Origin of the sequence: Magnetospirillum sulfuroxidans, assembly GCF_018224925.1 — a bacterium.
GTDB classification, from domain to species: domain Bacteria; phylum Pseudomonadota; class Alphaproteobacteria; order Rhodospirillales; family Magnetospirillaceae; genus Magnetospirillum; species Magnetospirillum sulfuroxidans.
Genome location: NZ_JAGTUF010000007.1, coordinates 10,942 through 67,148, shown reverse-complemented (window position 1 = coordinate 67,148; position 56,207 = coordinate 10,942). Strand labels below are relative to the sequence as shown.

The following is a 56,207-nucleotide window of genomic DNA, read 5'->3' as shown; positions in this document are numbered from 1 at the left end:
CTCGCACAAGGAAGGGGTCAAGATCATGGGCCCCGGCACCATGATGGCCGATCCGGTGTCGGCGGTGTCCATGTCGCTGGGCCTGGTGTTCGGCACCGCCGCGTTGCCGCACATCATGATGCGCTTCTTCACCGTTCCCAATGCCCGCGAAGCCCGTAAAAGCGTGTTCGTCGCTTCGGGGATCATCGGCTTTTTCTTCCTCTTGGTCTGCGTCTTGGGGATGGCCGCCATCACCATCGTCGGCACCGATCCGCAATTCTTCGAAGGCGGTCAGGTCGGCGGCAAGCTGCTGGGCGGCGGCAACATGCCGATCATGCATCTGTCCAAGGCCTTGGGCGGCAACCTGTTCCTCGGCTTCTTGTCGGCGGTGGCCTTCGCCACCATCTTGGCGGTGGTGTCGGGCTTGGCCTTGGCCGGGGCCTCGGCCATTTCCCACGACATTTATGCCCGTGTCATCAAGAAGGGCCAGTGTTCGGAACAAGAAGAGCTCCGGGTTTCCAAGTGGGCCTCGCTGGTTCTGGGGGCGTTGGGCGTGGTGCTGGGCATCATGTTCGAAAAGCAAAACGTCGCCTTCCTGGTTGGTCTGACCTTCGGCATCGCCGCGTCGGCCAATTTCCCCATCCTGATTCTGTCCATGTACTGGAAGGGGTTGACCACCAAGGGCGCCCTGTGGGGTGGCCTGACCGGGCTGATCTCGGCGGTGACCATGGTCATCTTGTCCAAGGCGGTGTGGGTGGTGGTGCTGGAAAAGCCGGCGCCGATTTTCCCCTATGAACATCCGGCCTTGTTCTCGATGACATTGGCTTTCCTGGTCACCTTCGTCGTTTCCAAACTGGACCGTTCGGAACAGGCCAAGGCTGAAATCGCCGCCTTTGACGATCAATATGTGCGGTCGCAGACCGGCATCGGGGCGGCTGCCGCGTCCAATCACTGATCTTTTTGCTTGCGTTTATCCTGTCCGCCGGGCCTTAAAGCCCGGCGGATTTGTTTTGCCCGGCGGATTTGTTTTGAAAGGACGCTTCCATGCTTCTCGCGGCTACCCATAGCGGCAGTTTTCACGCCGACGACGTCTTCGCCTTTGCCATTCTCAAGGCGGCGACGGACGGCGCGGTCAGCCTGACCCGTTCGCGTGAGGCGGCGGTGTGGGACGCGGCCCAGGTGGTGTTCGATGTCGGCGGCATTTTCAATCCGGCGGCGGGCCGCTATGACCACCACATGCGCGACAAGCCGTTGCGCGATTCGGGCGAACCGTTTTCCTCGGCCGGGCTGATCTGGCGCGATTATGGCCGCGCCGCCATCGTTCATGTGCAGCCGCAGGCGACGCCGGGGCAGATTGATACGGTCTGGGCCAAGCTGGATCAGGGCTTATTGCGCGATATCGACCTGATGGACAATGGTGTCATGGACCGTCATCCGGGCCATTTCTCGGCCTTGCTGGAAACCTGGAATCCGAGCTTTGTCGAAACCGACAGTGACGAGAATGCCGCCTATTATCAGGCGGTGACGGTCGCCGAGGCGGTGTTGGCCCGTTCCATCGCCCACGCCTTCGCCGCCGCCGTGGCCCAAGACGGCGTCGCCGAAGCCGCCGCCCAGGCCGATGATCCGCGCATCATCGTGCTGGAAAGCCGCTTGCCGTGGGAAGAAGCGGTGTTTGATCTCAACCTGACCCAGGCGCTCTACGTCATCCGTCCGGCCGGCAAGGATTGGACGGTGTCGGCCGTCCCGCCCGAGCGTGGCTCGTTCGCCCAGAAAAAGCCGCTGCCCGATGCTTGGGGCGGTCTGCGCGAGCAGGAATTGGCGTCGGTCTGTGGTGTCGCCGACGCCACCTTCTGTCATTCCGCCCGCTTCGTTTGCGGCGCGAAAACCCGCGAGGGGGCGTTGGCCATGGCGGTTCTGGCCGCCGGGGTGGCCTGAACCGCTTTGGGCGTCGTCGAGCCGAAGGTATAGGTAAGCCCAAGCAGAAACGCGTGGTTGTGGTTCTCGGCGGTGAGGTTGTAATCGCCGTTCGCCGTAGTGAATTCCGGGTCCAGGGTGGCGAAATAGCGGTATTGCGCTTTCGCCGCCCAATTCTTGGTCAGGTCATAGCTGATGCCGGCCATGGCCTGATAGGCGAATTGCCAGTCGGAATCCTTGACCGCGGTGCTGTTGTTTTCCTCCCAGCGGGCGGAGATTCGGGCCATGCCGATGCCGGCGCCGATGAACGGATGCCACGAGGCCTTGGGCATGAATTCGTAAATGCCGTTGGTCATGAACGACAGGGACGAACTGTGGCCGCCAACGTTGTTGATTTCGGCGATGTTGGCCAGGCCGCTATTGCGATAGCCGATCTCGAATTCCGCCTTCGGGCCGCCAAAATCATAGCCCCCCTGCATCTGAATGACATAACCGGTCTTGCTGCCGACCGAGGTGGTGCTGCCGGTTTGATCGGAGACATTGGAATCTTCCAAGACATTGGCGCCGCCATCCACCCCGACATACCATTGGGCGTGGCTGGCGCCGGGCGCGGCGATGGTCAGGGCCAGGGCGGCGGCGGTAGAGTGAAGGATGCGCATGGTTTATCCCCGATGTGGCCGATTAGCTGATTTCGCGTCTGCGGTAAAATCAATGGTTGTTGTTTCTATGATTGAACGCGCATGTACGCAATCCATACGGATGGCGTGTATTGGTTGTATCTGTTATTTTCCATAGGCATGAACTCGGCCAAGTGGTATTACCAAATCGGGGCCGCGCAGACGGCTCGCCACCGTCTTGGGAACGTCCGCATGCCTGCCACCGTCACGCCGCCCGCCGCGATGCCGAACATCGTCTATTATTTTGGCACCTGCCTGATCGATTTGTTCTTTCCCCAGGCCGGTCTGGCCGGGATGGAATTGTTAAAGCGCGAAGGCCTGCGGGTGGTGTTCCCGCAGGGACAAAGCTGTTGTGGTCAGCCTGCCTATAATTCCGGTCACCGAAATCAGGCGCGTGAGGTTGCCCGCGCCCAGCTCGACGCCTTTCCCCAGGATTGGCCGATCGTCGTGCCGTCGGGATCGTGCGCCGGCATGATGCGGGTGCATTACCCCGATCTGTTCAAGGGCGATCGCGACCATGACCGCGCCGTCGCTTTCGCCAACCGGGTCTATGAATTGTCGTGGTTCCTGGTCCATGTCCTTGGCTTCGAACAAAAGCTGGTGGACAAGGGCGAGAAGGTGACGGTGACCTGGCATGGTTCGTGCCATTCCATGCGCGAGATGGGGGTGGTGGACGAGCCCAAGCGGCTGCTGGCCGGGCTGGCCAACGTCACCGTGGTGGAAAACCCACGGGAAAAAGAATGCTGCGGCTTCGGCGGCACTTTCGCGGTGCGCCAACCCGAGATCTCGGCCGCCATGGTCGCCGACAAGATCGCCGCCATCGGCGAAACCGGGGCCAGCCGCGTGGTCTCGGGCGATTGCGGCTGCCTGATGAATATCGGCGGGGCGCTGGACAAGGCCGGCAAGACCACGCAGGCCCAGCATCTGGCCGAATTCCTGCTGGAGCGTTGCCATGGCCGCTGATTTCGCCCATCGCGCCCATGACGCGCTGAACAATCCGCAACTGCGCCGTAATTTCCGCCGCGCCATGGATGGATTGATGGCCAAGCGCGCCGTGCAATTCGCCGATCAGGGCGATTGGACCAAATTGCGGGCCCGCGGCGCCGCCATCAAGGCCCGCGCCCTGGCCCGTCTCCCCGATCTGTTGGAGGAATTCGAACGCAAGGCCACCGCCAATGGCATTCATGTCCATTGGGCGGAAACCACCGCGGACGCCAACCGCATCGTCTTGGAAATCCTGACCGCCCATGACGCCAAGCGGGTGATCAAGGGCAAGTCCATGGTGTCCGAGGAAATGCACCTCAACGCCCATCTGCACGCCCACGGCATCGCCGCGGTGGAATCCGATCTGGGCGAATACATCATCCAATTGGCGGGCGAGGCCCCCAGCCATATCGTCATGCCGTGCATCCATAAGGACAAGGGCGAGATCGCCCAATTGTTCACCGACAACATCAAGGACCAACCTTACACCGAGGATGTCGACGCCCTGACCGCCGCCGCCCGGACGGTGCTGCGACAGCAATTCGCCGCCGCCGATGCCGGGCTGTCGGGGGCTAATTTCCTGGTGGCGGAAACCGGTTCCTTGGTGCTGATCGAAAACGAGGGCAACGGCCGGCTGTCCACCACTTTGCCGCCCTTGCATATCGCCGTGACCGGCATTGAAAAGCTGGTGGAAAAGCTTGATGACGTGGCGCCGTTGCTGGCGTTGTTGCCGCGTTCGGCCACCGGTCAGCCGATCACCACCTATGTCAACATGATCACCGGCTCGCGCAAGACAGAGGAACTGGACGGCCCGCGTCAGGTGCATCTGGTGCTGCTGGATAACGGCCGTTCCCGCGTTTACGCCGACGCGCAATTGCGCGACACCTTGCGCTGTATCCGCTGCGGCGCCTGCATGAACCATTGCCCGGTTTATGCCCGCGTCGGCGGTCACACCTATGGCTCGGTCTATCCCGGTCCCATCGGCAAGATTTTGACGCCGCAACTGGCCGGGTTGGATTGCGCCGGCGATCTGCCCCATGCCTCGACCTTGTGCAATGCCTGCGTCGAGGTGTGTCCGGTGCAAATCCCCATTGCCGACATTTTGGTGCGGCTGCGCACCGAAGCGGCCGAGCCTTCGGCCTCTCCCGCCGTCAAGGGCGGCGGTGGCGGCGGCTCCGTGGTGGAAAACACCGTGTGGCGCGGCTGGACGGCCATGCATGCCAACCCGGCCGCCTATGCCTTGGCGACCCGCGCGCTGGCGCTGCTGGGGAATTTCATTCCTGCCGCCGCGCCGCTGTTGAAGCAATGGACAACAATGCGGTCCAAGCCGAAATTCGCCGGCAAAAGCCTGCATCAGCTGGCCCGTGACAAGGGGTTCGATCATGAGTGACGCCCGCGCCGCCATCTTGTCGCGCCTGCGCGCCGCCCCCCAGCTGGCCCCGCCCGAATACCCCGATTGGCAGCCGCCGCGTTTCGGCAACCGGCTGGAACGCTTTCGCATCATGTTGGAAGCGGTGCACGGCGAAGTGTACGAAGTCGCCGCCGATCAATGGCGCGAGCGTTTGCGGGCGATCTTGTCGGCCAAGGGGGTCAATAAGGTGATGGCGGCCCCGCATCTGGGGGTGGATTGGCCCGAAATACTCGCCTATGACCGTCCGGTCGAGGATTTGAAAGAGCTGTTGGTCGATGGCATCGACGCGGCGGTGACGACAACGCGCGGCGCCATCGCCGAGACCGGCACGCTGGTGTTGTGGCCGGATGTGGATGAACCGCGCCTGTTGTCGCTGCTGCCGCCCATTCATGTGGCGTTGCTGAACCAAGCCGATATCGCCGATACCCTGGCCGAAATGATGACGGCGCAGAACTGGGCGGCAACCATGCCGACCAATGTCTTGCTGATCTCGGGGCCGTCCAAGACCGCTGATATCGAACAGACCCTGGCTTATGGCGTCCATGGCCCCAAGCAACTGATCGTGCTGGTGCTGCAATCATGATCAAGAACCGTCTTGCCCCCCTGATCGCGTCCGCGCGGCTGATCGATGATCCGTTGCGGCTGTTGGCCTATGGCACCGATGCCAGCTTTTATCGGCTGGTTCCCAAGCTGGTGGTCAAGGCCGATAGCGAGGCTGAGGTTCAGGCGGTGCTGGCCGTCTGCGCCGAAATCGGTGCCCCGGTCACCTTTCGCGCCGCCGGCACCAGCTTGTCGGGGCAGGCGGTGACCGATTCGGTGTTGCTGCTGCTCGGTGACGGGTGGGGCGGGGCGGTGGTCGAGGATGATGGCGCCCGTATCCGCCTGCAACCCGGAATCATTGGCGCCGAGGCCAACCGCCGGTTGGCCGCTTTCGGCCGCAAGATCGGTCCCGATCCGGCCTCTATCGATGCCGCCAAGATCGGCGGCATCGCCGCCAACAACGCCAGCGGCATGTGCTGCGGCACGGCGCAAAACTCGTATCGCACGCTGGTGTCCATGCGGCTTATTTTAGCCGATGGCACCTTGGTCGATACCGGCGACGCGGCGTCGGTGTCGGCCTTTCGCGCCAGCCATGCCCCCATGCTCGACACTTTGGCGGCATTGGGCGCCCGCGCCCGTGCCGACACGGTGTTGGCGGCGCGGATTGCCCGCAAATTCGCCATCAAGAACACCACCGGCTACAGTTTGAATGCCCTGATCGATTTCACCGATCCCGTGGATATCTTGCAGCACCTGATGATCGGGTCGGAAGGCACGCTGGGCTTTATCGCCGAGATCACCTACGACACCGTGCCCGATCACGCCCACCGCGCCAATGCCTTGATCTTGTTTCCGGATATGGCCGAAGCCTGCCGGGCGGTGGCCTTGCTGAAATCCACCCCGGTTTCGGCGGTGGAACTGATGGACCGCGCCGCCTTGGCGTGCGTGCAAGACAAGCCGGGGATGCCGGCCGGTCTGGCCGCGTTGCCGGCCGCCGCCACCGCTTTGCTGGTGGAAAGCCGGGGCGAGAGCGCCGCCGCCGTTACCGCCAATATCGCCGCCATCACCGCCGGCCTGGGGGAGGTCGCCACTCTTGGCGGGGTCGTCTTTACCAGCGACGCGGCCGAGGGGGCCAAGCTGTGGAAGATCCGCAAGGGATTGTTCCCGGCGGTGGGGGCGGTGCGTCCCGTCGGCACCACGGTGATCATCGAGGACGTTGCCTTTCGCATCGACGATTTGGCCGCGGCCGCCATTGATCTGCAAAGCCTGTTCGCCCGGCACGGCTATGCCGAGGCGATCATTTTCGGCCATGCCCTGGAAGGCAATCTGCATTTCGTTTTCACCCAGGATTTCGGCGCCGAGACGGAAGTGCGGCGCTATGGCGCCTTCATGGACGACGTCGCCACCTTGGTGGTGGAAAAATACGACGGATCGCTGAAGGCTGAGCATGGAACCGGCCGCAACATGGCGCCTTTCGTTGAAATGGAATGGGGTCGGGACGCCACCAATCTGATGTGGGAGATCAAGCATTTGCTTGATCCGGCAGGGCTGTTGAATCCCGGCGTCGTCTTGGACCGCGATTCCCAGGCGCATCTGAAAAATCTCAAGCCGCTGCCGGCGGCCGACGCCCTGGTCGATACCTGCATCGAATGCGGTTTTTGCGAGCGGATGTGCCCCAGCCATGGCCTGACCCTGTCGCCGCGCCAACGCATCGTCGGCTGGCGCGAGATGGCGCGCGCCGATGCAAGCGGTGATCGTGCGCGCCGCGATGAAATCGGCGGCTTATATGATTACCAGGGGCTAGAGACCTGTGCCGCCTGCGGGTTGTGCGCGACCGCCTGTCCGGTCGGTATCGAAACCGGGGCCTTGATCAAGGCCCTGCGCGGCCGCAAGCATGGTGCCTTTGCCCATCGGCTGGGCGCGTTGAGCGCCGGCCATTATGGGGTGTTGATGGGGGCGACCAAGCTGGGACTGGCGGCGGCGGCCATGGTCGATACCGTCGCCGGCACCGCCCGCAATCGCCGTCGTCTGCCGACCATGGCCCAGCCCAAGCTGGCCGGGGGCGGCGCCGGCGAGGCGGTGGTCTATGTGCCGTCTTGTGCCGCCCGCGTCATGGGGCCGGCGTTGGATGATCCGGTCAAGGCCTGTCTGCCCGATGCCACCGAGGCTTTGCTGAAAAAGGCCGGCTTTACCGTCGTCATCCCCGATGGCTTGAGCAATCTGTGCTGTGGTCAGCCGTGGGACAGCAAGGGGATGCGCGACATCGCCGATACCAAGGCGGCGGAGATGGCCGCCGCCCTTAATCGCGCCAGCGACAACGGCCGCTTGCCGGTGGTGATGGATACCGCCACCTGTTCCTTGCGCCTGAAAGCCTTCCTGCCCATCCTCGACGCGGTCGAGGCATTGCATGATTTGATTCTGCCCCGTCTGGCCCTGCGGCCGATCAAGGGGCCGGTCTTGCTGCATATCCCCTGTTCGGTGCGCAAGATGGGGTTGGAGGACAAGCTGTTGGCGGTGGCCAGGGCGTGCGCCGAAACCGTGGTGGTGCCGGATAATGTCGGCTGCTGCGGCTTTGCCGGCGACAAGGGTTTCACCACGCCGGAACTGAATGCCCATGCTTTGCGCAAGTTGACGGTGCCCAAGGACTGCTCCGAGGGATTTTCCGCCAATCGCACCTGTGAAATCGGTCTGGCCGACCACGCCGGCATCCCTTATCGTTCGATCATTCATCTGGTCGAACGGGTATCCGAGGCAAGATTGGCGTCAATGGCAAAAGGTTAGGCTGATGCAGGTGGTTTTCGACGTTGCCCTGCCGGTCTTCGCCATCGTCATCGCCGGCTATTGGGGGGGGCGCACGGTGCTGGGGCAGGAAGCCTCAAGCGCGTTGTCCGCCTTCGTCTATTGGTTCGCGCTGCCGGCGGTGCTGTTCTTGTCCATGGCCCGCCAACCGCTGGCCGACATTTTCAATCTGTCCTTCATCGGCGCCTTTCTTGGTTCGATGCTGCTGGTCTATGGGCTGGGGTGGCTGATCGGTTGGCTGCGGGGGCGGGGTGACGGACCCGAGGTCAATTCCTTGCAGGCCTTGAACGCCAGCTTCTCCAATACCGGTTATATGGGGATTCCGCTGTTCCTGGCCGCCTATGGCCCCGATAAATTGCTGCCGGCGATCATCGCCACGGTGATCATGAGCGTGGTGATGATCGGCTTGGCCGTCATCGCCATGGAAATGGCCCGATCCCATGGTCATGGCTTGGGCCATGCCTTGCGCGACGTCGGTCGGGCCTTGCTGCGCAATCCGCTGATCGTGTCGTCATTCGCCGGGTTGGGGTGGAATTTGCTGGGCTTGCCGGTGCCGCCGCCGGTGGTCAATTTCTGCCAATTGCTGGGGGCGGCGGCGGGGCCGTGCGCCTTGTTCGCCATCGGTGTTTTCCTGGCCGGCCGGCCGCTGGAATTGGCGTGGCGGCAGGTGGGCTGGCTGGTGCCGTTGAAATTGCTGGCCCATCCCTTGCTGGCTTGGATCTTGATCGAAACCGTGTTCCCGCTTGATCGGTTCTGGACTGGGGCGACCTTGCTGCTGGCGGCGCTGCCCACCGGGGCGCTGACCTTCGTCATGGCCACCCAGTACAAGGTTTATGTGGAACGCACGTCGCAGGCGATCTTGCTCTCGACCATTGCCTCGGTCCCGGTTTTATCGGTGATCTTGGTGCTTTACGCCGGTCGGTAATACCAATCTCCGCCCTGTGGCGGGGGATGGTCTGCGACCAAGGTCGGTGGTGGCCGGCGAAAAGAGGATGCCTCTTAGACCTCCGCGCAATATGTTCGCCGCCCGGTCGCGGTTAGTATCTGGTTACGCCGAAAGCTTGGAGGTGATCTCCTCGATCCCCGATTTCCTCCTGCTGAAAGGACTGGTGGTTCGTCAACCCCCCGGCGACGATCCACCCAAGGCCGCCGCCCGCATACCCCTCCCCCCCACGGCGGGCGGCGGCGCCTTGTTCAAAAGATGCGCATCATTCAAAATTGCCCATGGCTTGGGCATTGGGTATGCTGGCAGCGCTTCCGCCGAAGCCACCAGCGAGTATCCCCATGAGCGATATCGAAACCCTGAAAGCCGCCGTCAAGAAATTGTCCACCCAAGCCACCCAGGCCAAGATGGATCTGCACGATCTGTCCGAGGAATTGCCGGTGAACTGGGAAAGCATTCCCGAGGTGGCGGCGCGCTGTCACGACCTGTATGCCAAGCTGACCCAGGCGCGCAACGACCTTAAGGCCGCCGGCGGCTGACCATATTCGGATCGTGCTTGGGGGATCAGGCCAGGTCGACCACCTCGACCTCGTCGGTGGCGATGGTCCAGGGCACGAAAATGCGAGCGACGCGGGCGAAGCGGTCGGGGGCGTCGGTGGCCAGATAGCGCACCCGCGCCCGCGCCGGCTCTCGCGTTGCCGTCAGCCCGCGATGTTCCAGCAGGTCTTCCACCGCCCGCGCCGTGGTGGTGGCCGAATCGACGATGGCCACCCGTGGGCCGGTGACCCGGCGCAGCAATTCGGTCAGGGCGGGGAAATGGGTGCAGCCCAGCAACAGGCAGTCGCCGCGCTGATCGACGTCGGCGTTTTCAAAAAGCGGATCAAGGTAGTGACGGGCCAATTGCTCGGCGATGGGGCCGTCGGTCATGCCTTCTTCGACCATGGAGACGAAGAGCGGGCAAGCCTTGGAAATCACCCGAGCGCTGGGCCGCGAATTATGGATGGCGCGCGGATAGGTGCCGGCCTGCACCGTGCTGTCGGTGGCGATGACGACGATACGCCCCTGGGCGCTGGCCAAGGCGGCGGCGGCGGCGCCGGGTTCGACCACGCCGGTGACCGGCAGGCCGGGGAATTCCGCCCGCAGCGCCTCGATCGCATGGGCGGACGAGGTGTTGTCGGCAACCACCAGCGCCTTGATGCCCATGCGCACCAGGGCATGGGCGGCCTGAAGGGCGTAATGGCTGACGGCGGCGGCGCTTTTGGTGCCATAGGGCAAGCGGGCGGTGTCGCCCAGATAAATCAGCGATTCCGCCGGCAGGCGTTCGCGCAAGGCCTTAAGCACGGTCAGCCCGCCGACGCCGGAATCGAAGACGCCGATGGGAAGCTCGCGGTCGACGGTCATGGGCGCGGTCCTTGAAGCCGGAAAAGGCATCTCGCATACATATAGCGGGTTGGCCTGATCCGATGATTGGTCTAGCTTCGGGGCCTTGTACAGGACGGGGATACCCATGAGCAAGGACGCGAGCGGCCCGGGTGCCAAAGATGTGTTGCTGCAATTGCAGTTCACGCCGTTGTTCGCCGGTTTGGCCGAGGCCGACATCCGCAGCCTGACCGAAGGGGCGCGGCAGGTATCGTTCGGGCATGAACAGCAGATCTATCAGGCCGGCGACAGCGCGGTGGATTTCTATGTGGTCATGGATGGCCATGTGGAGCTGTCGGTGGACAATGACGGCAAACGCAGCGTCGTCGAGGTGGCGCGGCGCGGCGCCGTCTTGGGCGATGCCGCCATGTTCGGCGACGGGACCTTTTTGATGAGTGCGCGGGTGTTGACGGCGGCGACGGTGCTGGCCATTCCGGCGCAATCCTTTCTGGCCAAGCTGTCCCTGCGCAAGGACATCGTCTTTCACATGCTGTCGACCATGTCGTTTCGCCTGCGCATGCTGGTGCGCCAGATTGCCGAGTTGAAGCTGAAGACCACCGCCCAACGTTTGGGATCGTTCCTGTTGTCCTTGGCCGCCGCCGAGGCGGGACGGGTTGAACTGCGGTTTCCCTACGATAAGAAATTGGTGGCCGACGAACTGGGGATGAAGCCGGAAAGCCTGTCGCGCGCCTTGGCCAAGCTGACCAAGCTGGGGGTCGAATCCAAGGCCGACAACGTGGTGATCATCGCCGATTTGGACACCTTGCGCGCATTTTGCGTCGAAGACGATTTGGGGTAATCACCATGGCCGGATTGTCCGCACCCGATTTGCAGCTTTGCGCCCTGGCGCCGCTATTCGCCGCCCTCAGGGCCGAGGAATTGTCCCAATTGCTGGATCAGGCCCAAAGCGTCTCGCATCCCGAGACCAGCCTGCTGTTCAGCCAAGGCGATGACGCCGATCATTTCTTCGTTGTGTTGGAAGGGCGCGTCAACATCTTCGCCCTGACCGAAACCGGGGACCAGTCGATTATCGAGGTGTTTGACGGCGTTTCCACCTTCGCCGAGGCGGCGATGTTCTCGTCGGGCAAGTATCCGCTTAATTGCGAGGTGGTGGCCGGCTCGCGTCTGGTCCACGTGCCGGCGGGGCCGTTCATGAAACGGTTGTCCGATAATTTGCGCCTGGGCTTTCATCTGCTGTCGGGGCTGTCGCGCTGGCAGATGCACATGATCCACGAAATCACCGAACTGAAAAGCAAGTCGCCGGGGCAGCGCCTGGCTTCGTTCCTGTTGGCCTTGGCCCGCGACGCCGAGGATGGGGTGCAGGTGCGGTTGCCGATCACCAAGGCGGCTTTGGCCAGCCGCATCGGCATCGCCCCGGAATCGCTGTCCCGCGCCTTGGCCCGGCTTAAGGCCGTGGGGGTGGAAAGCCATGGCCGCGAGGTGGTGCTGACCGATCTGGCCACCTTGCGCCGGCTGGTCCGTGACGGGGATGTCTCTTAACGAAGGTCAAGGTTGCTTGGCCGTCAATCCCGCACGCTTCGGTGATCATCGCCGGAGCATGTCATGGCTGGTGCCATCGAATTTTCAACCCGACCGTTGCAACAAGGCCCGCCCGCCTGGCTGGCTGCCGCCCTGGATGAGGGGGCGCTGGACGTGCGCCCGCTTCTGGCGGGGGGCGAGGATCCATTGGGAGCGATCCTAGAGGCGGCCGATGGCATTGGCTTCGGCGGTTTCTTGGTGATCGACGCCCCGTTCAATCCCTCGCCGTTGCGGCGGATTCTGGCGGCGCGGGGGTTTTCCTCGTATGGCCGTCGCTTGAACGGCGGTCATTGGCGGATTTATTTCCATCTGAACGGCGCGGCCGAATGGGAACACGATTCGGACGTGGCGGTGATGGACGAAGGCGCCATGGTCTGGCGGGAAGAGGACGGGCTGCACATCGACGTGCGCAAGCTGCCGCAGCCCCAGCCCATGCGGGCCATCTTGCAGCTGATCGATTCCGATCCGGCCTTGCTCTGTCTGGTGGTCCATCACGAACGCAATCCCCATTTTCTGCTGCCCGAACTGGCCGAACGCGATTGGCGCGTCGTTCGCGTGAGCGAGGAATTCCAGGACGTGCGGCTGTGGCTTGAGCGGGGGCGATGATGTTTGCCGGCGCATTCATGATGGGCGCCAAGGATCGGTTGCTGCCGCCATCGGTGCCCTTTCGCTTTTTTGCCGCCGCCATCCTTTACCACGTTGCCGGCTGGGCCGTGCTGCTGTGGGCGGCGGCCGACATTCCTGGTCATCAGGGCGGGTTGGGGCCGGTGGTGGCGGGGTTGCATCTGATCACCTTGGGTGTCCTGGCGATGACCGCCATGGGCGCCGCCTATCAGATGCTGCCGGTGGCCACGCGCCGACAATTGGGGCCGGCTTGGGCCTGCGTGCTGAGCTGGTGGCTGTTTGTCCCCGGAGTGGCGGTGCTGTCCCTGGGATTGGCGGGTGGGCAGGAATGGGCGCTACAGGGCGGGGCCGCCTTGACCATGGCCGGGTTGCTGATTTTCGCCATCCTGGTCGGGCGCAACCTGTTGCAGGTTTCCGACCTGCCGGCGGTGAGCTGGGCGCTGTGGATCGCCTTGGCCGCCTTGCTGGGCTTGATGGCGCTGGCCCTGGCCTTGGTGCTGGACGTCTCGTTGGGTTTTTTGTCCGATCGCCCGGCGGTGATCGCCACCCATGCGGTGATCGCCGGCTATGGTTTCATGGGCATGTTGGTCTTCGGCTTTTCCTCGGTACTGGTGCCGATGTTCGTGCTGTCCAAGGCGGTGCCTGACGCCGAGGGCAAGCGTCTGGCCGCCGTTTCATCGGCGGCGCTGCTGATTGCCGGGCTGGGCTGCTGGAACGGGGGGGGCTGGGGCGCCGCCGCGGGGGTGGTCCTGGGGCTGGCGGCGGTGGCTCTTTACGGATTGGCGCAACGCCGGGTTCTGGCCGGGCGCATGCGCAAAAGGCTGGAGCCGTTCTTTCGCTTGCTCAAGGCCGGCTGGGTCATGTTGCCGCTATCGCTGCTGGCGGCGTTGGCCTTGGCCCTGGGTGGCCCCATTGACCCCCTGGCGCCGTTATGGGGGCTGTTGATGGTCTTCGGCTGGTTGTTGTCGTTCGCCACCGGCATCTTGCAGCGGATCATGCCGTTTCTGGCCTCCATGCATTCAGGCGCCAATGGCGGCAAGCCGGTCTTGCTGTCGCGCTTGACGGCGCAGCCGGTGCTGACCGTCCATGCTGTCGCCCATGGCGCGGCGGTTCTGCTGCTGGCCGTGGCCATTGTCTTCGATCTGCCGCTGCTTGCCCGCCTGGGGGCCTTGTCCGGGCTGCTGGGGGCGTTGTCGTTTCTTGCTTTCGCCATCCTCATGGTGGGCCGCTATCGCGCCCATGACCGAAGCTCTTAGACTCAAAGGAAAAAAACATGCTGTTGCAGTCGCAGACCGGTTCCCTGCTGCACCAGGACCACATGACCACCATCGAGACCCTGCAAGGGCTGGAGGAATTGTTGGGGCGTCACCGCCAGCCGCCGGCCCTTGATGATGGCTTGCGGGCCAGCCTGATCGGTTTGTCCACCACCTTGAAGGCGGAAGTGGAAAGCCATTTCGCCTTCGAGGAGGGACATTTGTTTCCGGCCTTCGTCGCCAAGGGGGAAACCGGCATCGTCATGATGTTGACGCACGAGCATCGCTCGATCCTGCCGCTGGCGTTGCGAGTGGCGGAACTGGCGGTTCAGGCGGCGACAGCGGGTTTTGACGAACAAAGCTGGCGCGATTTCCGCGATTCGGGCGGCGAATTGGTCGAGCGGGAAATCTTTCATATCCAGAAAGAGGAAATGGGCCTGTTGGCCGCCATTTCCGCTTTGCTGGACGAAGGCGAGGACGCCACCTTGGCGGCGGTCTATCGCCAAACCGTCAAATAGAAATTTGACCTGATCTCCTCATCCCCCGCCGATCGGTCGCGATCGGCGGGGGATGATGGAATTATTCTTCGTCTTCTTCTTCAAGGGCGGCGGCCGGCAGGATGGTGACGCCGGTGCCGTCTTCGTCTTCGACCAAGACCAGATCACCCTGGATGCGGTCATCGCCTTCGGCAATGACGTTGAAGTAATGCCAGAGATAGGCGATGGCGATGGTCTGGTCGATCTGGTCGTCCTCTTCCATTTCGTCTTCGTCCATGGCCGAGACGTCACGCAGGATCTCCAGGGAATCATCGAACATTTCCTGAAGATCAGGCTGATCTTCCAGCACGTTCTTGATGATGTATTCGTATTCGCTTTGCTCCAGCTCATACTTCCATTGAGCGTTGCCGGACTTGTAATAGACGGTGATCATGGCGGAAGATCCTTGCGCTGGGGCGTTTCGGCGGACCATGGGCGATTCGGCAAAAAAAGGCAAGCCGGTGTTTCATTACCTTGGCGCGGCGGGAAGCTTTGCGCTATCACAGCCGGCACGTTTTCGATGGAGATTTCCTGGGTATGTCCGAGCGCCAAGCCTATGTGCTGACCATCACTTGTCCCGATACCGTCGGCATCGTCGCCGCCGTGTCGGGTTTTTTGACCCAGCATGATTGCTTCATCACCGAGGCCGCCCAGTATGGCGACGCCTTGTCGCGGCGCTTCTTCATGCGGATCGTCTTTGCCGGCGGGGCGCTGACCCCGCCGACGCCGGAATTCGATAAGCTGTTTTCCGCCATTGCCGATCGCTTCCAGATGATCTGGACTTTGCACGACTTGGCCCGCAAGCCGCGCGTGGTCATCATGGTGTCCAAGTTCGGCCATTGCCTGGTCGACCTGCTGCACCGTTTCCATACCGGCCAGTTGAACATCGACATTCCGGCGGTGATCTCCAACCACCCGGACATGCGGTCCATCGTCGAATGGCACGGCATCCCCTATCATTATCTGTCGGTGGACAAGCACGACAAGGCGGCCCAAGAGGGGCGGGTGCTGGACGTCATCGACCGCAGCGGCGCCGATCTGGTGGTGCTGGCCCGCTATATGCAGATCCTGTCCACCGATCTGTGCCTGTCGCTGCAAGGCCGCGCCATCAACATTCATCACTCGTTCCTGCCCAGCTTCAAGGGGGCCAAGCCCTATCACCAGGCCCATTCGCGTGGCGTCAAGATCATCGGCGCCACCGCCCATTACGTCACCCCCGATCTGGACGAAGGTCCGATCATCGAACAATCGGTCGAGCGTGTCGATCACACCCATACCCCCGAGGATCTGGTGGCCATGGGCCGGGATATCGAGAATTTGGTGCTGGCCCGCGCCGTGCGCTGGCACGTGGAGCATCGCGTGTTGTTGAACGGTTCGAAAACGGTGGTTTTTAAATAATAGTCTCTGGTAATTTAAACCCATGTTGAATCGCATCCATCGCACCTTGCTGATTGCTGCCCCGCTGGCCCTGCTGGCCGGTCCGGCGGCCGCTTCCGATTCCGAGCCCGATCTGCTGGGAGTGCTGGGGACGTTTGTGCTCAATGGCCTGGGCCCGGCCCGGACCATGGAAGACATCCAGCGCGAGGAACGTCAGGCCGCTGACGCCGCCCGTGCCAAGGAACGCGCCGCGGAGGCGATGGAAAAAGCGGCGGCGCCGCCGCCGGCCGTGACCGAAGTTCAGCCGGTGGCACCGGCGGCCGATGTCGCGCCGGCAGAGGCTTTGCCGCAAATCCCACCATCGGTGAAGATCGCCAGGGTCGAGCCGGCGAAGGCGATCGCGGCGCCGGCCAAGGTTGACGTGATCCCGCCGCCGCCGCGGCCGCGGCCGCAAAGCGAAAGTGTCAAAGCCCTGCCGCCGGCGGTCAGCCTGCCGCCGCCGGAACCGCTGAAAAGCACCATCGCCGCCACGGCGACGGTGGATCAGGCGATCAAGCTGGGGGGGCCGTCCGATCTCTATGGTCGCCGGCTGATGGTGGATTAGCGTTTAGGCCGCCAAAAGGGTCTGAAAGGACAGCGCGAAAGCCCGGCCATCGCCATCTTGGCGCGGACGTGCGTCATGGCGCGACAATTTTAGCGGCGCGCCTTTCCTCCGACGCCCGACGCTCCACCGCCCCTTGCGGGCGCGGCCAAGCATGCGGAGGCATGCGCCCGGCGAGGGAAAATGATGAAGGCTCGACCGTGATGCACATTTGGGGCGTCACGGTTTAGTCGAAGGCGACGGCGGTCAGGGCTTTGTCGATTCGTTCCTGCTTCCATTGGCCAACCGGCGACGGCATTGTCTCGGCGGTGGTGACGTCGGTACCGTCATGGGGCTGGGTCAGGGCGACGCTGCCCGCCTTCGAGGTTACGCTGACCGCCCCCTCCAGCAACAGAACATCCAGCGGATGGTCTTGGCTGCCGCCCCAGAATTTGGTGCCGCGTACGCCGATGCTGGCGACCGGAGTCGCCACGCTTAAGGGGTGACCGGGAAGCTTGCCCACCGCACCGGTGGTAACCAAAAAGGCGCCTTTATCGACGCGGAACAAAGCCTCGCCCTGTTGGTTGTCGGCGTTATAAACAAAGCTGGCGACGGCGAATTGGGCCATTTCCCCGATCACCACCTGGGTGTCATCGATAAAACGCAATTCGACTCGTGCGGCGGGGCCGGTGATCACTTGCGTTCCCGAACGGATCTGACTGCCCTGGTGCAGGGCCGCGCCCCCGGCCGAGGCCGCGCCTTGAAGGCGGGTGATGATGGCGACATCCCTGGCCCAGGCGGGGAGTGCCAGCAGCAGCGACAACACTGTCGTAAAAAGGGCGGCAAGACGCATGGTGTTTCTCCGTGAAGGGTATAGATTGGCCCGTAGGATCACTTCCCTGTCAAGGAGCGTGTGCATGCGTCCGTGGATTGTCATAGCCGGTTTGAGCGGCTTGGTGGCGGTGGGGATGGGGGCTTACGGCACCCATGGCCTAGCCGGAGACGACGCGGCCCAGGCCCTGGTGGAACGGGCGTCGCAGTACCAATTGTTTCATGCCCTGGCTCTGTTGGCGGCTGATCGTCTGGCCAATGATGGGCGTCGTGGCACCGACATGCTGGCGCATATGGCGGCGCTGTTGTTCGTGCTCGGCATCGTGCTGTTCTGCGGTTCACTGTATTTGAAGGCGTTGACCGGCGCGCCGCTGGCCGTTCCCATGGTCACGCCGGCCGGCGGCATGACGCTGATGGCCGCATGGCTGGTATTGACGGTGTCGGGGGTGCGGAAGTGATCCGGGGCGGCGTCCTGTGTTTGACTCCCCCCCGCTAATTAGGGATTATGAACACCGAATTCAGGGGATATTCCTGAGGGTGCTCGCGATGGCGCAAGTAACCGCCAGGGGTGACGTGGGGCCATCTTGGCTGAGGGTGCAATGGCGAAAACCGTCCTGATCGTTGAAGACAACGATCTCAATATGAAGCTTTTCAACGATCTGTTGCAGGCCAACGGCTATGCGACCTTGCAGACCAAGGATGGCCGCGAGGCCATGGATCTTGCGCGGCGGCATCGGCCGGATCTGATTCTCATGGATATTCAGTTGCCGGAAGTCTCGGGACTGGAAATCACCCGCATGCTGAAAATCGATGACGAGCTTAAGGCTATCCCGGTCATCGCGGTGACGGCCTTCGCCATGAAGGGGGATGAAGAGAAAATCCGAGAGGGCGGCTGCGAAGGCTATATCGCCAAGCCCATTTCGGTCGTCAATTTTCTCGCGACCATCGGCAAGTTTCTGGAATAGGGCGCCACTCGCATGGCGTTAAGCCAATGGCCGGGCCGCAAGGTTCCGGCCATTTTTGTTTGCCGGTGTTGGTTCGGCCAAAAGCGCTGGGCACGACACAACAGGAAAGCGCCCGCCTGATGCGTCAGGCGGGCGCTTTGCCTTTTAGGAAAGTCCAGTCAGACGAATCTTACTTGATCTTCGATTCGTTGAACTCGACGTGCTTGCGCACGACGGGATCGTACTTGCGGAACTTGAGCTTTTCCGTGGTCTTACGCGGGTTTTTCTTCGCCACGTAGAAAAAGCCGGTACCGGCGGAGCTAACCAGCTTGATGAGGATGGTGGCAGGCTTGGCCATGGCGAAAATCCCGAAATCGTTAGTGCTTATGCGAAACTGTAGGCGGCGAAAGATACTGATCCTGGCCGGGGTGTCAAGGGCTTCTTGTCGAATCGGCTTAAAACAGTTCGATCGCCCCTTCTTCGGTATGGGCGGTCAGATGGCCGTCGCGCAACAGATCCTCGTACATATGGATCTGGTTGCGGCCATTGCGCTTGGCCCAATACAGGGCCTCATCGGCTTGGCCGATCACCGCCGAGGCGATATCGCCCGGCTTGACGGCGACAAAGCCGATGCTGACGGTGACCTGGCCGACCTGGGGAAAGGCGAAGGCTTCGACCATGGCTCGGAAACGTTCGAACGCTTGGCGGGCGTGATCGGCGGTGGTCGGGGCCAGGACGACGACGAATTCCTCGCCGCCGAAACGAAACAACAGATCGTCGGAACGAAAGATTTTGCGCATCATTGCCGCGAACAGCAACAGCACCTCGTCACCGAAGACGTGGCCGAACGTGTCGTTGACCCGCTTGAAATGATCGATATCGAGCATGCCCAGCCAGTGCTGCTCGCCGGCTTCGTGCTGGCGGCGTTCCTGGGGAACCAATTGAGCCAAGGTATGGGAATGGGCGATGATCCGGCCGATTTTCTCGTCGAAGGTCTTGCGGTTCTTAAGGCCGGTCAGGGTGTCGCGCTCGGCTTCGCGCAAGATGCCGAGGAAGTTGCGGTAGATGGCGGCGAAGCCGCGCACTAGTCCCAGGACCGGGGCGGGGTCGGTGCTGGTGTCGATACACAGGAAGGCCGATATTTCATCGCGTTGGCTTGCGATGGGCAGGCACATGCGGACCAGCCCGTCGGCGCCGGCTTGCCGGGTTTCTTCGGCCAGGGCCCAGGATTCGGCGACCAGATGGTCTTGTTCCAAAAGCGCGCTTTCACGCTCGGGCAGCAGCCCCTTGCCCTGTTCGGCGGCGGCAAGGAATTCCACATGCAATCCGTCGCCGCGCATCAAGGGGTGCAAGATGGCGACGCGGTGAAGGTTGGTCAGTTCCAGCAAGGTGGTGACCAGACATTGCTCGAGATTTTCGCGGGTGCGTTGTTCGGTGATGCGCACCACCGATTCCATGACGCTTTCCAGGTCGATCCGCAAAGCGTGCGAATGCGTCGCCAATGATGGCCGGATCAATTTCCTCGTGCTCCTGTGGCGGCTGGGCGTTCGGTGGGGGGGATTTGGGCTGCGGATGGGCCTGTGGGGGCCGAGATGGCCAAAGCCGAGCCAAACAGCACCGGATCGGAAATCAAGAGACGGGCCACCGTCATGTCCTTGTCGTTTTCGCCGTGGGCTTCCGGTTGGCACAGGCTGCGCAGGTGGCCGCGCAGGACGGTGTCTTCGATTTGGCTGTGGCGCCATTGCGCCAGTTGCGCCGCCACCGTCGCCCCGCTGACCGGGGTGGCGGCGGCATGGACCAAGCCCGTGGCGTCGGTGGCGTTGCCGGCGGTACAGATATTGGGCAGAACCCCCAATCCATGCAGGGGATAGCCGGTGGGGGCGTGGAACCGCGACCAGGTCAGGTGCAACTCGCCCTGATTGGGCAATTCGATCAGGCTTTGCACCGTGCCCTTGCCGTAAGAGGTGGTGCCGATGACCACCGCGTGGCCGGAATCCTGCAACGCCGCCGCGACGATTTCAGCGGCCGAGGCGGCTTTGCCGTCCATCAGCACGGCAACGGCCAGATCCTCGCCGATATCGCCGGGCCGGGCGTCATAGGATTGATTGGACAAGGGATGGCGGCCCCGGGTGGCGATGATCGGGCCGTCGCTGATGAACAAATCGGCGACGTCGACCGCTTGATCAAGAAAGCCGCCGGGATTGCCGCGCATGTCCAAGATGATGCCGCTCAGCGCCTCGCCATGGGTTTGGCGCAGGCTCAAAAGGTCGCGGCGCAAGGTGTCGGCGGTGGATTTGTTGAAACCGCTCAGGCGGAAGGTGGCGATGCCGTCTTGAAAGGACGAGGTCACCGTTTCCGGGACGATCAGATCGCGCCGCAGCGCCAGATCCATCGGCTTATAGCCGCGGCGGATTCCGATGCTGATGCGGCTGTCCACCGGTCCGCGCAGCCGGCGCGACAATTCGTCCCGCGACAGGCCGGAAATGGGCTGGCCATCCACATGGGTCAACAGGTCGCCCACCTGCAATTCAGCCTTGCCGGCCGGCGAATCGGTCATGACCTCGGTGATGCGAATATCGCCGTCGGCCAGTTCGAAGCGAATGCCGATGCCGCCGAAGCCGTTACGGTTGGCCCGTAATTCGCGCGCTTCGCGGGCGCCGGAATAACGCGAAAACAGATCCAGACGGGCCAGGGTGGCGTCGAAAACCGCTTCGTAGATGCGTTCGGGGTCGGCATCGCGCAGGCTTTCCGACAGGCCGCGGGCATCCAGGGCGACGGTGACCGTCAACCGCGCCCAGCCGCGCACATCGGTTTCATCGGGCAGCGGGTATTCCGCCACCAGATTGCTGGCGGAATTAAGCAGCAATTTGCCGTCCAACTGGGTCAGGGCGATATTGGGATCAATATTGCTCAGACCCCGCAGCCCCTCTAAGGCGGTGGTTCCAGCGGTGGTGGCGTCGAGCGTGCGGTCCAATATGGCGCGATAGCCGAATTCGAAGGTCCGTTCCGCCTCGACGGTATCATAAGGGGCGCCATGGCCGCCGATTCCGGGGATGACAGGCGCAGTCGCCCCCACCATCAGCAGCGATGCCGTGACGATCCAGCCGACGACTCGGTTATCGCGCACCCAGGGGGCCTCCCGTAGAAAACATCCCTAATATGCGACCGGATGCCCTTGCCGTACACAATTTTCTAATGGCCCGCTAATGACGTCCCTTGTGGCGCGGCGGCGGTCGGCGCGGCGGCGCCCCGGTCCTGGGGGCGGAGCCTTCCAGTTGAAAGACCATGGACCCGGTCAGCGCATTGGCTTCGTGCAGCACCACCTGAAGCATCTGGCCAAGCTGGAAGGTCTTGCGTGTGCGCTTGCCGACCAGACAATGGTGGACTTCGTCATGGACGTAATAATCCTCGGGCAGGGTGCCGATGGGGATGATGCCGTCGGCGCCGGTATCGCTGAGGGTGACGAACAGGCCGAAGCGGGTGACGCCCGAAACCTTGGCGGCGAAGCTGGCGCCGACCCGGTCGGCCAGGAAGGCGGTGACGTAGCGATCCACCGCCTCGCGTTCGGCCACCGCCGCCCGGCGTTCGGTGATCGAGATATGTTCGCCCCATTCGGGGAATTGCGGCAGACAATCAGGCGGCAGGCCGCCATCACCGAGCTTGAGCCCCGACACCAGGGCGCGGTGCACCAGCAAATCGGCATACCGGCGGATGGGCGAGGTGAAATGAGCGTAACGGGCCAATCCCAGGCCGAAATGGCCGATATTTTCCGGTGAATAGACGGCTTGCGCCTGCGAGCGCAGCATCACTTCGTTGACCAGCACCTCGTGGGCGCTGCCTTTGACTTTTTCCAGGATCTGGTTGAGCTGGGCCGGGCGCAAGGCCTGGCCCTTGGGCAACGACAGATCCAGGGAACGCAGGAATTCCCGCAATCCGTCCAGCTTTTCCAAGCTGGGTTGATCGTGGATGCGGTACATGCACGGCTTGTGCAGGTGTTCCAGCTCCTCGGCGGCGCAGACATTGGCCTGGATCATGAAATCCTCGATCAACCGGTGGCTGTCGAAGCGTTCCCGCACCTTGATGCCCAGCACGCGGCCGTCCTCGGCGATATCGACCTTACGCTCGGGCAGGTCCAGTTCCAGCACGCCCCGACGCTTGCGCGCGTCTTGCAGGGCGGTCCATGCCTGGTAAAGCGGGGCGATCACCGTTTCGGTCAAGGGGGCGGTCAAGGCCTCGGGTTGGCCGTCGCGGGCCTTTTGCACCTGGGCATAGGTCAGCCGGGCAGCCGAACGCATCATGGCGCGCAGGAATTTGTGACGCAGCTTGTTGCCGTCCTTGTCCAGCCAGAAACGGGCGACCAGACAGCCGCGATCTTCGTTCGGGCGCAAGGAACACCAGCCGTTGGACAATTCCTCGGGCAGCATGGGAACGACACGGTCGGGGAAATAGACCGAATTGCCGCGCTTGAACGCTTCCTTGTCCAGGGCGTCGCCGGGACGGACGTACCACGACACGTCGGCGATGGCGACCATGCAATGCCAGCCGCCGGCATTGTTGGGATCGTTGTCGGGTTCGGCCCACACCGCGTCGTCGAAGTCACGGGCGTCCTCGCCGTCGATGGTGACCAGGGGCACGTCGCGCAAATCGACGCGGTGGTCCAAGGCGGCGGCGCCGGCCTGCTTGGCCTGGGTCAGCGCGTCGGCGGGGAATTCGAACGGAATGTCATTGGCGTGAATGGCCACCAACGATACCGATTTGGGCGCGCCCATGCGGCCCAGACGTTCCTTGATGGTGACCTGACGCAGGCCGTACAGGCGGCCGGGCAGCAGATCGCCCAGCACCAGTTCGCCCGATAAGGCCTCGGCGGTTTCGCCTTTGGGAACGATGTAATCAGAGCGTTCCTTGCGCGACGTCGGGTGAATGCGGCCCGAACCGTCGGGCATGATTTCCAAGACCCCCAGGACGCGGGCGCGGGCATCGCCGACGATGCGGATGGGCTTGGCTTCGTAGGCATCGTTGCGGATGCGGCGCAGCTTGGCCAGCACCTTGTCGCCGACGCCCACCGTCAGCTCGCCCTTGCGCCACGGCGCCATATAAACGCGGGGCGGCCGGCCGTCTTGGTCCCAGGCCACCAATCGGGCCAGCAATTCGCCATCGGTGTCGGCGCCGGTGATTTCCACCACCGAGACATCGGGCAGGGCGCCGGGTTGCGCGAAGCGCTTTTTGGCGCCGCGCTGCACGTTGCCTTCGCTTTCCAGCTCCTTGAGGATGGCCTTGAGCATGATCTTGTCGGCGCCGTGCAGATTAAAGGCGCGGGCCAGTTCGCGCTTGCCCACATGGCCGGGCTGCGAGCGGATGAAGTCCAACACCTGTTGTTTCGAGGGGATGGGTTTGATCTTGGGGCGTTTGGGCTGAGTCATGAGCAGACGGTACCCCCGCCGCCGGTTCAGGGCAAGCGAGCGATCACGATCGCCGCCACCGGCAGGGTTGCCGCTGCCGCCAGGGTCGAGGCGGTGATGATCGCCGCCGCCAGCCGGTAATCGCCGCCCAACTGGCGGGCCAGCACATAGGCGTTGGTGGCCACCGGTACGGCGGCATAGACGATGGCGGCGGCCAATTGCACCCCGCGCAGGCCAAACAGCCAGCCCAAGCCGGCCACCGCCGACGGCAAAGCCAGCAGCTTGATGGTCAAGGTGGTGGCGACCACCATGCCGGCCCCGCGAATTGCCCCCAGATCCAGCCCGGCGCCAACGCAAAGCAGCCCCAGGGCCAGTGACGCTTGGGCCATGATCTTCAACATCGGTCCGATCATCGGCGGCAAGCCGATACCGCTGAGGTTCAAGGCCGCGCCCAGCAGACAGGCCAGGATCAGCGGGTTCTTGACGATGGCGGCCAGCGTCGGGCCGAATCCGCGCCGGCCGTCGCCTTGGCCCCATTGGATCAGGGCGGTGACACAGAGCAGATTGACCAGCGGCACCACCAAGGCGGCGGAAACGGCGGCGACGGTTACCCCCGACGGCCCCCACAGGGCGGCGGCGACGGCGAAGGCGATATAGGTGTTGGGCCGCACCGAGCCCTGGATGAGCGAGGTAAAGGCCGGGCCGTCGGTGGCCAGGCGCGGCCAGAACCGCCGCAACGGCAGGGCGATCAGGCCAAGGACGGCAAGGATGGCCAAGCCTTGGGCGGCGGCGATGGCCGCCACCGGCAAGCCGTCAAGCCGGGCTTCGGCCAGATTGGTGATCAGCAAGGCCGGCAGCAGCAGGTAATAGGTCAGCCGCTCGGCTTGTCCCCAAAACGAAATGTCGAGCCAGTGACGGCTGCGCATGCCCCAGCCGAGCATGATCAACAAGAAATTGGGAATGATGGCGGTCAGGATGGTCAGCATGGCCGAAATGAAGGCATGAACGGCCAATCCGGTGCAAGCTGGGAAAAACCGTCAGCCGCCGCTTTCTTCGATCGGCAGCGGATAGGCTCGGCGTGGCGGCACCAGACGGTGCAGCACGATGGCGGCGGCGACCACCAGGACCGCCCCGGTCAGGATGGGAAACAGCAAATAGGACCAGCCGGGATGCAAGGCGGTGACCGCCAGGGCATCGGCTCCGGCCGGCGGATGGGTCAGGCGGGTGGCCGACATCAGGGCGATGGACAGACCGACGGCCAAAGCCATGGCCCACCAGGTCGGCGGCAGGAATTCCGCCACCACCAGGGCCGTCGCCGTCGAAAGCAGATGGCCGCCGATGACATTGGCCGGCTGCGCCATCGGGCTGTCATGGGCGGCGAAGACCAGCACGGCGGTGGCTGCCAGCGGCGCGATCAGCATGGCATTGCCCGCCCACTGAGCCAGCAGGGCGCAAAGCGCGATGGTCGCCACCCCGCCCAAGGCCGCTTTCCACGGAGTGAGGCGGCAGGGGGCGGGTTGGTGTCGGCGGAAGAAACGGCGCAAATGCGGCTCCCCGAAAATATTGTGCATTTCAGATACACAATATTGGGCGGGCAAAGCAACGACGCCGAAGTTTATATCCTTTAGGTCCGGCGGTGTTCTTCCAGTTCGGCCCGCGCCTGGGCCAGGTCGTCGCCCATGGCCCGCACGGTGCCCAGCAGCGACAGCACCAAGGTGGCCAAGCCGTTGGGGGCTTCGTTCATCATGTGGTCGATGCTGGCCTTGGACATGGTCAGGCAGGTGATGTCTTCTTCGGCCACGGCGGCGCCCATGCGGCTGCCGTTATCCAGCAAGGCCAGTTCGCCGAACACTTGGCCGGGCTGGACGACGCCGATGGTGATGCGGCGGCCGGCCACCGTCTTGAAGATGCGGACCTTGCCTTTTTGCAGCATGTAAGCTTCGCGGCCGTTCTCACCTTCCTTGAAGATGACGGCGCCCTTGGCGAAGGTTCTGCGCTCCGGCACGCTCATTGCTGTTCCCCAGACAATCCTCGGTAAATCAAAGAATAAACCGCCATGGCGTTTTGTCCATGGCCTCGATTGCCCGGCTCGGTCGATGGGCGTAGGCTTTGGCTATAAACAAGAAAACCGGGAGGCCGACCATGGCTAAGAAAATCGCGCTGGCGTTGCAGGGCGGGGGGGTGCATGCCGCCTTCACCTGGGGAGTGCTGGATCGTCTGCTGGATCAGGTGGCGGCGGGAAAGATCGAGATTTCCGGCGTATCAGGGGCGTCATCGGGGGCGTTGAACGCCACCGCCTTGGCCTATGGCCTGCGCGAGGGGGCCGAGCTGTCGGGGCCGGCGACGGCGCGGAACAAGCGCATGGCCAAGGCGGCGCAAACCAAGATCGAGGAATTGTGGGCGACCATCGCCCGGGCTGCTTTTTGGGGCGGCAATCCCTTTGTCGCCACCATCGGTCTGTCGCTGGGCTGGAACATCGACGACAGCCCGGCGGCGCGCTGGGCCGACATGACGTCGGTGGGGGTGGCCCCCGCCGACGCCAGTATCGGGACTTATCTGAACAGTGTCTTGCGGGATGTTTTCCCGCATTTGCCGGCCATCTTGGCCACCCCGGTCGCCCAAGTTCCGACCGTGCTGGTGGCGGCCACCGATGTGCAGGAATGCCGCCGTCAAATCTTCGTCGATGGCGCGGTCTCGCCCAATGCGTTGAAGGCATCGGCATGTGTGCCGACGGCGCTGAACAGTGTCGAGATCGACCACCGGCATTACTGGGATGGCGGCTATATGGGCAATCCGCCGCTATCGCCGCTGTTGCAGCGGGTGCGCGGGGCGGAATGCGACGATCTGGTGTTGATCAGCGTCAACCCGTTGCACCGCGAAGGGGTTCCGCGCACGCCGCGGCAGATTGCCGACCGCTTGAACGAAATCACCTTTTCCGCCTCGATGGTGCACGAGGTCAACGCCATCGAGACGGTTAACCGCATGGTTGACGCCGGGTTGGTGGTCAAGGGCCGCGGCCCGCGCCGCATCAATTTCCACCGCATCCATGCGGATGTGGAATTGGCCCGTCTGGGGATCTATTCCAAGGATGCGCCGGCCTGGGATTTTCTTGTCCATTTGCGGGATCTGGGCCGTTCCGCCTTTGATGATTCCTGGGCCGAGATCGAAGCCGCCTTGGGCAAAAAATCATCGTGGGATACCGAATCCATCTGCGATCACATCGTCGCACGGGGTGCGTTGAGGTAGAGTTGTCTTGACTGTATACAGGCAATAAGGGAAGGTGCCGCCCATGTTTGGCGACACCCGCACCCTTTCGGCGTCGGAGCGACTGGACTGGCTGCGGTTGATCCGCAGCGAGAATGTCGGCCCGCGCACCTTTATTCGTCTGCTGGAACGCTATGGCTCCGCCGCCCGCGCTTTGGCGGAATTGCCAGAGCTGGCCAAACGCGGCGGGCGGGCGCGGCCCATCGTCGTCTGCCCCAAGGATGTCGGCTTGCGCGAACTCGATGCCGCGGCAAAGCTGGGCTGCACCGTGCTGGCGGCGTGCGAGCCGGGCTATCCGCGTCTGTTGGCCGCCATCGACGACCCGCCGCCGATTCTTTATGCCCGTGGCAATCCGTCGCTGTTGGGCAAATCCATGATCGCCATGGTTGGCGCCCGCAACGCCTCGATCAATGGTCGCAATCTGACCCGGCGCATGGCCGCTGATCTGGGCCGGTCCGGCTTGGGGGTGGTCTCGGGGCTGGCCCGTGGCATCGACACCGCCGCCCATGAAGGATCCTTGTCCGCGGGGACGGTGGCGGTGGTGGCTGGCGGCGTCGAGGTGGTCTATCCGCCGGAAAACCAGAAGCTTTACGACGACATCGTCGCCATGGGCTGCGTCGTGTCGGAAATGCCGCCGGGAACCCAGCCCCAGGCCAGCCACTTCCCCCGCCGCAACCGCATCGTCTCGGGCATGGCGTTGGCGGTGGTGGTGGTCGAGGCGTCGCTGAAATCGGGTTCGCTGATTACCGCCCGCATGGCCGCCGAACAAGGCCGCGAAGTGTTCGCCGTGCCCGGTCATCCCATGGACCCACGGGCACAGGGGCCCAATGATCTGATCCGCCACGGCGCCACCCTGACCGAAAGCGCCGATGACGTCACCCGTGTCGTTCTTGATCTGCTGCGCCGTCCGCTGGCCGAGGATCGGCACGGTGATTTTGTCGCCCAACCCGAGACGGTGAACGACGAAAAAAGCCTCGCATACGCGCGCGCCTTGGTGCTGGAAAGCCTGGGGCCGATGCCGGTTGCGGTTGACTTGCTGATCCGCGAATGCCAATTGTCTGCTTCCGTGGTGTCCATGGTCCTGCTTGAATTAGAGCTGGCCGGCCGTCTGGAACGTCATCCTGGTCAACAGGTGGCGTTGCTGGTGGCGGGCTGAAGGATCAGGCCGCCGCGTCCCATTCCTCGCACCACTGGGTCCGGATGAAGGTCGTCGTCGTCGAATCTCCCGCCAAAGCCAAGACCATCAACAAGTATCTTGGTTCCGACTTTTTGGTGCTGGCCTCGTATGGCCATATCCGCGATCTTCCGGCCAAGGACGGCTCGGTCCGCCCGGACGAGGGCTTTGCCATGGACTGGGAGGCCGACGCCAAGTCGGAGCGCCAGATCAAGGAAATCGCCCAAGCGGTGAAAAAGGCCGACAAACTGTTCCTGGCCACTGACCCGGATCGCGAAGGGGAAGCCATTTCGTGGCACGTCCAGGCGGTGTTGGAAGCCAAGGGGGTGTTGAAGGGCAAGGAAGTCAAGCGGGTGGTGTTCAACGAGATCACCAAATCCGCCGTCACCGAAGCCATGCGCAATCCCCGCGACGTGCATCAGGATCTGGTTGATGCCTATCTGGCCCGGCGGGCGCTGGATTATCTGGTCGGTTTCACCTTGTCGCCGGTGCTGTGGCGCAAGCTGCCCGGTTCGCGCTCCGCTGGCCGCGTCCAATCGGTGGCGCTGCGCCTGATCTGCGAGCGTGAAACCGAAATCGAGAATTTCAAAAGCCAGGAATACTGGACGCTGGCCGCCGATTTCCTGACGGCCAAGGGGGCGATGATCACCGCCGGCCTGACCCATCTGAATGGGGCCAAGCTGGACAAATTCGCCCTGGCCAACGAAAGTTCGGCCCTGGCGGCCAAGGCGGCGGTCGAGGCGGCCAGCTTTACCGTGGCCGGGGTCGAGCGCAAGAAGACCAAGCGCAATCCCTATGCGCCCTTCACCACCTCGACGTTGCAGCAAGAAGCCAGCCGCAAGCTGCATTTCGGCGCGCAAAAGACCATGCAATTGGCCCAGCGTCTGTACGAAGGTATCGATATCGGCGGCGAGACGGTGGGTTTGATCACCTATATGCGTACCGATGGCGTGCAGATGGCGGCCGAGGCCATCGCCGCCACCCGTGATCTGATCGCCAAGGATTTCGGCCGTGATTACGTGCCCGGCGCCCCGCGTCTGTACAAGACCAAGGCCAAGAATGCCCAAGAGGCGCACGAATGTATCCGTCCCACCGATCTGTTCCGCCGTCCCGACCAACTGGCCCGCACGCTTGATCGCGACCAGTTGCGGCTGTACGAACTGATCTGGAAACGCACGGTCGCCAGCCAGATGGCCGCGGCCGAACTGGATCAGGTGGCGGTTGACATCGCCAGCGCCGACAAGGCCATCGGCTTGCGGGCCACCGGCTCGGTGGTGGTGTTCGAAGGCTTCTTGAAAGTCTACCGCGAGGATCGCGACGACGCCCCGGCGGCGGGCGGCGAAGATGACGAAGCCGAGCGTCTGCTGCCCGACGTCAGCCAAGGCGAGGCCATGGCCCGCCAGGACGTGCGCGCCGATCAGCATTTCACCCAGCCGCCGCCGCGCTTTTCCGAAGCCTCGCTGGTCAAGCGCATGGAAGAATTGGGGATCGGCCGGCCGTCCACCTATGCCTCGATCCTGACGGTGTTGCAGGACCGCAATTACGTCCGTCTGGATGCCCGCCGCTTTATTCCCGAAGATCGCGGCCGTCTGGTCACCGCCTTTTTGGAAAGCTATTTCGGCCGTTACGTCGAATACAATTTCACCGCCGATCTGGAAAACCAGCTCGACGAGGTGTCTGACGGTAAGATTGACTGGAAACGGGTGCTGGAAGATTTCTGGCGTCAATTCAAGGGGGCCGTCGAAGGCACCAAGGAATTGCGGGTTTCGGAAGTGATCGAAAAGTTGGACGCCGAATTGGGCGCCCACTTCTTCCCGTCGGATGGCGAAGGGCACGATCCGCGCCTGTGCCCGGTGTGCAGCGCCGGCCGGTTGTCGTTGAAGCTGGGCAAGTTCGGGGCCTTCATCGGCTGTGCCAATTACCCGGAATGCCGCTATACCCGGCCGCTGGCCATGGCTGGCGAAGGCGGCGAAAATGGCGGCGAGCCTTTGCCCGACGGTCCCAAGGAACTGGGAAATGATCCGGTTTCGGGTGAGCCGGTCTCGTTGCGCAAAGGCCCTTATGGCTGGTATGTGCAACTGGGGGAAGGCGCCAAGCCCAAGCGGGTGTCGCTGTATAAGGGGCTTGAGCCCGGCGCCATCGACCTGGAGATGGGGCTGAAATTACTGGCCCTGCCCCGCGATGTCGGCGAACACCCGGAATCCCGCAAGATGATCAAGGCCGGCGTCGGCCGCTTTGGCCCCTATCTGCTGCATGACGGCGTCTATAAATCCTTGGCCAAGGATGACGACGTCCTGACCATCGGCATGAACCGGGCGGTGGAGCTGTTGTCCCAGGCCAAGGGCAAGGCCGCCGGTCCGCTCAAGACTTTGGGCGACCATGACGGCAAGGCGGTGACCGTGCATGAAGGCCGCTACGGGCCTTACGTATCACGCGATGGCGTGCACGCCACCTTGCCCAAGGGCACCGATCCGTTGACGGTGACGTTGGAACAGGCGTTGCCGTTGATCGCCGCCAAGGCGGCCAAGGCGGCCAAGAAACCGGCCCGCAAGGCGGCGCCGAAGAAAGCGGCGGCGGAAGATGGCGAAAGCGTGGTGAAGAAGAAGCCCGCCGCCAAAAAGCCCGCCGCCAAGAAACCCGCCGCCAAGAAGCCGGCGGCGAAGAAAAAGACCGAGTCCTGATGTTTCGATTTCCTTCAGATGGTTGAGCCACCGTCTGAAGGAAACAATGTCCGCGGGGGAGGGGGATTGCGGTGCGGGGCGGCGGTTACGCTGTCTTCGCCGCGACGAAGGGGCGCGGGGCGCCAAGCGAGCGCAACAGATTTTTGGCCAGCCCGTTCAGCTTTTCCAATTCGCTGAAACGCACTTCGGTTTTGGCATCGTCCAGCCGGTGGGCAATTTCCAGCAATTCGGCCACCGGGCCGGTTAAGACCTCGGACGGGCTGCGCTTCATCCGTCGGATCATGTCCTCGGCCACATGCACCAGTCGGTTGGTGTGTGGCATCAAGGCATTGGAATCCTCGGTCCGGCCGTCACGGATGCAGCCGTGGATGTGATTGGACAGCCAGTCGATCTGCACGGCGTAGCGTTCGATCTTCATGCGGTTCAAGGTCGCCGAGGATTCGGACACCATGCGTTGCAGCCGGGTGCCGTCAACGCCGGTTTCCGCCCGCACCCGCAACGGATTGGGCACTTCCAGCATGGGGGCCGAATGGTTGTCGAATGTGCGTTGCTTGGCGCGGCGATCGGGGCCGGTATAATCGTGGGTGACCACGAACGGCTTTCTGGTGCGAGTGAGTTTCTCGATGCGCAGGATTAACTGGTCGGGCGACAGCGGCATCAGCAACAAATCGTCGCAGCCGGCGTCGATGATGCGCTTGACGTAATCGGGCTCTGGGCGTGACAACAGGGAAATCACCACCGGAAACGGGTTGGCTCCCAGGCGCTGATCGCGCATTTCCTTGACCAGGAAACCGACATCGTTGCCTTCCAGCTCGGTCGAGGCGATCAGCAGGTCAATGGAATCCCGTTCGATCAGGTCGTGCAACTTGATGTAGCTGGCGGTGTCGGAAACAGCCCGAAAACCCATGGCGAAGAGGGCGCCCTTCAGTCCGGTGCGGACTAACGGATTAGGGTCGGCGATGACCAGCCGAATGTTCTCCAACGAGCCCTGCATTCTCTACCCATGTCAATCAACCAGATGCGGTGCCGAGGAAGGGAGGATGACCCCAATCTAAGCCCTCGACCGCCATATGGGTATGATAGGGGCAGAGTGTAAGCAGGTCATCCACCGATTCCGGCTATGCACTATGCCAGACCCGCTTGCGGGGCGGTGCGGCTCGCCATATAGTTCGGCCACCATGACACAACCGCGCTTTCCGCATCGTCATCTCTTGGGTATCCAGGGTCTGGGACCGCAAGAGATCACCACCATCCTGGATCTGGCCGACGGTTACGCGGCGCAGAACCGGTCGATCGACAAACGCCGCAACCTGTTGGGGGGGCGGACGCTGGTCAATTTGTTCTTCGAGAACTCGACCCGGACGCTGACCAGCTTCGAGTTGGCTGGCAAGCGGCTGGGGGCCGACGTCATCAATATGCAGACCTCGGCGTCGTCGGTGGCCAAGGGCGAAAGCCTGATCGATACGGCGATGACGCTCAACGCCATGCATCTGGACGTGCTGGTGGTCCGTCACGCCGAATCGGGGGCGGCCGAGCTGCTGTCGGAAAAGGTCAATTGCGCCGTCATCAATGCCGGCGACGGCGCGCACGAACATCCGACCCAGGCGTTGCTGGACGCCCTGACCATCCGCCGCCGCAAGGGCACCATCGCCGGCCTGACCGTGGCCATTTGCGGCGATGTCCTGCATTCGCGGGTGGCGCGTTCCAATATCCATCTGCTCAATACCATGGGGGCGCGGGTGCGGCTGGTCGGTCCGCGCACGCTGATCCCGTCGCAGGTCGATCGCATGGGGGTCGAGGTGTTCCACGACATGCGCGCCGGCATTAAAGACGTCGATGTGGTGATGATGCTGCGTATCCAGAACGAACGGATGAAAGGCAGCTTCATTCCCTCGATTCCTGAATATTTCCGCTTTTTCGGCCTTGATTATGAAAAACTGGCCCTGGCCAAGCCCGACGCGGTGATCATGCATCCGGGGCCGATGAATCGCGGCGTCGAGATCGATTCGGACGTTGCCGACGACGTCGAACGGTCGTTGATCCGCGAACAGGTGGAAATGGGGGTGGCGGTGCGCATGGCCTGCCTGGACCTGTTGACCCGTCATCTTCCCAACGCGGTGGTACTGTAAATGGCAAAGCCGATCCCATCCGGGCTGGTCGCCTATGTGAATGCGCGTCTGCTTGATCCGGCCACCGGTTTGGATGCCAAGGGCGCGGTGCTGGTCAACGGCGAAAGCATCGCCGATGTCGGCCCCGGTCTGTTCCAGGGCGGCGTGCCCTCGGGCATCGAAGTGGTTGATTGCGCCGGCCTGTGTCTCGCCCCCGGTCTGGTCGACATGCGGGTGCAGGTGCGCGAACCGGGCGAGGAACATAAGGAAACGCTGAAATCAGCGGGCGAGGCGGCGGTGGCCGGCGGCATCACCTCCATGGTCTGCCTGCCCAACACCGATCCGATCATGGATGAAGTGGCGACGGTGGAATTCGTCGCCCGTCGTGCCCGCAAGAACGGCTTGGCCAAGGTCTATCCCTATGCCGCCGCCACCAAGAAATTGGAAGGGCGCGAGCTGTCGGAAATGGGCTTCTTGCAAGAAGCCGGCGCTCTTGCCTTTACCGACGGCATCAAGGCCATCGCCGATAGCCAGATCATGCGCCGCGCCTTGTCCTATGCCGCCACCTTCGGCGCCCTGATCGTCCAGCATGCCGAAGATCCGGCGCTGGCCGGGTCGGGGGTGATGAATGCCGGCGAGCGGGCCACCCGCATGGGGTTGTCGGGCATCCCGCCCGAGGCCGAGGTGATCATGCTGGAACGCGACATGCGGCTGGTGGCGATGACTGGCGGGCGTTATCACGCCGCCCATGTCTCCACCGCCGAGGGCATCGAGGTTATTCGCAAGGCCAAGGCCAAGGGGCTGGCGGTCACCTGTGATACGGCGCCGCCCTATTTCGCCCTTAACGAATTGGAAGTGCACAATTACCGCACCTTCGCCAAGCTGTCGCCGCCGCTGCGGGCCGAATCCGACCGGCTGGCGGTGATCGCCGGATTGCACGATGGCACCATCGACGCCATCGCCTCGGATCATGCTCCCCAGGATGAAGACGCCAAGCGTCAGACCTTTGCCGCTGCCGAATTTGGCGGTATCGGTCTGGAAACCTTGTTGGCCGCCACCTTGTCGCTGGTTCACGGCGATTCGCTTAAGCTGCTGGACGCCTTGCGCTTGCTGACCTGTAGTCCCGCCGACGTGTTGGGCCTGAGCGCGGGGCGCTTGAAGATGGGGGCGGCGGCCGATCTGGTGGTGTTCGACCCTGATCGGGGATGGCTGGTCGATCCGACCAAGTTCAAGAGCAAGTCGAAGAACTCGCCCTTTGACGGACGACCCATGCAAGGCGTGGTTCTGCGCACCGTGGTTGACGGCCGGACGGTGCATTGTGTTTGACCTGATCGGCGCGGCAATCGGCGGTTATCTGCTTGGCTCGATCCCGTTCGGGCTGGTGCTGACCCGGGCCGCCGGGCTGGGCGATATTCGCGCCATCGGTTCGGGGAATATCGGCGCGACCAATGTGCTGCGCACTGGGCGCAAGGGGCTGGCCCTGGCAACCTTGCTGCTGGATGGCGGAAAAGGGGCCATCGCCGCCTTGCTGGCCCTGTTTGTGCTGGGGCCGCAGGCCATGCTGGTCGCCGCCTTTGCCGCCGTGCTGGGGCATAATTTCCCGGTTTGGTTGAGCTTCAAGGGCGGCAAGGGCGTGGCCACCACGTTGGGAACCTTGATGGCGTGCTCGTGGCCGGCGGGCGTGGCCTGCTGCGTTACCTGGCTGGCGATCGCTGGATTGTTCCGCATTTCTTCGCTGGCCGCTTTGGTCGCCCTGGCCGCCTCACCGCTTTACGCCTGGTACTTCGCCGGTCCGGAAACGGCGGCCATGGCCGCCGGTTTGGCGCTGTTGGGCATTTTTCGCCACAAGGCCAACATCCTTCGCTTGGTTCGCGGCGAGGAGCCGCGGATCGGCAACAAAAAAAGCTGATGTCTCTTGGCTGAGGCACCCTGAAAGGGGAGGGCAGCGAAAGATGCGTGATTGTCTCCATCAATAAAGGGATTCACATGCCTATCGAGCCGAGATGCGATACTGGAAATGTGCTGCGTCCTCCCTTTGATTTCAGTCAATGCCTGATCATCGGGGTCGGCGGGTTCGAGCAGCAGCTGACGCAGATGCTGGGGGCGCACGGCATTCAGGTATTGGCATACATCGCCTCGGTCGGCGATTGGAACTTCATTGTCGCCGATGGCTCCGGGCGCTCGCTCGAGGAATTGGCGGCTTCGGGGATCGCCAAATCCACGCCTGTTATTTTGGGAAAAGACGCTGAGACAATGGGGGTGCCGTGGCCTTTCCTCAAGACCGCCATGGCGCAGCAGGGGGTTCAAAACTTTATTTTCTTCGAGGATTTGGTTTTTCCGCGCGGCAAATTGATGGATCAACGGATTCCGGAGATAAATGAGTTTCTCGATGATGTCCGTTTCTGGCTGGTCGAACAACGGGGCTTTTCCCCGGATTTAGTCGACGTGGCGGTTGATTTCGCCTTGGCTCAGGCAAAATCTTTGGAAATCTGCTGTCTTGGTTTCGGGCCGTCTGATTTCAGCATGCTGCATTGGTCCGTTTCTGTTTTTGCGGCGATCTTACTGCACCTCAACCCTGGGCCTGTAATCGAGATCGGGACTTATGCCGGGGGGCTGACATGTCCCTTGGGGACGGCGGCGAAGGCTTTGGGGCAATCGCTGACATCATTCGAGATTGGTGGATCCTTTCTGGCGCATTCACAGATACCGACAACAGATATCCTTGGAGATCTTCGTGCCAATGTCGCCGCCTATGGTTTGCAGGATTGTGTGTCCATTATTCCAATGAAAGTGGAAGATGGGGGGAGTGATACTCTTTCTTTTCCTAAAGCCTCGGTTCGGATGCTGGTAATTGATGCCGACGGAGATGTTCTTGCGAAGCTGAAAGCAGTAAAAGATTATTTGGCGCCTGACTGTATTTTAATTGTTGATGATTTCTTGATGACGGGGCCGGCACGGGGGCGAAAAAGCCCCAGGACACGAGCTCATATGTATCGGCTTATTTCTGCCGGATTGGTGGAAGAAATCGATGTCCTTGGCTGGGCAACCTGGTTTGGCCGGATCATCAACCCGGAAAAGATCGGACCGGCGCTTTCTGATGACGGAGTGACCGCGCGGATTTGATCTCGCCCCAGGTCAGCAGCGGCGCCCCGGCGATGGTCACCGCCGCCGCCACCAGCAAGGCTGGCATCCAGCCGCCGCTTTCCGCCAGTTTCGCCGCCACCACCGGACCGATGATCTGGCCGATGCTGAAAAACACCGTCAGCACCCCCATGGTGCGGGCCGGGTGGGCGGGGGTGATGGCGCGGCCGAAGGCCACGGCCATGCCGGCGATGCCGAGAAAGGTTCCGCCATAGAGCACGGCGGCGGCGAACACGGCCAAGGGATGGCCGAACAAGGCCAGCAGCGCGGTGCCCAGCGCCATCAAGATATGCGCCGCCGCCAAGGCCGGGGCGTATCCCTTGTGCTCGGCGACCCAGCCCCAGGCGGCGGCCGAGGGAATGGCGGCGACGCCGACCAGCACCCAGGACAGATTGGCCCATTCCCCCAGGCCGGGGGTTGATTTCACCACCACCACCAAGAAGGTGCCGGTGATGATATAGCCGAAGCCGGCGCAGAAATAAGCCGCCGCCAGCAGCGGAAGCGGAAAGGGGATCGCCGTGCTTGGCGGACGTGGGGTGAAATCGGCGGGTTTGGGGGCGCGCAACGAACGCAGGCACAAATACGAGGTGGCCGACAAGACGGCGCAAATGATTCCGGCCGCCCACCATGCGCCGGAATCGGTGGTGCGGCCGCCGATCCAGGCGATGGCCGAGCCCGAGGCGAAAATTCCCAGGCCGACGCCGCCGAAATGCAGGCCGGATAACTTGGCCCGTCCCATTTCGGCCAGACGCGGCACCACCAAGGCTGAACCAAGGACAAAAACCAGGGCCGAGCCGATGCCGGCGATCAGACGGATCAGGTTCCAGATCATTTGGTCCCCGGTCAGGGCCATGGCGGCCAGCGACACTGCCACCAACGCCAGACCGAAATTGAGCAGACGGTGACGTTGATTTTCACTGCTGGCCCAACTGGCCCAAACGGCGCCGATCAGATAGCCCAGATTATTGGAAGCGGCCAGCCAGCCGGCGCTTTCGGTGTCGATGCCCATCAGCGGCAGGATCGGGGTATAGGCAAAGCGTCCCAAACCCAGCGAGACGGCACAGGCGCAAAAGCCGCCGATCAGAATTCGCACCAAGGACATTTCCGTCTCCCCTCCGCTTTCCCCAAGCGTGGCGTCGGCCTTGCTTCATTACCAGCGAATAATTATGCTCGAACCATTCGTATAAGGAGAATGCAGCCATGGATAGCGCCGCCCTTCGCATTTTCCGCGCCGTTGCCCGCTCGGGCTCGGTGGTGGCCGCGGCCGAGTTGGTGCATTCGGTGCCCTCCAACATTTCCGCCCGCATCCGCAAGCTTGAAGATGAAATCGGCACCGGATTGTTCGTGCGCGAGCCGCGCGGCATGCGCCTGACCCCGGCCGGGGCGGTGCTGTTGGATTACGCCGAACGCATCTTGGCCTTGGCCGACGAAGCCAAGGCGGCGGTGGACGAGATCGTCGGAGAAGGCGGAATCTTGCGCCTTGGCTCGATGGAAAGCACGGCGGCGGTGCGCTTGCCGCCGATCCTGGCTGGCTTTGCCGCCGCCCACCCCAAGGTGCGGCTTTCGCTATCGACCGGGACCAGCGAAAGCGTGGTGCAGGCGATCCTTGATCGCCATGCCGATCTGGCCTTTGTCGGCGGGCCGGTGCGTCATGATCGCATCCTCGGCGAAGCGGTCTTCGTCGAGGAATTGGTGTTGGCGGTGCCGGTGGGGATCGCCTCGGTCGAGCAGGCCAATACCCACTCCATGCTGGTCTTTCGTTCGGGCTGCGCCTATCGGGCGCGGACCGAGAACTGGTTGCGCCGCCGGGGCGAGCCGCCGCGCCATGTGATGGAATTCGGCACCTTGGATGGCTTGCTCGGCTGTGTTGCCGCCGGCATGGGGGTGACCTTGCTGCCCCGCACGGTGGTCGAACGGCCGCATCTGGCCGGGCAAATCGCCGCCCTGGCCATCGCCGACAGCCGGGTCGAGACTTGGCTTATTCGTCATCGCGACAGCGTCCCCAGCCGGGCCATGGGCGATTTCACCGCCTTTTTAAAGCCCGATCTCGCCCAGGCGGCCTGAGCCGCTTGTTTTTTGCGTATCTCCCTTCTGGCAATAGGGTCTGGTCCCTGTGCGTAAGAGGGGTACTATGATCGGATCAGCGAAGGCATAAAACATGCGCGACCCCAATGCCCCCCCGATCCGTTTGTTGCTGGTGGAAGACAATCCCGGTGACGCTCGTCTGGTTCGGGCCTTGTTGGCGGAAACCGGGGGGTTTGAACTTAGCTATGCCGAGACCATGGCGGACGCCAAGACATGGTTGATCGACAATGACGCCGACGTCGTGCTGTTGGACCTGTCCTTGCCTGACAGCCATGGTTTGGAAACCATCGACGCCATGCGCAAATTGGCGCCCTTGCTTCCGATCGTCGTCTTCACCGGTTTGGCCGATGAAGATGTCGGTGTCGCCGCCGTCAAGCGTGGCTGCCAGGATTATCTGGTCAAGGGTGTCGGCGATGGCCATTTGATTTCGCGGACGGTGTTGTACGCCATCGAGCGGAAAACGCTGGAAATCGAACGGCTGCAATCGGCCGACCGCATGAAAAAGGTGCTGTTGCAGACGGTTCGCGCCGTGTCGCTGACCTTGGAAATCCGCGACCCCTATACCGCCGGCCATCAACGCCGGGTGGCGCAGCTGGCGGTGGCCATCGGTCGGCAGATGGGCTGGTCCGAGCATACGCTGGAAGGTTTGCAGACCGGCGCCCTGATCCATGATCTGGGCAAGATCAGCGTGCCGTCGGATTTTCTGAGCCGCCCCGGCAAATTGTCTGATGCCGCTTTTGGCGTGGTGCGCTCGCACGCGGCGGTGGGGGCGGAAATTGTCGACGGCATCGATTTTCCCTGGCCGGTGGCGACCATGATCCGCCAGCATCATGAACGGTTGGACGGTTCGGGTTATCCCTTGGGCCTGACCGCCGAATCCATCATCCCCGAAGCCCGCATTCTGGCGGTGGCCGATGTGGTCGAGGCGATCAGCAGTCATCGCCCCTATCGCCCCGCTTTGGGCATGGATGCCGCCCTGGCCGAAATCCACGATCATTGCGCCACCCGCTATGACCCCGAGGTGGTGCAGGCTTGCGAAACCGTTATCAGATCCCAAGGCGAAGCGGTGTTCGGCGAAGTTGGGCTGGGGTTTTGATTAAAAAATAACCACGAAAATACGAAGCCTATTTTTTGTGCTGAACTGTCAAACGCTCTGCCCCGCCTGCTGTCATAGTGATGACCTCATCACCACGGCCAGGGATTGGGCGGATGGCGGGTTATGCGGTCACTTTGGGCGGAGAACGCCACATTTTCGCCGATCTGGCGACGCTGTTGGCCTGTGCCTCGCCGCGCCGTTCCGGTGACGAACTGGCCGGTCTGGCGGCCGACAGCGAATTGCGCCGGGTGGCGGCCCGCATGGCCTTGGCCGATCTGCCGCTGCGAACCTTTCTGACCGAAGCCTTGGTTCCTTATGAAGACGACGAAATCACCCGTCTGATCATCGACGGTCACGATGCGGCGGCCTTTGATCCGGTCGCGCATATGACCGTGGGCCAATTGCGCGATTGGCTGCTGTCCTACGAAGCCGATACTGCCGCCCTGGCGGCGCTTGCCCCCGGCCTGATGCCGGAAATGGTGGCGGCGGTGTCCAAGCTGATGCGCAATGCCGATCTGGTGGCGGTGGCGGCCAAGATCCAGGTGGTCACCGCCTTTCGCTCGACCATCGGCTTGCCGGGGCGGTTGTCGTCGCGCTTGCAGCCCAATCATCCGACCGACGATCCATTGGGCATCGCCGCCTCGACCTTGGACGGATTGCTGTTCGGCGTCGGGGACGCCGTCATCGGCATCAATCCGGCCACCGACAACGTCGAGGCCTGTTGCACGCTGCTGCGCATGCTGGACGAGGTGCGCGGCCGCTTCGACATTCCCAGCCAATCGTGCGTGCTGACCCATGTCAGCAATTCCATCGCCGCCGTGGAAAAAGGGGCGCCGCTCGATCTGGTGTTTCAAAGCGTCGCCGGCACCGAGGCCGCCAATAAAGGTTTCGGCATTGATTTGGCCATCCTGGCCGAGGCCGAACAGGCGGCGCTGTCGTTGCGGCGCGGCACGGTGGGCGACAACGTCATGTATTTCGAAACCGGCCAAGGCGCGGCGCTGTCGGCCGACGCCCATCACGGCATCGACCAGCAGACGGTGGAGGTGCGCGCTTACGCCGTGGCCCGCGCCTTCCGGCCGCTTTTGGTCAACACCGTGGTCGGCTTTATCGGCCCCGAATATCTGTTCGACGCCAAACAGATTATCCGTGCCGGCTTGGAGGATCATTTTTGCGGCAAGCTGTTGGGTCTGCCCATGGGGGTGGACGTTTGCTACACCAATCACGCCGAGGCCGATCAGGACGACATGGACGTCCTGATGCTGCTGTTGGGCAATGCCGGCGTCAACTTTCTCATCGGCGTGCCCGGCGCTGACGACGTCATGCTGAATTACCAAAGCCTGTCCTATCACGACGTGGTCGGCCTGCGGCACCTGCTCGGGCGCAAGCCGGCGCCGGAATTCGAAGCCTGGCTGATGCGCATGGGGCTGGCCGACGCCAGTGGCAAGGTGCCGCCGTTGGGCGGCGATGCCGCCCCCTTGCGGCGGCTGCTGGCCAAGGGGGGGGCGTGAACATGGCCGACGATATCGTCTCGCTTGATCCTTTCGCCCGCTTCCGCGCCGCCACCCGCGCCCGGATCGGCCTTGGCCGTTCTGGCGATTCCCTGCCGACGGCGGCATTGCTGGATTTCCAGCTCTCTCACGCCAAGGCGCGCGATGCCGTTCACGGCGCCGTCGATTGGGACGCGCTGGAACAACAGATGCCGCGGCCGGCGATTCGGGTCAAAAGCGCCGTTCCCGATCGTTCCACCTATCTGCGCCGGCCCGATCTTGGCCGCCGGCTTGACCCCGCCAGCGCGTCGGGGCTGGTCAAGGGCGCGTGGGATGTGGTGCTGATCGTCGGTGACGGTCTGTCGGCGGCGGCGGTACAAAATTGGGCGGTTCAGGTGGTGTGGGCGGTGCACATGCGGCTGAGCGGCCTGTCCATCGCCCCGCTGGTGCTGGCCGAACAGGCCCGTGTCGCGTTGTCCGATCCCATCGGCGCGGCCTTGGGCGCCAAGCTGGCGGTGATGCTGATCGGTGAACGCCCCGGCCTGTCGGTGGCCGATTCTCTGGGCATTTACATGACCTATGGGCCAAGGAGCGGCCGGCGTGACGCTGACCGCAATTGTCTGTCCAACATTCACGCCCACGGTCTGTCGCCGGCTGCCGCCGCCGACAAGCTGGTGTGGCTGATCACTCAATCCCTGCGCCGGGGACTTTCCGGCGTTGGGCTGAAAGAGGAAACCCCAAGTCTTCAGCCCGGCCAGGGTTCAACGCCCGGCCAGATCTCCATTTCTTCGGATTGAGACAGGAGCGACATTCCATGTCCGAAAACACGAAACCAGAACTCAAACGTAGCCTGTCCGGCCTGCACCTGTGGGGCATTGCCGTCGGCTTGGTGATCTCGGGCGAATATTTCGGCTGGTCGTTCGGCTGGGCCGCCGCCGGAACTCTGGGCTTTTTGGTGACGACGGTGTTGATCGCCGCCATGTACACCACCTTCATTTTCAGCTTCACCGAACTGACCACCGCCATTCCCCATGCCGGCGGTCCGTTCGCTTATTCCTATCGGGCCTTTGGTCCCATGGGCGGCTTCGTCGCCGGCTTCGCCACCTTGATCGAATTCGTCTTCGCTCCGCCGGCCATCGCCTTGGCCATCGGCGCCTATCTGAACGTGCAGTTTCCTGGGCTTGACCCGAAACTGGCCGCCGTCGGCGCCTATGTGGTGTTCATGGGGTTGAATATCGCCGGCGTGACCATCGCCGCCACCTTTGAATTGTTCATCACCGTCTTGGCCATCATCGAGCTGGTCATTTTCATGGGCGTGGTCGAGCCCGGCTTTAGCTGGGCCAATTTCGCCGCCAAGGGCTGGAGCGGCGAGGAAAGCTTCACCATCGGTTCGTTCTCCGGCATTTTCGCCGCCATTCCCTTCGCCATCTGGTTCTTTTTGGCCATCGAAGGCGCCGCCATGGCGGCCGAAGAAACCAAGAACCCGACCAAGACGGTGCCCAAGGCCTATATTGCCGGCATCCTGACCCTGGTGGTTCTGGCGTTTGGCACGATGATTTTCGCCGGCGGCGTCGGCGACTGGAACGCGCTTTCCAACATCAATGATCCGCTGCCCCAGGCGATGAAGGCGGTGGTCGGCGAATCCTCGGGCTGGCTGCACATGTTGGTGTGGATCGGTCTGTTTGGTCTGATCGCTTCGTTCCATGGCATCATCATGGGCTATTCGCGCCAGATTTTCGCCCTGTCGCGGGCCGGCTTCCTGCCGCCGACCTTCGCCAAGGTCAATCCTAAGACCAAGACCCCGGTGGCCGCCATCCTGGCCGGTGGCGTCGTCGGCATCGCCGCCATCTTCTCCGATAGCTTGATCGAAATCGGCGGCGCGTCGTTGACCGCGAACATCGTCACCATGTCGGTGTTCGGCGCCATCGTCATGTACATCATGTCCATGGCCGCCTTGTTCAAGCTGCGGGCCAGCGAGCCGGCCTTGGACCGTCCGTTCAAGGCGCCGTTCTTTCCGGTGTTCCCGGCCATCGCCCTGGGCATGGCGGTGGTTGCCCTGGTGACGATGATTTACTTCAACCAGTTGGTGTTCGGGTTGTTTGTCGTCTTGTTCGCGGTGGCCTTCTTGTTCTATCGCTTCACCGCCGGCTTGCGCGAAAACGCCGAGGCCGACGATCTGCTGGAATTGGCCCAGGTCGAGGCCCGCTCCATGGCCGATTAAGGTCGGTTGACGTGATTTCCCCCTGCCAGACGCAAGTCTGGCAGGGGTTTTGCGTATTATCGGCAAAGTCCCACGGGGGAGACCCAGGATGACGGGCAAAAGCGTGCGAAATAGGCAATCCCGCTTGGCGGCATGCCGGGAAAACGGGCAACGCAACGTCTTGGCCGCCGCTGCCTCGGGGGTGTCCGGCTTCATCAACAGCCATGGCGGTGACGCCGCTCGGGTGCTGGGGCAAGCCGGGGTGCCCGATCACGCCCTTGGTGATCCGCTGTTGGCGCTGGATTTGGGCGATTACTGCGCCATGATGGAATTGGCCGCCGCCGAAACCCGCCACGACAATTTCGGCCTGTGGTTCGGCCAGCAATTCCAACCCCGCGCCCTGGGGCTGATCGGTGAGATCGCCTTGGCCTCGCCCACCTTGGGGGCGGCCGTGGAAAACGTCGCCACCTTGTTTCCGTTCCATCAACAGGCGACGCAAACGCGTCTGGCCAAGGAAGGCGGGCTGTTGCGGCTGGAATACCGGATTTTGGATGGCCGCATCATGGCCCGGCGCCAGGACGCCGAGTTGACCATGGGCATGTTCGCCAATGTTTTTCGCGCCTGTCTGGGCAATGGCTGGGCGCCGGAAGAAGTGCATTTCGAGCATTTGCGGCCGCTGGATTGGCGCGAGCACCAGCGGGCTTTCGACGCGCCGGTTCATTTTGGCCAGCGCACCAATTGCGTGGTGTTCGGTGACGCCGATCTTGACCGCCGCATGCCCGAGGGCGATCTGGCCCGGCTGACCCGCTTGCGCGATCAATTGACGGCGTTGGCCGGCAGCACCGGGGCAGCGCCGTTCATCGAGCGGGTGCGGGCGGAAATCCGCTCGCGCCTCGCCGATGGCTATCCCCATGTGGAAGAGGTGGCCGAGGCTTTGGATTTGCCGCGCTGGACCCTGCAACGCCGCCTGGGAGAAACCGGCACCAGCTTTTCCGAGGCGGTGGAAAGCGTTCGCCGCGATCTGGCCGCGCTTTATGTGCGCCAGCGCCACATCCCGTTGTCGGATGTGGCCGATCTGCTGGGCTATTCGGAATTGTCGGCGTTCAGCCGGGCCTTTCGCCGCTGGTTCGACGTGGCGCCGATGCATTGGCGCGAAGGCTAAGGGAAACGGGAACGGGGATCACCCCTTCCAGCCGTCGGTGCCGCATTTCAACGCCACAGCGATGGTGTTGCCGCCATTGGGGTTGGTCCAAAAGCTGCGATAGGACCATACCCGGGCGTTGTCACAGGAAATGGTGACGTGATCGGGGGCGTCCCAGGTGACCTTGGGGGCGTCGCCCCGATCAGCCAGGAACAGCCGCGCGCCCTTGCCGGCATTGTCACCGGGCTTGGCGGTCATCACCACCATGTATGGTTCGGATTCGCCGGCCTTCATCGAGCCGACCACCACGTCACGGCTGCCATCGGGGGCAGGGTGGCGGGAAATCTCGCGGATGTCGCCATCGCCGCAGGCGGCAAGGACGGTCAGGGCGGCCAGAACCAGAAACTTTTTCATCAGGGGACTTTCAGTGGTGGGGCCGCCTATTCGGCGGCGACCCCCTTTTTAGGATGATCCTTGTGCAATTCCAACTCATCCCAAACGGATACGAAGGATTTGACCAGATGCGCCATCATTTCGTCGGTGTGCAGCGGCGTCGGCGTGATGCGCAGGCGTTCGGTATTGACCGGCACGGTGGGATAGTTGATCGGCTGCACATAGATGTTGTGCTTGGTCAGCAGCAAATCCGACGCCTGTTTGCACAAGGCGGCGTTGCCGACCATCACCGGGACGATGTGGCTGACCGAGTCCATCACCGGAATACCTTGTTCGGCCAACAGACGCTTCAAGGTGGCGGCGCGTTCCTGGTGACGGTCGCGGATTTCCGGGGTGTTGCGCAAAACCTTGATCGAGGCCAAGGCGGCGGCGGCGACCATGGGCGGCATCGACGACGAGAAGATAAAGCCGGGGCCGAAACTGCGGACGTAATCGACCATGGCGGTGGAACCGGCGATATAGCCGCCGACGACGCCGATGGCCTTGGCCAAGGTCGCCTGGATGATGGTGATGCGGTCGCGCACGCCGTCGCGTTCGGCCACCCCCGAACCTTCGGCCCCGTACATGCCGGCGGCATGGACTTCGTCCAAGAAGGTCATGGCGTTATGGGCTTCGGCGACATCGCAGATAGCGGCGATGGGGGCGATGTCGCCATCCATGGAATAAACCGATTCAAAGGCGACCAGCTTGGGCGTCTCACGCGGATAGGCCGACAGCAATTGTTCCAGGTGTTCGGGGTCGTTGTGGCGGAACACATGCTTGGCCGAACGGCCGTGGCGGATGCCCTCGATCATGGAATTGTGATTGAGTTCGTCGGAAAACACGACGATGCCGGGAATGGTCGAGCCCAAGGTCGACAGCGCCGTCTGGTTGGCGACATAGCCCGACGTGAACAAAAGCGCCGATTCCTTGGCATTCCAGGCGGCCAGTTCCTCTTCCAGCAGCACATGGTAATGATTGGTGCCGGAAATGTTGCGGGTGCCGCCGGCGCCGGCGCCGCAGCGATCCACCGCTTCCTTGGCCGCCGCCAGCACCTCCGGGTGTTGGCCCATGCCCAGATAGTCGTTGGAACACCACACCACGACGTCGTGAACCTTGCCGTCGCGATAATTCCGGGCCACCGGGAATTCGCCGCAACGGCGTTCCAGGTCGGCGAAAACGCGATAACGGCCTTCGGTCTTCAGGTCGGCGATACGCTTGGCGAAATAGTGTTCGTAATCCATCAGGGTCCATCTCCCTCGGCGCGGAACCAAATCCTGTCCGCGCGACGCAGGTTCACTGTAATTGAGCCGATCCTAAAAGAATGGAGAGACACGGCGCAACTAACATCACCGTAATGTCCCCACCCGGATTGGGCTTGTTGTCAGACAACACCGGCGGCCGCCAGCTCTCCATGAGCTTCGTCAAGGGCAAGGCGGAAGCGGCCCAGCATCTCGTCGATATCCGCTTCCGAGATGATCAGCGGCGGGGCGAAGGCGATGGCGTCGCCCATGGCCCGCAAGATCACCCCATGCGCCTGCGCCTTGGCCACCACGCGGGCGCCGATGGCCAGCTTGGGATCAAAGGCGGTGCGGCGATCCTTGTCGGCGACCAGTTCGACGGCGCCGATCAGGCCGATGCCACGGGCCTCGCCGACCAGCGGATGTTGTTGCAGCGCGCGCAGCCCACGCTGCAATACCGGCCCGATTCGGCCGACATGGCCCAAGATATCGCGCTCGGCGTAGATTTTCAGGGTTTCCAGCGCGACCGCCGCCGACACCGGATGACCGCCATAGGTGAAGCCATGGCCGAAGCTGCCGATTTCGCCCGCCTGAGCCTTGATCGGTTCATAGACATGGCCGGCGACGATCAGCGCCGAAATCGGCAGATATCCCGATGACAGCCCCTTGGCCACGGTCATCAAATCGGGTTGCAGGCCGAAGGTCTGCGATCCGAACATCTGGCCGGTGCGGCCGAAACCGGTGATCACCTCGTCGGCGACCAGCAGCACGTCGTATTTCTTCAGCACCGCCTGGATCTTGGCGAAATAGGTGGCGGGGGGGACGATGACGCCGCCGGCTCCCATCACCGGCTCGGCGAAGAAAGCGGCCACCGTGTCGGGGCCTTCGGCCAGGATCAATTGTTCCAATTCCTCGGCCCGGCGGCTGGCGAATTGTTCCTCGGTCTCGCCGGCTTGGCCGCAGCGCCAGTAATGGGGATTGCCGGTGTGCAAGATGCGGTCGATGGGCAGATCGAAGCCGCGTTGATTGACCGGCAATCCGGTCAGGGACGCGGTGGCGATGGTGACGCCGTGATAGGCGCGTTCGCGGGCGATGATCTTTTTCTTGTCGGGCTTGCCCAGGGCGTTGTTGCGGTACCAGATCAGCTTGATGGCGGTGTCGTTGGATTCCGATCCCGAACAGGCGAACAAGACCTTGGCGTCGGCGACGGGGGCCAGGCCAGCCAGTTGCTCGGCCAGCCGGGTTGCCGGTTCATGCGTCTTCGCGGTGAACAGGTGATAGAACGGCAGCTTGCGCATCTGTTCGGCCGCCGCCGCGACCAGCCGTTCCTCGCCCCAGCCCAGGGCCGTGCACCACAAGCCGGCCAAGCCTTCGATGTAATCCTTGCCGGCTTCGTCGAACACCCGCACCCCCTCGCCGTGGGTGATGACCATGGGGCCGGTCTCGGGGTGGCGGGCAAGGTTGGTGTAGGGATGAAACAAATGGGCGATATCGGCTTCGGAAACGCTGGTCATGATGCCTCCGGCGGTGCGGGGCGTCAGATTAGACCCAAGCCGGCCCGTATTCCAACCCCGTGCGGCAAAGAAAAAGCCCCCCTCCCGAAGGAAGGGGGCCTTTCCGACACGAATGCCAGGAAGACTGGACTTAGAAGTCCATGTCACCCATGCCGCCCATGCCGCCACCGGGCATGGCCGGACCGGAATCCTTCTTGGGCTTCTCGGCGATCATGGCTTCGGTGGTGATCAGCAGACCGGCGACCGAAGCGGCGTCCTGCAGGGCGGTACGGACCACCTTGGTCGGATCGATGATGCCGGCCTTGATCATGTCGACATAGGTTCCGGTCTGAGCGTCGAAGCCGAACGAGGTGTCGTTGGATTCGAGCAGCTTGCCGGCAACCACGGCGCCGTCATGACCGGCGTTTTCGGCGATCTGACGCACCGGCGATTGCAGGGCGCGACGAACGATCTCGACGCCGACCTTCTGGTCGTTGTTGGCGACGACGATGGCTTCGAGGACGCGCACCGAGTACAGCAGGGCGACGCCGCCACCGGGGACGATGCCTTCTTCGACGGCAGCGCGGGTCGCGTGCAGGGCGTCATCGACGCGGTCCTTGCGCTCCTTGACTTCCACTTCGGTCGCGCCGCCGACCTTGATCACGGCCACGCCGCCGGCCAGCTTGGCCAGACGTTCCTGCAGCTTTTCACGGTCGTAATCCGAGGTGGTTTCCTCGATCTGCGCACGGATCTGCTTGCAACGGGCTTCGATGTCGCCGCGAACGCCGGCACCGTCAACGATGGTGGTGTCTTCCTTGGTGATGGTCACGCGCTTGGCGGTGCCCAGCATTTCCAAGGTGACGCTTTCCAGCTTGATGCCCAGGTCTTCCGAGATGACCTGGCCACCGGTCAGGATGGCGATGTCTTCCAGCATGGCCTTGCGGCGATCGCCGAAGCCCGGAGCCTTGACGGCGGAAACCTTGAGGCCGCCGCGCAGCTTGTTGACCACCAGGGTGGCCAGGGCTTCGCCTTCGATGTCTTCGGCGATGATCAGCAGCGGACGACCCGACTGCACCACCGATTCCAGCACCGGCAGCAACGGCTGCAGACCCGACAGCTTCTTTTCGAACAGCAGGATGTAGGGGCTGTCCAGTTCGCAGGTCATCTTTTCGGCGTTGGTGACGAAATACGGGCTGGAATAGCCGCGGTCGAACTGCATGCCTTCGACGACGTCCAGCTCGGTCTCGAAGCCCTTGGCTTCTTCGACGGTGATCACGCCTTCATTGCCGACCTTGCCCATGGCTTCGGCGATCTTGTCGCCGATGTCACGTTCGCCGTTGGCGGAGATGGTGCCGACCTGGGCGATCTCGGCGTTGGTCGAGACCTTCTTGGAACGGGACTTGACGTCGGCGACGACGGCTTCAACCGCCAGGTCGATGCCGCGCTTGAGATCCATCGGGTTCATGCCGGCGGCGACGGCCTTGTTGCCTTCGCGGACGATGGCCTGAGCCAGCACGGTGGCGGTGGTGGTGCCGTCACCGACCAGATCGGCGGTCTTCGAGGCCACTTCGCGCACCATCTGGGCGCCCATGTTCTCGAACTTGTCCGACAGTTCGATTTCCTTGGCGACGGAAACGCCGTCCTTGGTGATGCGCGGAGCGCCGAACGACTTTTCGATGACGACGTTGCGGCCCTTCGGGCCCAAGGTCACCTTGACGGCGTCGGCGAGAATGTCCACGCCGCGCAGCATCTTGGCGCGCGCTTCAGTGGAGAATTTAACTTCTTTAGCAGCCATTGTATTGAACCTTTAAGTCCGTAATAGCGGGAACAATTCTTAGGCCAGAATGCCCAGAATGTCGGATTCCTTCATGATCAGCAGGTCTTCGCCGTCGATCTTGACTTCGGTGCCGGACCACTTGCCGAACAGGATGCGGTCACCAGCCTTGACGTCGAGCGCAACGACCTTGCCGTCTTCACCGCGAACGCCGGAGCCAACGGAAATGACTTCGCCCTGCATGGGCTTTTCCTTGGCGGTATCGGGGATGATGATGCCACCAGCGGTCTTTTCTTCCGCGTCAAGGCGCTTCACCAACACACGATCATGGAGTGGGCGGAACTTCATAAAAAAACCTCCGTCAATGCGGTTTGGTTCCAGGAATGGAAATGCCGAGGGAGGAAGGTGTTAGCACTCACCCTCGACGAGTGCCAACCATCTAGTGTCAGGTCAGGCGTGAGTCAAGGGACAAAGCCGCAAAATTCGCCATCAACAGCACAAATAGTTGAAAAACAATGGGTTTGCGATGATCATCCGGGCAACGCCCCCGCGCCGCAAGGAGATCGCCTGTCATGGGTGAAATGCCACGTCTTTCGTTCGCCTTGGCCAGCCTGCTGGCGCTGGTCGCTGTTCCCGCCTTGGCGCAGAATTTCAAGCTGGCCGAACGCAATTTCGAGCAAATCGACAGCGACGGCGATGGCCGCATCAGCCGGACGGAATGGTCTGGACGCGGCAATTTCGAGTTGCTGGATGGAAACGGCGATGGGTTCCTTAATGTCGAGGAACTGGCCGGCATGTACATGAAACGCCCTTGGGGCCGTTATGCCGGCGCTCCCTCGCCCGGCGGCGGCGATCCCTCGATCCAGACCGACAAGATTTCCGGTTCGGACCTGCCGTCATCGCTGAGCTGCGCCCTGGAAGTGACGCATGGCTGTAGCATCAATGGCGCCGTTGCCCGTGGATTGCTGGCCACCGGAATGGGGCCGCTCTTTCCTGACAACACCCTGTGTCCGGGAATTGACGATTTTTTCGCCATGGATTACGGATTTAAAAACCGAAAAGCCGGGGCGCTGCATGGCGGAATCGATATTCCCATGCCCTGGGATACGCCGATCCTGGCCGCCGCCGCCGGAACGGTGGTAGGGGTTTACGGAGGCGAAACCTCGATGCGGGGGCGTGAAGTCAACCTGCGCCATTCCCCCGAAGACACCGGTCTGCCGTTTTGGACCTACACCCAATATTCCCATTTGAACGCCATGCCGGACTTGCATGTGGGGGACAGGGTGGCCATGGGGCAATTCCTGGGGCCAAGCGGCAATTCCGGCACCGGTCCGGGTTCGCAGGGGGGCGGCGGACAAGCGGCCCATCGCCGACCGGCCATTCACTTCGCCGCCTGGCAAGCCGATGGCCCGCGCTACGCCGATTCGGGAACCGGCATCATCGCCGAAAACGGCACCTGGCTTGATCCCGTCGCTTTTTACCGCGATGCGCCGCCTTTCGCTTCAGCCGGGTTGAAGGCCTTGCCTGACGATCAAAAGGCCGTCCTGGTCCCGGTGATCATGAATGACGGCACGGTCCTGCCGGCCGGAGCCAAGCGCATCTGGCCTTATTCCTGCGCCAGAAAATGAAAACGCCGCCCCATGGGGGCGGCGTTTTCAAAGGGTGGGAGACCGGACAACGACCCGAACCAGAAATCGTTACGGCTGCTTCCTTCCGGACCTGACCGGTTTGGCGACAGGCTCGTCCATCGCCGGCCTCCCGCGGCGGAATATCGGGACTTGCGCCGCCGATTGCAAGAACAAACCTTGGCCGTTCTCGCAATGACCGGTTTCAGCCGGGCTCAGACGCGGGTGTGGCTCTTGATCTTGAAGGCATAGACATAGAGGTCGGTGTCGCGGCGTTCTTTGGCGCGGCCTTTGCTGCGCTTGGTGCCGACGAAATATTCGACCACGTCGTGAGCATCCAGATCATCCTTGGCCTGACGGGCGATCCAGGCGTCGCCCGTTTGCTTGACCCCGTGTTGGGAAAACAGCATGGCCTTGGGGGCGCCGGTACAGCCGACGAACCATTGGCCAAAACTGCCGCCATTCTTGTCGATGTAATCTTCGATTTCGCCGATGATCTGCGAGCGCGATTTCGCTGCCATGAGCAATCCTTTCCCGAACCAAGGTCAGGATAAAATCAAGACTTTAGTCTTGCAATCAGGCGGATACCTCAGGGGGATTGGAAGGCGTGCGCTGTCTGGGGCGGACTCTCAGGCGGCCCAAGCGCGGATGGTGTTGGTGCGCAGATTGACCTCGAGAATGCGGTGGTTGTTGGTGTCCGACAGCAATAAGCGGTCGTCGCCATCGGCGGCGATACCGGCAGGTTCGCAGACATCCAGCGGCCCGGTCAGGTGGTTGAGGTCGCTGACCATGCCGGTAACCGGATCGACCACGCGGATGGCGTGATTGTAGCTGTCGGCGACGAACAAGCGGCCGTTGGCGATGCTGACGCCCAGGGGGTGTTGCAGGCGGGCTTCGGCCATGGCGCCGTTCCGATAGCCGAAATCGAACAGGCCATGGCCGACCAAGGTCTCCACCCGTCCTGAAATCAGGCACAGCCGGCGCAAGGACGAGGTTTCGGCGTCGGTGAAATACAGGCTGTGACTGTCGGCGCACAGGGCCAGTCCCGAGGGTTGGGCCAGCCGGCATTCGCTGCCTTGACCGTCGGTCAGATTTTCGCCGCCGCACCCCGCCGCCACCCGCACCAAACCCGATTTCAGGTCGATGGCGCCCAATTGATGGCTGCCGGCATTGGCGAAATAAAGGGTGTCGTCCAAAATCTCCATATCCCAAGGCGAAGCCAGGGCGGTTTCAGTCGCCGGGGCGGGGGCGCCCAAGGTGCCGCCGCGCCAGCCTTGACCGGCGATGGTGGTGGTTTCGCCGCTGGCGCGGTCGATGCGGCGGATCACATGGTTGCGGGTGTCGGCGACGAAGATGCTGGTTTCGTCCACGGCGATGCCTTCGGGGCCGTTGAAACTGGGGGCGGGGCCATCGTTCCAGCCCGGTGTTCCGCTGCCGTAACGGCTGATCTCCCGACCGCTATCGTCCAACAACAGCACTTGATGATGGCCGCTGTCGGCCACCGCCCAAATGCCGCCGGGACCGTGCTTGATTTTACCGGGAAAGCGCAGGCGGCCGCCGGTTTCCGCGGGGATGCAGGTTTCTTGCGGGTGCGGCCGCAAGGCCCCGGCGGCAAAAAAGCGGTCGATCATGCCGGTGACGCCCTGTGGCAGCAAATCGGGGTGGGGCTCGCCCGACAACTGGCCGATGATCCGGCCATCGGGGGCGATCAAGACCAAGGTTGGCCAAGCGCGGATACAATAAGCGTCCCACAGCCGCAAGTCCGGGTCGTGCACCACCGGATGACGGATGTCATAACGGGCAATGGCCTGGGCGACCATGCGCGGATCACGCTCATGGTCGAATTTGGGACTATGGACGCCGATAACCGTCAGCTCGGTCGGGAATCGGTCTTCCAAGGCCTTGAGGATCGGTTGGGTGTGAAAGCAATTGATACAGCAAAATGTCCAAAAATCCAGCAGCACCAACTTGCCCCTGAGATTGGCCAGGGTCAGTGGCTTTTCCACATTGAACCATGTCAGATCGGGGAGGGCGAAGTCCGGGGCTCGCGTCAATCCAAACATGCGCAATTCCCTGAAATGCAAAAGAAAATCAGGCAGGATGCCTGTTCTTTGAAGTGGGAATAGCTGGCAGATTTTATAAGGGGGGAGGGAGCCGGTTTTCCCTGGGGACAAACTGTGTCAAACTTTAGATTGCGTCATTGTAACTTTCGTTGGTATTGCGCCCCCTATGCACAAACCCAATGCACAGCCGCCCGATGGCGGCCTTCGGCACCGTGTCTCGATACAATGGGTACTGACCGTCCTGATCGCCGGTCTATTGATCATTGTCTCGGTCGGGATTATCAGTGATTTCGTTCGCCATCTGGCTGAGTACCGACAGACCCAGACGCTGCGCCGGGCGGAAGTGACCATCGGGCATCTGGTGCGGGCCGCCCAGCATTTGGCTTTCGAACGGGGCCGGACCAGTGTCGTGCTGCATGCCGGACAACCGGTCGGTGCCGATGACCGCAAATTTTTAGATCAGCGTCGTGCCCTTTCCGATGGCGAATTCGCCGCCACTCTTCAGCGGCTTGACGAAAGCCATGCCGCCCTGGCGCGGAAATTGTCGCGCCAGGGGCAGGTGATCGCCGAATTGCGCCTGCGTGCCGACGCTTTGCTCGCCGTGCCGCAGGATCAGCGCGATCCGTTGTTTGCCGATCAGTGGTTTAATGCGGTTTCCGCCATCCTGGCCAGCGTCCCGGAAAGTGTCTTCCTGCTGGCGGCGACGGATTCGTTGCCGCCGTTGACGCGCATCACCTTGCAGGCTTTCGATCTGCGCAACGCCTTGGGGGTGGAATCATCGCGCATCGCCGCCGCCTTGGCCGCGGGAAAAGTGCCCGCACAGCCTGACATGCAGGAACTGTCCCGCTTGCGCGGCCAGGGCGATACGGCCTTGAACAATCTTCGGCGCGAAGTCGCCTTGACCAACAATACCGCCTTGCGTGAGGCTCTGTTGCGCGTCGATACGGAGGTGCTGCGCAATTTCCGGCCGCTTCAGGACGTGGTGCTGCGCGCTTTTACCGACGGGCGCGTCCCGCAAGAGCCGGTCGGTCATTACACCTCGGCTTCGGTGCCGGCTTTGGACGCGGCGGCGGCGATCATGGCGGTGGCGACGCAGGAAGGGGTTCTGGCCGCCAATCAGGCGGAAACGCATGCACGGCTGGTCATGGCCTCTTATGCCGGCTTGCTGTTGGTTTCCTGTCTTTTGGCGATGGCGGCGGTGCTGCTGGTCAGTCGGGCCATGGCTTCGGCCCTGGCGCTGCGCCGCCATCTGGTCGATTTGGCCGCCAATCGTCTGGATCAACCGCTTTCGGCGCGGATCGTCGGCCGTGAATTGATGGAGACGGCGGAGGTGGCCGGGACGCTGCGCCTGAGTTTACTGGAACGGCGGCGCATGGAGCGCGAGGTGAAGGATCTGTCGCGCCAGAACCGCCTGATCTTAGAGAACGCCGCCGATGGCCTGATCGCCTTGGATGGCGACGGGCTGACCGTTTTCGCCAATCCCGCCGCCCAGCATTTGACCGGCTGGAGCCTGGCCGAGATGGAAGGTCGTCCCCATCACGATCTGATTCACCATTCCTTGGCCGATGGCACCCCCAAACCGAAGACGGATTGCCCGGTTCACCAAACCCTGGTCGATGGCAAACCCCGCTATGTCGAGGACGATCTGTTCTGGCGCAAGGACGGCACCAGCTTTCCGGTGGAATTAAGCGTCAACGCTTGGGATGACGGCGACCAGCGCGGCGCGGTCGTGGTGTTCCGCGACATCGCGGTTCGCAAGCGGGTCGAGGCGAAAAATCAGATTCTGGTGGATGAATTGCGGCGTTCCAATGCCGACCTTGAAAATTTCGCCTATGCCATTTCCCACGATTTGCAGGCGCCGCTGCGTTCGGTTTCCGGCTTCGTCACCCTGAGCCGGCGGGCGTTGGCCCCGCATCTGGACAACGACACGCGTGAATTCATGGAATTCGCCGAGCAAGGGGCGCAGCGCATGAGCGCGATGATCGCGGCGCTGCTGGATTATGCCCGTATCGGCACGCGGGGCGCGGCGCCGCGTCCGGTTTCGGTGGGGCAAGTGGTGGACGTGGTGTTAACCGATCTGGCCCCGGTCATCGCCGAAACCGGCGGCAAGGTCAGCGTCGCCGAGGCTCTGCCCATGGTCATGGCCGATCCCCCCCAACTGACCAGCGTGCTGCAAAACCTGATCGGCAATGCCTTGAAATACGGTTCCACCACCCACCCGGCCCATGTGCGGGTGGCGGCTGTGCGGCGCAAGGATCGCACCATCATCACCGTCAGCGATGACGGTCCCGGCATCCCCGAAGATCAGCGCGAGGTGATTTTCGGTCTGTTCAAGCGTGGTGGCGTCCATGACGGGATCGACGGTTTGGGGATGGGGCTTGCCATCTGCCGACGCATCGTCGATCGCCTGGGGGGAACCATTCATGCCGAAGAGGCGCCCGGCGGCGGGGCCTGTTTCGTCATTGATCTCCGCAGCGCGTCAGGACTGGTGTGACCACTTAACCCGGTCTATGATTGGCCGAGATGGGAAACGTCTGGAGAAAAAAGGCGATGGCGTTCAAGGATATCTTGGTCCATGTGGACAATACTCCGCAATGCAAGGCGCGCCTGGAACTGGCGGGGGCGCTGGCTCGGGCCCAGCAGAGCCACCTGATCGCGCTGAACGTGCGGACCCGGCCGTTATTGCCGCAATTCATCGCCGCGCAATATGGCCCGGAAATCGACCGCGTGCGCGAAGCGTTCAATACCGAGGCGGCGCGAGAGGCTCGCGCCTTGTTCGATGCCATTCCGGCGACGGCGGGCGTCACCACCGAATGGCGCGACGTCGATGGTGAATTGGGGGACAGTGTCGCCTTGCACGCCCGCTATGCCGATCTGACCATTATCGGTCAGGGCGCCAATCTGGACGAAGGGGATCGGCCGCTGGCCGACAACCTGATCTTGAACGTCGGTCGCCCGGTTCTGCTGGTTCCCGATGCCGGCCATTTTCCCAGCATCGGCGAACGGGTGCTGGTGGCCTGGAACGGCTCACGCGAGGCGACGCGGGCGGTGCACGACGCCTTGCCGGTGCTCAAGCAGGCCAAGCGAGTGCATGTGATGGCCGTCAATCCCGAAGGCGGCATGGCCGGCCACGGGGATATTCCGGGGGCCGACATTTGCCTGCATCTGACCCGCCACGGTGTCAACGCCGTGTGTGAACACGTGCGCGCCGAGGATTTGAACGTCGGTCAGATGCTGTTGTCGCGGGCCGCCGATGAGGATGTCGGTCTGATCGTCATGGGCGCCTATGGCCGGTCGCGTCTGCGCGAATTGGTCTTGGGCGGCGCCACCCGCCATCTGTTGCGCCATATGACCGTACCGGTACTGATGAGTCATTAGGGCCGAAAGCCCGCCCGTGCCGGGCGGCTCAGGTGCCGCTCGGGCTTTCAGGGCCGAAAGCCCGCCCGTGCCGGG

General features: G+C 62.8%; 53 protein-coding genes and 1 other RNA gene (1 of these 54 running past the window's edge). 33 read left to right on the top strand and 21 right to left on the bottom strand.

The window, feature by feature from the left end:
• Together KEC16_RS09540 and KEC16_RS09535 are read left to right on the top strand one after the other, a co-directional pair.
• Positions 1-934, top strand: partial view of a cation acetate symporter gene (locus KEC16_RS09540; protein ID WP_211548234.1) — the 3' portion only. 746 nt of this gene lie to the left of the window's left edge; only the last 934 of its 1,680 coding nucleotides appear in the window; the start codon falls outside the window, past its left edge; its stop codon occupies positions 932-934.
• Between the two features lie 89 nt (positions 935-1,023).
• Complete coding sequence (locus KEC16_RS09535) at positions 1,024-1,914, top strand: MYG1 family protein (RefSeq protein WP_211548232.1); 891 nt, start codon at positions 1,024-1,026, stop codon at positions 1,912-1,914.
• Here KEC16_RS09535 and KEC16_RS09530 read toward each other — a convergent pair.
• On the bottom strand, positions 1,833-2,552 hold the full coding sequence (locus KEC16_RS09530) for an outer membrane protein (protein ID WP_211548230.1): 720 nt from the start codon (positions 2,550-2,552) through the stop codon (positions 1,833-1,835). The genes KEC16_RS09535 and KEC16_RS09530 overlap by 82 nt on opposite strands.
• A 210-nt stretch (positions 2,553-2,762) precedes the next feature.
• On the opposite strand from KEC16_RS09530, the gene KEC16_RS09525 reads away from it, so the two are divergent.
• The 6 genes from KEC16_RS09525 to KEC16_RS09500 all read left to right on the top strand — a co-directional run bounded on the left by KEC16_RS09525 (position 2,763) and on the right by KEC16_RS09500 (position 9,786).
• Positions 2,763-3,533, top strand: a complete 771-nt coding sequence (locus KEC16_RS09525; RefSeq protein ID WP_211548228.1) for a (Fe-S)-binding protein — start codon at positions 2,763-2,765, stop codon at positions 3,531-3,533.
• Positions 3,523-4,944 (top strand): LutB/LldF family L-lactate oxidation iron-sulfur protein, encoded by a 1,422-nt coding sequence (locus KEC16_RS09520; RefSeq protein WP_211548226.1) that lies wholly within the window; start codon positions 3,523-3,525, stop codon positions 4,942-4,944. Before KEC16_RS09525 ends, KEC16_RS09520 begins: the two co-directional genes overlap by 11 nt.
• On the top strand, positions 4,937-5,548 hold the full coding sequence (locus tag KEC16_RS09515; RefSeq protein WP_211548224.1) for a LutC/YkgG family protein: 612 nt from the start codon (positions 4,937-4,939) through the stop codon (positions 5,546-5,548). Before KEC16_RS09520 ends, KEC16_RS09515 begins: the two co-directional genes overlap by 8 nt.
• Positions 5,545-8,286: an FAD-binding and (Fe-S)-binding domain-containing protein gene (locus tag KEC16_RS09510; RefSeq protein ID WP_211548222.1), complete on the top strand. Its 2,742-nt coding sequence runs from the start codon at positions 5,545-5,547 to the stop codon at positions 8,284-8,286. Before KEC16_RS09515 ends, KEC16_RS09510 begins: the two co-directional genes overlap by 4 nt.
• Positions 8,287-8,290: 4 nt before the next feature.
• Positions 8,291-9,229 carry an AEC family transporter gene (locus KEC16_RS09505; protein ID WP_211548220.1) on the top strand — a complete coding sequence of 313 codons (939 nt, stop codon included), beginning with the start codon at positions 8,291-8,293 and terminating at the stop codon, positions 9,227-9,229.
• Between the two features lie 359 nt (positions 9,230-9,588).
• Entirely contained in the window at positions 9,589-9,786 is a 198-nt protein-coding gene (locus KEC16_RS09500) for a CCE_0567 family metalloprotein (protein WP_211548218.1), read from the top strand.
• Between the two features lie 25 nt (positions 9,787-9,811).
• Here the strand turns inward: KEC16_RS09500 and murI are convergent, their stop codons facing one another.
• Entirely contained in the window at positions 9,812-10,648 is an 837-nt protein-coding gene (murI, locus tag KEC16_RS09495) for a glutamate racemase (protein WP_211548216.1), read from the bottom strand.
• Between the two features lie 106 nt (positions 10,649-10,754).
• Between murI and KEC16_RS09490 the strand changes: the two genes are divergently transcribed.
• From KEC16_RS09490 to KEC16_RS09470, 5 genes are all read left to right on the top strand, one after another.
• Entirely contained in the window at positions 10,755-11,465 is a 711-nt protein-coding gene (locus KEC16_RS09490) for a Crp/Fnr family transcriptional regulator (RefSeq protein WP_211548214.1), read from the top strand.
• Between the two features lie 5 nt (positions 11,466-11,470).
• Positions 11,471-12,166: a Crp/Fnr family transcriptional regulator gene (locus KEC16_RS09485; RefSeq protein ID WP_211548212.1), complete on the top strand. Its 696-nt coding sequence runs from the start codon at positions 11,471-11,473 to the stop codon at positions 12,164-12,166.
• Between the two features lie 63 nt (positions 12,167-12,229).
• Positions 12,230-12,811 (top strand): DUF2249 domain-containing protein, encoded by a 582-nt coding sequence (locus tag KEC16_RS09480; protein WP_211548210.1) that lies wholly within the window; start codon positions 12,230-12,232, stop codon positions 12,809-12,811.
• A gap of 17 nt (positions 12,812-12,828) precedes the next feature.
• Positions 12,829-14,085 carry a hypothetical protein gene (locus KEC16_RS09475; protein WP_249209029.1) on the top strand — a complete coding sequence of 419 codons (1,257 nt, stop codon included), beginning with the start codon at positions 12,829-12,831 and terminating at the stop codon, positions 14,083-14,085.
• A gap of 17 nt (positions 14,086-14,102) precedes the next feature.
• Complete coding sequence (locus KEC16_RS09470; protein ID WP_249209027.1) at positions 14,103-14,600, top strand: hemerythrin domain-containing protein; 498 nt, start codon at positions 14,103-14,105, stop codon at positions 14,598-14,600.
• Positions 14,601-14,661: 61 nt separating this feature from the next.
• Here the strand turns inward: KEC16_RS09470 and KEC16_RS09465 are convergent, their stop codons facing one another.
• Entirely contained in the window at positions 14,662-15,012 is a 351-nt protein-coding gene (locus tag KEC16_RS09465; RefSeq protein ID WP_211548208.1) for a hypothetical protein, read from the bottom strand.
• Positions 15,013-15,155: 143 nt separating this feature from the next.
• Between KEC16_RS09465 and purU the strand changes: the two genes are divergently transcribed.
• Positions 15,156-16,016 (top strand): formyltetrahydrofolate deformylase, encoded by an 861-nt coding sequence (gene purU / locus KEC16_RS09460; protein ID WP_211548206.1) that lies wholly within the window; start codon positions 15,156-15,158, stop codon positions 16,014-16,016.
• Positions 16,017-16,038: 22 nt separating this feature from the next.
• Positions 16,039-16,599 (top strand): hypothetical protein, encoded by a 561-nt coding sequence (locus tag KEC16_RS09455; protein WP_211548204.1) that lies wholly within the window; start codon positions 16,039-16,041, stop codon positions 16,597-16,599.
• A 223-nt stretch (positions 16,600-16,822) separates the two neighbouring features.
• On the opposite strand, the gene KEC16_RS09450 is transcribed toward KEC16_RS09455, so the two are convergent.
• Entirely contained in the window at positions 16,823-17,428 is a 606-nt protein-coding gene (locus KEC16_RS09450; protein WP_211548202.1) for a FecR family protein, read from the bottom strand.
• A gap of 64 nt (positions 17,429-17,492) precedes the next feature.
• On the opposite strand from KEC16_RS09450, the gene KEC16_RS09445 reads away from it, so the two are divergent.
• The gene (locus KEC16_RS09445) at positions 17,493-17,864 is read left to right on the top strand and encodes a DUF423 domain-containing protein (protein WP_211548200.1); all 372 of its coding nucleotides are present in this window, start codon (positions 17,493-17,495) and stop codon (positions 17,862-17,864) included.
• 141 nt (positions 17,865-18,005) lie between these two features.
• Positions 18,006-18,371 (top strand): response regulator, encoded by a 366-nt coding sequence (locus tag KEC16_RS09440; protein WP_211548197.1) that lies wholly within the window; start codon positions 18,006-18,008, stop codon positions 18,369-18,371.
• A gap of 169 nt (positions 18,372-18,540) precedes the next feature.
• Here the strand turns inward: KEC16_RS09440 and rpmG are convergent, their stop codons facing one another.
• The 7 genes from rpmG to KEC16_RS09405 all read right to left on the bottom strand — a co-directional run bounded on the left by rpmG (position 18,541) and on the right by KEC16_RS09405 (position 25,760).
• Positions 18,541-18,708, bottom strand: a complete 168-nt coding sequence (gene rpmG / locus KEC16_RS09435) for a 50S ribosomal protein L33 (protein ID WP_211548195.1) — start codon at positions 18,706-18,708, stop codon at positions 18,541-18,543.
• Positions 18,709-18,805: 97 nt separating this feature from the next.
• Positions 18,806-19,867, bottom strand: coding sequence for a GGDEF domain-containing protein (locus tag KEC16_RS09430; RefSeq protein WP_211548193.1), 1,062 nt, complete (start codon positions 19,865-19,867; stop codon positions 18,806-18,808).
• Positions 19,864-21,477, bottom strand: coding sequence for a S41 family peptidase (locus KEC16_RS09425; RefSeq protein ID WP_211548191.1), 1,614 nt, complete (start codon positions 21,475-21,477; stop codon positions 19,864-19,866). Before KEC16_RS09425 ends, KEC16_RS09430 begins: the two co-directional genes overlap by 4 nt.
• Positions 21,478-21,553: 76 nt before the next feature.
• Complete coding sequence (gene rnr, locus KEC16_RS09420; protein ID WP_211548189.1) at positions 21,554-23,770, bottom strand: ribonuclease R; 2,217 nt, start codon at positions 23,768-23,770, stop codon at positions 21,554-21,556.
• A 26-nt stretch (positions 23,771-23,796) separates the two neighbouring features.
• Complete coding sequence (locus KEC16_RS09415; protein ID WP_249209026.1) at positions 23,797-24,762, bottom strand: AEC family transporter; 966 nt, start codon at positions 24,760-24,762, stop codon at positions 23,797-23,799.
• A 24-nt stretch (positions 24,763-24,786) separates the two neighbouring features.
• Positions 24,787-25,293 (bottom strand): HPP family protein, encoded by a 507-nt coding sequence (locus KEC16_RS09410; RefSeq protein WP_249209024.1) that lies wholly within the window; start codon positions 25,291-25,293, stop codon positions 24,787-24,789.
• A gap of 80 nt (positions 25,294-25,373) precedes the next feature.
• Complete coding sequence (locus tag KEC16_RS09405; protein WP_211548185.1) at positions 25,374-25,760, bottom strand: Crp/Fnr family transcriptional regulator; 387 nt, start codon at positions 25,758-25,760, stop codon at positions 25,374-25,376.
• A gap of 131 nt (positions 25,761-25,891) precedes the next feature.
• Here KEC16_RS09405 and KEC16_RS09400 point away from each other — a divergent pair, with 131 nt between their 5' ends.
• Genes KEC16_RS09400 through topA form a run of 3 tightly spaced genes read left to right on the top strand, consistent with a single transcriptional unit; the run spans position 25,892 to position 30,868 of the window.
• Positions 25,892-26,995: a patatin-like phospholipase family protein gene (locus KEC16_RS09400; protein WP_211548183.1), complete on the top strand. Its 1,104-nt coding sequence runs from the start codon at positions 25,892-25,894 to the stop codon at positions 26,993-26,995.
• Positions 26,996-27,038: 43 nt separating this feature from the next.
• A complete protein-coding gene (gene dprA, locus KEC16_RS09395; protein WP_211548181.1) occupies positions 27,039-28,169 on the top strand; it encodes a DNA-processing protein DprA in 1,131 nt (376 codons plus the stop codon).
• 44 nt (positions 28,170-28,213) lie between these two features.
• Positions 28,214-30,868: a type I DNA topoisomerase gene (topA, locus tag KEC16_RS09390; RefSeq protein ID WP_211548179.1), complete on the top strand. Its 2,655-nt coding sequence runs from the start codon at positions 28,214-28,216 to the stop codon at positions 30,866-30,868.
• An 85-nt stretch (positions 30,869-30,953) separates the two neighbouring features.
• On the opposite strand, the gene KEC16_RS09385 is transcribed toward topA, so the two are convergent.
• The gene (locus KEC16_RS09385) at positions 30,954-31,862 is read right to left on the bottom strand and encodes a response regulator transcription factor (protein WP_211548176.1); all 909 of its coding nucleotides are present in this window, start codon (positions 31,860-31,862) and stop codon (positions 30,954-30,956) included.
• Between the two features lie 184 nt (positions 31,863-32,046).
• On the opposite strand from KEC16_RS09385, the gene KEC16_RS09380 reads away from it, so the two are divergent.
• The 4 genes from KEC16_RS09380 to KEC16_RS20110 are packed head-to-tail and all read left to right on the top strand — an operon-like array spanning position 32,047 to position 36,099.
• Positions 32,047-32,997 (top strand): aspartate carbamoyltransferase catalytic subunit, encoded by a 951-nt coding sequence (locus KEC16_RS09380; RefSeq protein ID WP_211548175.1) that lies wholly within the window; start codon positions 32,047-32,049, stop codon positions 32,995-32,997.
• A complete protein-coding gene (gene pyrC, locus KEC16_RS09375) occupies positions 32,998-34,302 on the top strand; it encodes a dihydroorotase (RefSeq protein ID WP_211548173.1) in 1,305 nt (434 codons plus the stop codon).
• Positions 34,295-34,885: a glycerol-3-phosphate 1-O-acyltransferase PlsY gene (gene plsY / locus KEC16_RS09370; protein WP_211548171.1), complete on the top strand. Its 591-nt coding sequence runs from the start codon at positions 34,295-34,297 to the stop codon at positions 34,883-34,885. The genes pyrC and plsY overlap by 8 nt, the downstream gene beginning before the upstream one ends.
• 47 nt (positions 34,886-34,932) lie before the next feature.
• The gene (locus tag KEC16_RS20110; protein WP_211548169.1) at positions 34,933-36,099 is read left to right on the top strand and encodes a class I SAM-dependent methyltransferase; all 1,167 of its coding nucleotides are present in this window, start codon (positions 34,933-34,935) and stop codon (positions 36,097-36,099) included.
• On the opposite strand, the gene KEC16_RS09360 is transcribed toward KEC16_RS20110, so the two are convergent.
• Positions 36,041-37,219 (bottom strand): YbfB/YjiJ family MFS transporter, encoded by a 1,179-nt coding sequence (locus KEC16_RS09360; RefSeq protein ID WP_211548167.1) that lies wholly within the window; start codon positions 37,217-37,219, stop codon positions 36,041-36,043. The two genes, KEC16_RS20110 and KEC16_RS09360, sit on opposite strands and share 59 nt — an antisense overlap.
• Positions 37,220-37,317: 98 nt before the next feature.
• On the opposite strand from KEC16_RS09360, the gene KEC16_RS09355 reads away from it, so the two are divergent.
• The 6 genes from KEC16_RS09355 (at position 37,318) to qhpR (ending at position 44,147) form a co-directional block, all read left to right on the top strand.
• The gene (locus KEC16_RS09355; protein ID WP_211548165.1) at positions 37,318-38,181 is read left to right on the top strand and encodes a LysR family transcriptional regulator; all 864 of its coding nucleotides are present in this window, start codon (positions 37,318-37,320) and stop codon (positions 38,179-38,181) included.
• Between the two features lie 94 nt (positions 38,182-38,275).
• Positions 38,276-39,298, top strand: coding sequence for an HD domain-containing phosphohydrolase (locus KEC16_RS09350; RefSeq protein WP_211548163.1), 1,023 nt, complete (start codon positions 38,276-38,278; stop codon positions 39,296-39,298).
• A gap of 113 nt (positions 39,299-39,411) precedes the next feature.
• On the top strand, positions 39,412-40,806 hold the full coding sequence (locus KEC16_RS09345; RefSeq protein ID WP_211548160.1) for an ethanolamine ammonia-lyase subunit EutB: 1,395 nt from the start codon (positions 39,412-39,414) through the stop codon (positions 40,804-40,806).
• A gap of 2 nt (positions 40,807-40,808) precedes the next feature.
• A complete protein-coding gene (eutC, locus tag KEC16_RS09340; RefSeq protein ID WP_211548158.1) occupies positions 40,809-41,582 on the top strand; it encodes an ethanolamine ammonia-lyase subunit EutC in 774 nt (257 codons plus the stop codon).
• A gap of 17 nt (positions 41,583-41,599) precedes the next feature.
• Positions 41,600-43,006, top strand: a complete 1,407-nt coding sequence (eat, locus tag KEC16_RS09335; protein ID WP_211548156.1) for an ethanolamine permease — start codon at positions 41,600-41,602, stop codon at positions 43,004-43,006.
• 88 nt (positions 43,007-43,094) lie between these two features.
• Positions 43,095-44,147 (top strand): AraC-like transcriptional regulator QhpR, encoded by a 1,053-nt coding sequence (gene qhpR / locus KEC16_RS09330; RefSeq protein ID WP_211548154.1) that lies wholly within the window; start codon positions 43,095-43,097, stop codon positions 44,145-44,147.
• 18 nt (positions 44,148-44,165) lie between these two features.
• On the opposite strand, the gene KEC16_RS09325 is transcribed toward qhpR, so the two are convergent.
• From KEC16_RS09325 to groES, 5 genes are all read right to left on the bottom strand, one after another.
• A complete protein-coding gene (locus tag KEC16_RS09325) occupies positions 44,166-44,540 on the bottom strand; it encodes a hypothetical protein (RefSeq protein WP_211548152.1) in 375 nt (124 codons plus the stop codon).
• A 26-nt stretch (positions 44,541-44,566) separates the two neighbouring features.
• On the bottom strand, positions 44,567-45,802 hold the full coding sequence (gene hemA, locus KEC16_RS09320) for a 5-aminolevulinate synthase (RefSeq protein WP_211548150.1): 1,236 nt from the start codon (positions 45,800-45,802) through the stop codon (positions 44,567-44,569).
• Between the two features lie 140 nt (positions 45,803-45,942).
• A complete protein-coding gene (locus tag KEC16_RS09315; protein ID WP_211548148.1) occupies positions 45,943-47,313 on the bottom strand; it encodes an aspartate aminotransferase family protein in 1,371 nt (456 codons plus the stop codon).
• 130 nt (positions 47,314-47,443) lie between these two features.
• Positions 47,444-49,087, bottom strand: a complete 1,644-nt coding sequence (gene groL, locus KEC16_RS09310) for a chaperonin GroEL (protein ID WP_211548146.1) — start codon at positions 49,085-49,087, stop codon at positions 47,444-47,446.
• Positions 49,088-49,126: 39 nt separating this feature from the next.
• The gene (gene groES, locus KEC16_RS09305; RefSeq protein WP_211548145.1) at positions 49,127-49,414 is read right to left on the bottom strand and encodes a co-chaperone GroES; all 288 of its coding nucleotides are present in this window, start codon (positions 49,412-49,414) and stop codon (positions 49,127-49,129) included.
• 224 nt (positions 49,415-49,638) lie between these two features.
• On the opposite strand from groES, the gene KEC16_RS09300 reads away from it, so the two are divergent.
• Positions 49,639-50,694, top strand: a complete 1,056-nt coding sequence (locus KEC16_RS09300) for a peptidoglycan DD-metalloendopeptidase family protein (protein ID WP_211548142.1) — start codon at positions 49,639-49,641, stop codon at positions 50,692-50,694.
• A 34-nt stretch (positions 50,695-50,728) separates the two neighbouring features.
• Here the strand turns inward: KEC16_RS09300 and ffs are convergent.
• The 3 genes from ffs to KEC16_RS09285 all read right to left on the bottom strand — a co-directional run bounded on the left by ffs (position 50,729) and on the right by KEC16_RS09285 (position 52,754).
• Positions 50,729-50,825: signal recognition particle sRNA small type (gene ffs / locus KEC16_RS09295), an RNA gene on the bottom strand.
• An 81-nt stretch (positions 50,826-50,906) separates the two neighbouring features.
• Positions 50,907-51,212 carry a hypothetical protein gene (locus KEC16_RS09290; protein ID WP_211548140.1) on the bottom strand — a complete coding sequence of 102 codons (306 nt, stop codon included), beginning with the start codon at positions 51,210-51,212 and terminating at the stop codon, positions 50,907-50,909.
• Positions 51,213-51,320: 108 nt separating this feature from the next.
• Entirely contained in the window at positions 51,321-52,754 is a 1,434-nt protein-coding gene (locus KEC16_RS09285; protein WP_211548138.1) for a thioredoxin-like domain-containing protein, read from the bottom strand.
• A gap of 166 nt (positions 52,755-52,920) precedes the next feature.
• Here KEC16_RS09285 and KEC16_RS09280 point away from each other — a divergent pair, with 166 nt between their 5' ends.
• Positions 52,921-55,248, top strand: a complete 2,328-nt coding sequence (locus KEC16_RS09280) for a sensor histidine kinase (protein WP_211548136.1) — start codon at positions 52,921-52,923, stop codon at positions 55,246-55,248.
• Positions 55,249-55,304: 56 nt separating this feature from the next.
• The gene (locus tag KEC16_RS09275) at positions 55,305-56,132 is read left to right on the top strand and encodes a universal stress protein (protein ID WP_211548134.1); all 828 of its coding nucleotides are present in this window, start codon (positions 55,305-55,307) and stop codon (positions 56,130-56,132) included.
• The last annotated feature ends 75 nt before the right edge of the window (positions 56,133-56,207 follow it).

Excerpts from the sequence above, each read along its gene's own strand:
- KEC16_RS09535 (WP_211548232.1), top strand. The coding sequence starts at position 1,024 with ATGCTTCTCGCGGCTACCCATAGCGGCAGTTTTCACGCCGACGACGTC.
- KEC16_RS09530 (WP_211548230.1), bottom strand. The coding sequence starts at position 2,552 with ATGCGCATCCTTCACTCTACCGCCGCCGCCCTGGCCCTGACCATCGCC.
- KEC16_RS09525 (WP_211548228.1), top strand. The coding sequence starts at position 2,763 with ATGCCTGCCACCGTCACGCCGCCCGCCGCGATGCCGAACATCGTCTAT.
- KEC16_RS09520 (WP_211548226.1), top strand. The coding sequence starts at position 3,523 with ATGGCCGCTGATTTCGCCCATCGCGCCCATGACGCGCTGAACAATCCG.
- KEC16_RS09515 (WP_211548224.1), top strand. The coding sequence starts at position 4,937 with ATGAGTGACGCCCGCGCCGCCATCTTGTCGCGCCTGCGCGCCGCCCCC.
- KEC16_RS09510 (WP_211548222.1), top strand. The coding sequence starts at position 5,545 with ATGATCAAGAACCGTCTTGCCCCCCTGATCGCGTCCGCGCGGCTGATC.
- KEC16_RS09505 (WP_211548220.1), top strand. The coding sequence starts at position 8,291 with ATGCAGGTGGTTTTCGACGTTGCCCTGCCGGTCTTCGCCATCGTCATC.
- KEC16_RS09500 (WP_211548218.1), top strand. The coding sequence starts at position 9,589 with ATGAGCGATATCGAAACCCTGAAAGCCGCCGTCAAGAAATTGTCCACC.
- murI (WP_211548216.1), bottom strand. The coding sequence starts at position 10,648 with ATGACCGTCGACCGCGAGCTTCCCATCGGCGTCTTCGATTCCGGCGTC.
- KEC16_RS09490 (WP_211548214.1), top strand. The coding sequence starts at position 10,755 with ATGAGCAAGGACGCGAGCGGCCCGGGTGCCAAAGATGTGTTGCTGCAA.
- KEC16_RS09485 (WP_211548212.1), top strand. The coding sequence starts at position 11,471 with ATGGCCGGATTGTCCGCACCCGATTTGCAGCTTTGCGCCCTGGCGCCG.
- KEC16_RS09480 (WP_211548210.1), top strand. The coding sequence starts at position 12,230 with ATGGCTGGTGCCATCGAATTTTCAACCCGACCGTTGCAACAAGGCCCG.
- KEC16_RS09475 (WP_249209029.1), top strand. The coding sequence starts at position 12,829 with ATGATGGGCGCCAAGGATCGGTTGCTGCCGCCATCGGTGCCCTTTCGC.
- KEC16_RS09470 (WP_249209027.1), top strand. The coding sequence starts at position 14,103 with ATGCTGTTGCAGTCGCAGACCGGTTCCCTGCTGCACCAGGACCACATG.
- KEC16_RS09465 (WP_211548208.1), bottom strand. The coding sequence starts at position 15,012 with ATGATCACCGTCTATTACAAGTCCGGCAACGCTCAATGGAAGTATGAG.
- purU (WP_211548206.1), top strand. The coding sequence starts at position 15,156 with ATGTCCGAGCGCCAAGCCTATGTGCTGACCATCACTTGTCCCGATACC.
- KEC16_RS09455 (WP_211548204.1), top strand. The coding sequence starts at position 16,039 with ATGTTGAATCGCATCCATCGCACCTTGCTGATTGCTGCCCCGCTGGCC.
- KEC16_RS09450 (WP_211548202.1), bottom strand. The coding sequence starts at position 17,428 with ATGCGTCTTGCCGCCCTTTTTACGACAGTGTTGTCGCTGCTGCTGGCA.
- KEC16_RS09445 (WP_211548200.1), top strand. The coding sequence starts at position 17,493 with ATGCGTCCGTGGATTGTCATAGCCGGTTTGAGCGGCTTGGTGGCGGTG.
- KEC16_RS09440 (WP_211548197.1), top strand. The coding sequence starts at position 18,006 with ATGGCGAAAACCGTCCTGATCGTTGAAGACAACGATCTCAATATGAAG.
- rpmG (WP_211548195.1), bottom strand. The coding sequence starts at position 18,708 with ATGGCCAAGCCTGCCACCATCCTCATCAAGCTGGTTAGCTCCGCCGGT.
- rnr (WP_211548189.1), bottom strand. The coding sequence starts at position 23,770 with ATGACTCAGCCCAAACGCCCCAAGATCAAACCCATCCCCTCGAAACAA.
- KEC16_RS09405 (WP_211548185.1), bottom strand. The coding sequence starts at position 25,760 with ATGAGCGTGCCGGAGCGCAGAACCTTCGCCAAGGGCGCCGTCATCTTC.
- KEC16_RS09400 (WP_211548183.1), top strand. The coding sequence starts at position 25,892 with ATGGCTAAGAAAATCGCGCTGGCGTTGCAGGGCGGGGGGGTGCATGCC.
- dprA (WP_211548181.1), top strand. The coding sequence starts at position 27,039 with ATGTTTGGCGACACCCGCACCCTTTCGGCGTCGGAGCGACTGGACTGG.
- topA (WP_211548179.1), top strand. The coding sequence starts at position 28,214 with ATGAAGGTCGTCGTCGTCGAATCTCCCGCCAAAGCCAAGACCATCAAC.
- KEC16_RS09385 (WP_211548176.1), bottom strand. The coding sequence starts at position 31,862 with ATGCAGGGCTCGTTGGAGAACATTCGGCTGGTCATCGCCGACCCTAAT.
- KEC16_RS09380 (WP_211548175.1), top strand. The coding sequence starts at position 32,047 with ATGACACAACCGCGCTTTCCGCATCGTCATCTCTTGGGTATCCAGGGT.
- pyrC (WP_211548173.1), top strand. The coding sequence starts at position 32,998 with ATGGCAAAGCCGATCCCATCCGGGCTGGTCGCCTATGTGAATGCGCGT.
- KEC16_RS09360 (WP_211548167.1), bottom strand. The coding sequence starts at position 37,219 with ATGTCCTTGGTGCGAATTCTGATCGGCGGCTTTTGCGCCTGTGCCGTC.
- KEC16_RS09355 (WP_211548165.1), top strand. The coding sequence starts at position 37,318 with ATGGATAGCGCCGCCCTTCGCATTTTCCGCGCCGTTGCCCGCTCGGGC.
- KEC16_RS09350 (WP_211548163.1), top strand. The coding sequence starts at position 38,276 with ATGCGCGACCCCAATGCCCCCCCGATCCGTTTGTTGCTGGTGGAAGAC.
- KEC16_RS09345 (WP_211548160.1), top strand. The coding sequence starts at position 39,412 with ATGGCGGGTTATGCGGTCACTTTGGGCGGAGAACGCCACATTTTCGCC.
- eutC (WP_211548158.1), top strand. The coding sequence starts at position 40,809 with ATGGCCGACGATATCGTCTCGCTTGATCCTTTCGCCCGCTTCCGCGCC.
- eat (WP_211548156.1), top strand. The coding sequence starts at position 41,600 with ATGTCCGAAAACACGAAACCAGAACTCAAACGTAGCCTGTCCGGCCTG.
- qhpR (WP_211548154.1), top strand. The coding sequence starts at position 43,095 with ATGACGGGCAAAAGCGTGCGAAATAGGCAATCCCGCTTGGCGGCATGC.
- KEC16_RS09325 (WP_211548152.1), bottom strand. The coding sequence starts at position 44,540 with ATGAAAAAGTTTCTGGTTCTGGCCGCCCTGACCGTCCTTGCCGCCTGC.
- hemA (WP_211548150.1), bottom strand. The coding sequence starts at position 45,802 with ATGGATTACGAACACTATTTCGCCAAGCGTATCGCCGACCTGAAGACC.
- KEC16_RS09315 (WP_211548148.1), bottom strand. The coding sequence starts at position 47,313 with ATGACCAGCGTTTCCGAAGCCGATATCGCCCATTTGTTTCATCCCTAC.
- groL (WP_211548146.1), bottom strand. The coding sequence starts at position 49,087 with ATGGCTGCTAAAGAAGTTAAATTCTCCACTGAAGCGCGCGCCAAGATG.
- groES (WP_211548145.1), bottom strand. The coding sequence starts at position 49,414 with ATGAAGTTCCGCCCACTCCATGATCGTGTGTTGGTGAAGCGCCTTGAC.
- KEC16_RS09300 (WP_211548142.1), top strand. The coding sequence starts at position 49,639 with ATGGGTGAAATGCCACGTCTTTCGTTCGCCTTGGCCAGCCTGCTGGCG.
- KEC16_RS09290 (WP_211548140.1), bottom strand. The coding sequence starts at position 51,212 with ATGGCAGCGAAATCGCGCTCGCAGATCATCGGCGAAATCGAAGATTAC.
- KEC16_RS09285 (WP_211548138.1), bottom strand. The coding sequence starts at position 52,754 with ATGTTTGGATTGACGCGAGCCCCGGACTTCGCCCTCCCCGATCTGACA.
- KEC16_RS09280 (WP_211548136.1), top strand. The coding sequence starts at position 52,921 with ATGCACAAACCCAATGCACAGCCGCCCGATGGCGGCCTTCGGCACCGT.
- KEC16_RS09275 (WP_211548134.1), top strand. The coding sequence starts at position 55,305 with ATGGCGTTCAAGGATATCTTGGTCCATGTGGACAATACTCCGCAATGC.